At 56.9% G+C, this 57671-nt stretch carries 52 protein-coding genes, 2 tRNA genes, 1 other RNA gene and 2 pseudogenes; 23 read left to right on the top strand and 34 right to left on the bottom strand.

The window, feature by feature from the left end; translation table 11 throughout:
- Positions 1-65: 65 nt before the first annotated feature.
- From rng to mreB, 5 genes are all read right to left on the bottom strand, one after another.
- Positions 66-1523, bottom strand: coding sequence for a ribonuclease G (rng, locus tag RYB09_RS06895; protein ID WP_004666200.1), 1458 nt, complete (start codon positions 1521-1523; stop codon positions 66-68).
- Positions 1520-2122: a Maf family protein gene (locus RYB09_RS06890; RefSeq protein ID WP_058400695.1), complete on the bottom strand. Its 603-nt coding sequence runs from the start codon at positions 2120-2122 to the stop codon at positions 1520-1522. The genes rng and RYB09_RS06890 overlap by 4 nt, the downstream gene beginning before the upstream one ends.
- A 67-nt stretch (positions 2123-2189) precedes the next feature.
- Positions 2190-2681 (bottom strand): rod shape-determining protein MreD, encoded by a 492-nt coding sequence (mreD, locus tag RYB09_RS06885; protein ID WP_003364106.1) that lies wholly within the window; start codon positions 2679-2681, stop codon positions 2190-2192.
- Entirely contained in the window at positions 2674-3741 is a 1068-nt protein-coding gene (gene mreC, locus RYB09_RS06880; protein ID WP_410478297.1) for a rod shape-determining protein MreC, read from the bottom strand. The genes mreD and mreC overlap by 8 nt, the downstream gene beginning before the upstream one ends.
- 231 nt (positions 3742-3972) lie before the next feature.
- Positions 3973-5010, bottom strand: coding sequence for a rod shape-determining protein MreB (gene mreB, locus RYB09_RS06875; protein ID WP_002555108.1), 1038 nt, complete (start codon positions 5008-5010; stop codon positions 3973-3975).
- A gap of 205 nt (positions 5011-5215) precedes the next feature.
- Here mreB and gatC point away from each other — a divergent pair, with 205 nt between their 5' ends.
- The 6 genes from gatC (at position 5216) to RYB09_RS06845 (ending at position 10695) form a co-directional block, all read left to right on the top strand.
- A complete protein-coding gene (gatC, locus tag RYB09_RS06870; RefSeq protein ID WP_002555109.1) occupies positions 5216-5503 on the top strand; it encodes an Asp-tRNA(Asn)/Glu-tRNA(Gln) amidotransferase subunit GatC in 288 nt (95 codons plus the stop codon).
- Between the two features lie 14 nt (positions 5504-5517).
- Positions 5518-6969 (top strand): Asp-tRNA(Asn)/Glu-tRNA(Gln) amidotransferase subunit GatA, encoded by a 1452-nt coding sequence (gatA, locus tag RYB09_RS06865; RefSeq protein ID WP_316887700.1) that lies wholly within the window; start codon positions 5518-5520, stop codon positions 6967-6969.
- Between the two features lie 10 nt (positions 6970-6979).
- Complete coding sequence (gatB, locus tag RYB09_RS06860) at positions 6980-8425, top strand: Asp-tRNA(Asn)/Glu-tRNA(Gln) amidotransferase subunit GatB (protein ID WP_002555110.1); 1446 nt, start codon at positions 6980-6982, stop codon at positions 8423-8425.
- 377 nt (positions 8426-8802) lie between these two features.
- Positions 8803-9171, top strand: coding sequence for a septal ring lytic transglycosylase RlpA family protein (locus RYB09_RS06855; RefSeq protein ID WP_002555111.1), 369 nt, complete (start codon positions 8803-8805; stop codon positions 9169-9171).
- A gap of 77 nt (positions 9172-9248) precedes the next feature.
- On the top strand, positions 9249-10280 hold the full coding sequence (locus tag RYB09_RS06850) for a calcium/sodium antiporter (protein WP_316887698.1): 1032 nt from the start codon (positions 9249-9251) through the stop codon (positions 10278-10280).
- A gap of 31 nt (positions 10281-10311) precedes the next feature.
- Entirely contained in the window at positions 10312-10695 is a 384-nt protein-coding gene (locus RYB09_RS06845; RefSeq protein ID WP_219170191.1) for a carboxymuconolactone decarboxylase family protein, read from the top strand.
- On the opposite strand, the gene RYB09_RS06840 is transcribed toward RYB09_RS06845, so the two are convergent.
- Positions 10692-11633, bottom strand: coding sequence for an AEC family transporter (locus RYB09_RS06840; protein WP_058400690.1), 942 nt, complete (start codon positions 11631-11633; stop codon positions 10692-10694). The genes RYB09_RS06845 and RYB09_RS06840 overlap by 4 nt on opposite strands.
- Before the next feature lie 105 nt (positions 11634-11738).
- Entirely contained in the window at positions 11739-13313 is a 1575-nt protein-coding gene (locus tag RYB09_RS06835; protein ID WP_058407961.1) for an alkaline phosphatase D family protein, read from the bottom strand.
- Positions 13314-13470: 157 nt separating this feature from the next.
- On the opposite strand from RYB09_RS06835, the gene RYB09_RS06830 reads away from it, so the two are divergent.
- From RYB09_RS06830 to RYB09_RS06820, 3 genes are all read left to right on the top strand, one after another.
- Positions 13471-14487, top strand: a complete 1017-nt coding sequence (locus RYB09_RS06830; protein WP_057456139.1) for a class I SAM-dependent rRNA methyltransferase — start codon at positions 13471-13473, stop codon at positions 14485-14487.
- A gap of 123 nt (positions 14488-14610) precedes the next feature.
- Positions 14611-17577: a DUF748 domain-containing protein gene (locus RYB09_RS06825; RefSeq protein ID WP_316887694.1), complete on the top strand. Its 2967-nt coding sequence runs from the start codon at positions 14611-14613 to the stop codon at positions 17575-17577.
- Positions 17537-17911, top strand: coding sequence for a DUF2845 domain-containing protein (locus tag RYB09_RS06820; RefSeq protein ID WP_219170201.1), 375 nt, complete (start codon positions 17537-17539; stop codon positions 17909-17911). Before RYB09_RS06825 ends, RYB09_RS06820 begins: the two co-directional genes overlap by 41 nt.
- A 147-nt stretch (positions 17912-18058) precedes the next feature.
- Here RYB09_RS06820 and RYB09_RS06815 read toward each other — a convergent pair whose 3' ends face one another.
- From RYB09_RS06815 to rlmE, 16 genes are all read right to left on the bottom strand, one after another.
- Positions 18059-18412: a BON domain-containing protein gene (locus tag RYB09_RS06815; protein ID WP_002555119.1), complete on the bottom strand. Its 354-nt coding sequence runs from the start codon at positions 18410-18412 to the stop codon at positions 18059-18061.
- Positions 18413-18700: 288 nt separating this feature from the next.
- Positions 18701-20806, bottom strand: coding sequence for a polyribonucleotide nucleotidyltransferase (gene pnp, locus RYB09_RS06810; protein WP_057402164.1), 2106 nt, complete (start codon positions 20804-20806; stop codon positions 18701-18703).
- Between the two features lie 175 nt (positions 20807-20981).
- A complete protein-coding gene (gene rpsO, locus RYB09_RS06805; protein ID WP_002555121.1) occupies positions 20982-21251 on the bottom strand; it encodes a 30S ribosomal protein S15 in 270 nt (89 codons plus the stop codon).
- Between the two features lie 159 nt (positions 21252-21410).
- Positions 21411-22328, bottom strand: coding sequence for a tRNA pseudouridine(55) synthase TruB (gene truB / locus RYB09_RS06800; RefSeq protein ID WP_004416157.1), 918 nt, complete (start codon positions 22326-22328; stop codon positions 21411-21413).
- Between the two features lie 3 nt (positions 22329-22331).
- Positions 22332-22748 (bottom strand): 30S ribosome-binding factor RbfA, encoded by a 417-nt coding sequence (gene rbfA / locus RYB09_RS06795; RefSeq protein ID WP_002555123.1) that lies wholly within the window; start codon positions 22746-22748, stop codon positions 22332-22334.
- A gap of 159 nt (positions 22749-22907) precedes the next feature.
- On the bottom strand, positions 22908-25439 hold the full coding sequence (gene infB / locus RYB09_RS06790; RefSeq protein WP_057403432.1) for a translation initiation factor IF-2: 2532 nt from the start codon (positions 25437-25439) through the stop codon (positions 22908-22910).
- A 27-nt stretch (positions 25440-25466) separates the two neighbouring features.
- Entirely contained in the window at positions 25467-26948 is a 1482-nt protein-coding gene (nusA, locus tag RYB09_RS06785; RefSeq protein WP_003418834.1) for a transcription termination factor NusA, read from the bottom strand.
- 59 nt (positions 26949-27007) lie between these two features.
- Positions 27008-27466 carry a ribosome maturation factor RimP gene (gene rimP / locus RYB09_RS06780; protein ID WP_002555126.1) on the bottom strand — a complete coding sequence of 153 codons (459 nt, stop codon included), beginning with the start codon at positions 27464-27466 and terminating at the stop codon, positions 27008-27010.
- Positions 27467-27596: 130 nt separating this feature from the next.
- Positions 27597-27673: transfer RNA gene (locus RYB09_RS06775), tRNA-Met, on the bottom strand.
- 95 nt (positions 27674-27768) lie between these two features.
- Positions 27769-27854: transfer RNA gene (locus RYB09_RS06770), tRNA-Leu, on the bottom strand.
- Between the two features lie 45 nt (positions 27855-27899).
- Positions 27900-28280, bottom strand: a complete 381-nt coding sequence (gene secG, locus RYB09_RS06765) for a preprotein translocase subunit SecG (RefSeq protein WP_004656657.1) — start codon at positions 28278-28280, stop codon at positions 27900-27902.
- Between the two features lie 4 nt (positions 28281-28284).
- On the bottom strand, positions 28285-29040 hold the full coding sequence (tpiA, locus tag RYB09_RS06760) for a triose-phosphate isomerase (protein WP_058407965.1): 756 nt from the start codon (positions 29038-29040) through the stop codon (positions 28285-28287).
- 66 nt (positions 29041-29106) lie between these two features.
- Positions 29107-30450, bottom strand: a complete 1344-nt coding sequence (glmM, locus tag RYB09_RS06755) for a phosphoglucosamine mutase (RefSeq protein WP_005744973.1) — start codon at positions 30448-30450, stop codon at positions 29107-29109.
- A gap of 16 nt (positions 30451-30466) precedes the next feature.
- Entirely contained in the window at positions 30467-31318 is an 852-nt protein-coding gene (gene folP / locus RYB09_RS06750; protein ID WP_316887688.1) for a dihydropteroate synthase, read from the bottom strand.
- 8 nt (positions 31319-31326) lie between these two features.
- Positions 31327-33231 (bottom strand): ATP-dependent zinc metalloprotease FtsH, encoded by a 1905-nt coding sequence (gene ftsH / locus RYB09_RS06745; RefSeq protein ID WP_058400684.1) that lies wholly within the window; start codon positions 33229-33231, stop codon positions 31327-31329.
- A 193-nt stretch (positions 33232-33424) separates the two neighbouring features.
- On the bottom strand, positions 33425-34075 hold the full coding sequence (rlmE, locus tag RYB09_RS06740) for a 23S rRNA (uridine(2552)-2'-O)-methyltransferase RlmE (RefSeq protein WP_004666214.1): 651 nt from the start codon (positions 34073-34075) through the stop codon (positions 33425-33427).
- Between the two features lie 103 nt (positions 34076-34178).
- Here rlmE and RYB09_RS06735 point away from each other — a divergent pair, with 103 nt between their 5' ends.
- Entirely contained in the window at positions 34179-34490 is a 312-nt protein-coding gene (locus tag RYB09_RS06735; RefSeq protein ID WP_002555133.1) for a YhbY family RNA-binding protein, read from the top strand.
- A gap of 81 nt (positions 34491-34571) precedes the next feature.
- Here the strand turns inward: RYB09_RS06735 and greA are convergent, their stop codons facing one another.
- The 7 genes from greA to grpE all read right to left on the bottom strand — a co-directional run bounded on the left by greA (position 34572) and on the right by grpE (position 44641).
- The gene (greA, locus tag RYB09_RS06730; RefSeq protein WP_002555134.1) at positions 34572-35048 is read right to left on the bottom strand and encodes a transcription elongation factor GreA; all 477 of its coding nucleotides are present in this window, start codon (positions 35046-35048) and stop codon (positions 34572-34574) included.
- Entirely contained in the window at positions 35045-38266 is a 3222-nt protein-coding gene (carB, locus tag RYB09_RS06725; protein WP_058407969.1) for a carbamoyl-phosphate synthase large subunit, read from the bottom strand. The genes greA and carB overlap by 4 nt, the downstream gene beginning before the upstream one ends.
- A gap of 136 nt (positions 38267-38402) precedes the next feature.
- The gene (gene carA / locus RYB09_RS06720; protein WP_005733031.1) at positions 38403-39539 is read right to left on the bottom strand and encodes a glutamine-hydrolyzing carbamoyl-phosphate synthase small subunit; all 1137 of its coding nucleotides are present in this window, start codon (positions 39537-39539) and stop codon (positions 38403-38405) included.
- Positions 39540-39755: 216 nt separating this feature from the next.
- Positions 39756-40559, bottom strand: a complete 804-nt coding sequence (dapB, locus tag RYB09_RS06715; RefSeq protein ID WP_230016808.1) for a 4-hydroxy-tetrahydrodipicolinate reductase — start codon at positions 40557-40559, stop codon at positions 39756-39758.
- A gap of 22 nt (positions 40560-40581) precedes the next feature.
- Positions 40582-41724, bottom strand: coding sequence for a molecular chaperone DnaJ (dnaJ, locus tag RYB09_RS06710; protein WP_002555138.1), 1143 nt, complete (start codon positions 41722-41724; stop codon positions 40582-40584).
- A 326-nt stretch (positions 41725-42050) separates the two neighbouring features.
- Positions 42051-43967, bottom strand: coding sequence for a molecular chaperone DnaK (gene dnaK / locus RYB09_RS06705; RefSeq protein WP_005733029.1), 1917 nt, complete (start codon positions 43965-43967; stop codon positions 42051-42053).
- A gap of 110 nt (positions 43968-44077) precedes the next feature.
- The gene (gene grpE, locus RYB09_RS06700) at positions 44078-44641 is read right to left on the bottom strand and encodes a nucleotide exchange factor GrpE (protein WP_316887683.1); all 564 of its coding nucleotides are present in this window, start codon (positions 44639-44641) and stop codon (positions 44078-44080) included.
- 270 nt (positions 44642-44911) lie between these two features.
- Between grpE and recN the strand changes: the two genes are divergently transcribed.
- Positions 44912-46585 (top strand): DNA repair protein RecN, encoded by a 1674-nt coding sequence (gene recN / locus RYB09_RS06695; RefSeq protein WP_316887681.1) that lies wholly within the window; start codon positions 44912-44914, stop codon positions 46583-46585.
- A 62-nt stretch (positions 46586-46647) separates the two neighbouring features.
- Here recN and fur read toward each other — a convergent pair whose 3' ends face one another.
- Positions 46648-47055 carry a ferric iron uptake transcriptional regulator gene (gene fur / locus RYB09_RS06690; RefSeq protein WP_002555142.1) on the bottom strand — a complete coding sequence of 136 codons (408 nt, stop codon included), beginning with the start codon at positions 47053-47055 and terminating at the stop codon, positions 46648-46650.
- A gap of 98 nt (positions 47056-47153) precedes the next feature.
- Between fur and RYB09_RS06685 the strand changes: the two genes are divergently transcribed.
- The gene (locus RYB09_RS06685; protein ID WP_002555143.1) at positions 47154-47675 is read left to right on the top strand and encodes an outer membrane protein assembly factor BamE; all 522 of its coding nucleotides are present in this window, start codon (positions 47154-47156) and stop codon (positions 47673-47675) included.
- Positions 47676-47739: 64 nt separating this feature from the next.
- Here RYB09_RS06685 and RYB09_RS06680 read toward each other — a convergent pair whose 3' ends face one another.
- From RYB09_RS06680 to RYB09_RS06670, 3 genes are read right to left on the bottom strand one after another with little or no spacing between them, the layout of a single operon-like run.
- Entirely contained in the window at positions 47740-48054 is a 315-nt protein-coding gene (locus RYB09_RS06680; protein ID WP_057412075.1) for an RnfH family protein, read from the bottom strand.
- On the bottom strand, positions 48047-48481 hold the full coding sequence (locus tag RYB09_RS06675; RefSeq protein ID WP_004656689.1) for a type II toxin-antitoxin system RatA family toxin: 435 nt from the start codon (positions 48479-48481) through the stop codon (positions 48047-48049). The genes RYB09_RS06680 and RYB09_RS06675 overlap by 8 nt, the downstream gene beginning before the upstream one ends.
- Before the next feature lie 7 nt (positions 48482-48488).
- A complete protein-coding gene (locus RYB09_RS06670) occupies positions 48489-49892 on the bottom strand; it encodes a sodium-dependent transporter (RefSeq protein WP_029240803.1) in 1404 nt (467 codons plus the stop codon).
- A gap of 113 nt (positions 49893-50005) precedes the next feature.
- On the opposite strand from RYB09_RS06670, the gene smpB reads away from it, so the two are divergent.
- From smpB to RYB09_RS06620, 11 genes and pseudogenes are all read left to right on the top strand, one after another.
- Positions 50006-50488, top strand: coding sequence for an SsrA-binding protein SmpB (gene smpB / locus RYB09_RS06665; RefSeq protein ID WP_002555146.1), 483 nt, complete (start codon positions 50006-50008; stop codon positions 50486-50488).
- A 289-nt stretch (positions 50489-50777) separates the two neighbouring features.
- Positions 50778-51062: a hypothetical protein gene (locus RYB09_RS06660; protein WP_058407973.1), complete on the top strand. Its 285-nt coding sequence runs from the start codon at positions 50778-50780 to the stop codon at positions 51060-51062.
- A 110-nt stretch (positions 51063-51172) separates the two neighbouring features.
- Positions 51173-51560: a transfer-messenger RNA gene (gene ssrA / locus RYB09_RS06655) on the top strand.
- A 249-nt stretch (positions 51561-51809) separates the two neighbouring features.
- Positions 51810-52310 (top strand): Hcp family type VI secretion system effector, encoded by a 501-nt coding sequence (locus tag RYB09_RS06650; protein WP_003313651.1) that lies wholly within the window; start codon positions 51810-51812, stop codon positions 52308-52310.
- A 29-nt stretch (positions 52311-52339) separates the two neighbouring features.
- Positions 52340-52729 carry a polymorphic toxin type 44 domain-containing protein gene (locus RYB09_RS06645; protein ID WP_003313653.1) on the top strand — a complete coding sequence of 130 codons (390 nt, stop codon included), beginning with the start codon at positions 52340-52342 and terminating at the stop codon, positions 52727-52729.
- Positions 52707-53168: a hypothetical protein gene (locus RYB09_RS06640; protein WP_005744965.1), complete on the top strand. Its 462-nt coding sequence runs from the start codon at positions 52707-52709 to the stop codon at positions 53166-53168. Before RYB09_RS06645 ends, RYB09_RS06640 begins: the two co-directional genes overlap by 23 nt.
- A 246-nt stretch (positions 53169-53414) precedes the next feature.
- The gene (locus RYB09_RS06635) at positions 53415-53840 is read left to right on the top strand and encodes a DUF1493 family protein (RefSeq protein WP_122280607.1); all 426 of its coding nucleotides are present in this window, start codon (positions 53415-53417) and stop codon (positions 53838-53840) included.
- A gap of 243 nt (positions 53841-54083) precedes the next feature.
- Positions 54084-54146, top strand: a pseudogene (locus RYB09_RS27155) (IS66 family insertion sequence element accessory protein TnpB); the annotation flags it as partial.
- 45 nt (positions 54147-54191) lie between these two features.
- Positions 54192-55359 (top strand): annotated as a pseudogene (gene tnpC / locus RYB09_RS06630) (IS66 family transposase); the annotation flags it as partial.
- Between the two features lie 357 nt (positions 55360-55716).
- Complete coding sequence (locus tag RYB09_RS06625) at positions 55717-56883, top strand: hypothetical protein (protein WP_122280608.1); 1167 nt, start codon at positions 55717-55719, stop codon at positions 56881-56883.
- Between the two features lie 2 nt (positions 56884-56885).
- On the top strand, positions 56886-57398 hold the full coding sequence (locus tag RYB09_RS06620) for a hypothetical protein (protein WP_122280609.1): 513 nt from the start codon (positions 56886-56888) through the stop codon (positions 57396-57398).
- Positions 57399-57671: the final 273 nt, after the last annotated feature.

Raw genomic sequence — 57671 nt, 5'->3', positions numbered from 1 at the left:
TCAAACGGCATACCTGCCAGAAACCCGAAGGGCACTTGTCATCATATTTCAAACGATCAGCACCCTCAGAGCAGCACCACGTCGTATTGTTCCTGCGAGTACATGGTTTCTACCTGAAAACGGATGGTCCGACCAATGAAGCTCTCCAGTTCAGCCACATTGCCCGACTCCTCGTCGAGCAAGCGGTCAACCACACGCTGGTTGGCCAGAACCCGATAACCCACCGCCTGGTAGGCTCTGGCTTCTCGCAGGATCTCGCGAAAGATTTCATAGCAAATGGTCTCGGGGGTTTTCAGCTTGCCCCGGCCCGCACAGCAATGGCACGGCTCGCAGAGCACTTGCTCAAGACTTTCACGGGTGCGCTTGCGGGTCATCTGCACCAGGCCAAGCTCGGTGATACCGATGATATTGGTCTTGGCGTGATCGCGCTCCAGCTGTTTCTCCAGCGTGCGTAACACCTGACGCTGATGCTCACCGTCTTCCATGTCGATGAAATCGATAATGATGATGCCGCCCAGATTGCGCAGGCGCAGCTGCCGGGCAATGGCTGTCGCGGCTTCCAGGTTGGTCTTGAAGATGGTTTCTTCAAGGTTGCGATGCCCCACAAACGCGCCGGTATTGACGTCGATGGTGCTCATCGCCTCGGCCGGATCGACCACCAGATAACCACCGGACTTGAGCGGCACCTTGCGTTCGAGAGCTTTCTGGATTTCATCCTCGACCCCATAGAGGTCGAAGATCGGCCGTTCGCCCGGATAATGCTCCAGCCTGTCGGCAATCTCCGGCATCAATTCGGCCACGAACTGGGTGGTCTTCTGAAAGGTTTCCCGCGAGTCGATGCGGATTTTTTCGATACGCGGGCTCACCAGGTCACGCAAGGTACGCAGGGCCAGGCCCAGGTCCTCATAAATCACTGTCGGCGGGCTGACGGTCTTGATCTGCTCACCGATCTGATCCCAGAGCCTGCGCAGATAGCGGATATCCATGAGGATTTCATCAGCACCGGCACCTTCGGCCGCGGTACGCAGAATAAAGCCTCCGGCCTCTTTGATACCTTCCAGGGCGACACAATCGCTGACAACTTTTTTCAGTCGTTCACGCTCTGCCTCGTCCTCGATTTTCAGGGAAATGCCTACATGCGCAGTGCGCGGCATGTACACCAGATACCGTGACGGAATGGAGAGCTGGGTAGTCAGCCGCGCGCCTTTGCTGCCGATGGGGTCCTTGGTGACTTGCACCACAAGGCTCTGGCCGTCATGCACCAGCGACGCAATGCTCTCGACGGCAGGCCCTTCACGCATGGATATTTCCGAGGCATGAATGAATGCAGCGCGGTCCAGACCGATATCGATGAACGCCGCCTGCATGCCGGGAAGCACCCGCACTACCTTGCCTTTGTAGATATTGCCGACGATGCCGCGGCGCTGGGTACGCTCGACGTGCACCTCTTGCAGAACACCGTTTTCTACCACTGCCACCCGTGATTCCATCGGGGTGATGTTGATCAGGATCTCTTCACTCATGACTCGTCACCTTCCAGGCATTGCCAGCAGGGTATGCCGAAATGGCCAAGCAGTTCTGCGGTTTCACACAGAGGCAGACCAACCACCCCAGAATAGCTGCCTTGCAGGCCCTCGACGAAAATCGCCGCCAGCCCTTGAATGGCATAGCCTCCGGCCTTGTCGGCAGGCTCGCCACTGGCCCAGTAGGCTTGGGCCTCGTGGGGTTGAATCGGGCGAAAGCGCACGCGACTGGTCACAATACGGGTTTCACTGCGATGCCGATCACTCAGCGCAACGGCAGTCATCACTTCGTGCTCGCGCCCGGACAGGGCCGTCAGCATGGCCAGAGCATCCGCCTCATCGACCGGCTTGCCGAGAATGCGCCCATCAAGCACCACCGCCGTGTCGGCGCCCATGACGCAGGCCTGTTGTTCGGCCGCCAGCACAGACAGCCCGGCCTGGGCCTTGCCGAGCGCAAGACGCTCGACGTAGGCAGCCGGGGTTTCGTGGTCGAAGGGAGTTTCGTCAATCTGAGCGTTCAGTACGGTAAAGGGCACACCGATCTGAGTCAGAAGTTCGCGGCGGCGCGGCGAGCCAGAAGCCAGATAAAGCGAGGGCATAAGGACATCTCCGTGTCTGTTCGGGTGAACGCCAGGGACGCAGCAGGGCGTCGCGCTCACCTTGCGCTTAATTGATTTTCAAACGTTTGCGCAATCCACGCAGGCCATAGCTGATCCAGGGCCACAACAGGGCACTGACCAGCGCGGGTAGAACCAGCGCCAGCGTAGGCTGACGGTTGCCGGTCAATGCACTCAGCCAGAGCTGCGCAAGCTGCGCCAGACCGAATACGACCAACAGCACCAGACATTGCTGCCACATGGGGAACATACGCAGACGCTGCTGCAGGGACATCACCAGAAACGTGATCAGGCTGAGGATCAGCGCATTCTGGCCAAGCAATGTGCCATACAGCACATCTTCCATCAGCCCCAGTATCCACGCAGTGGTCATACCGTATTTGTGCGGCAGCGCCAGAACCCAGAAGGTCAGCAACAGGGCCAGCCACAAGGGCCGGAAAATTTCCATGAATTGCGGCAGCGGCGAAACGCTCAGCAACAGACCGATCGCAAACGTCAGCCAGACCACCCAGCCATTGCGCCCGGAAACATGACTAACCATCGATAGGCTCCCGAGCAGTGGAAGGTCTTGAAGCAGGCGGCTGGGAAGCAGCAGGCCGGGCGGCAGGCCTTGACGGTGTCACAGGCGCTGCAGCCGGAGCAGGCGTTGTCGATTGCGCAGCAGGCTTGTGCGTTGCATTGCTGCCCGGGAATACCGGAACAGTTGCTTGCGGCCACATCGGGAAAGCAGGTGTCGGCGGCGGCAGGGTCGCCATCACTGAAGGCTCGATACCCTTGTCGATGGATTCCTGCGCTTGCGCCGCGTCGGCAGCGCGCTCTTCCGGCGAACGACCGTCCGAGAACACCAGCAGCAGATAACGGCTGCGATTCAATGCGGCGGTTGGCACGGCACGCACGATTGCGAACGGCTGGCCGGAGTCGTGAATCACTTCCTTGACCGTAGCCACCGGGTAGCCAGCCGGGAAGCGCTGCCCCAGGCCGGAACTGACCAGCAGATCGCCCTCTTTGATGTCGGCAGTATCTGCCACATGCCGAAGCTCAAGCCGTTCAGGGTTGCCGGTGCCGCTGGCGATAGCACGCAGGCCGTTGCGATTCACCTGCACCGGAATGCTGTGGGTCGTATCAGTCAGCAGCAGGACCCGCGAGGTGTACGGCATCAACTCGACCACCTGGCCCATCAGGCCGCGCGCATCGAGCACCGGCTGGCCCAGCACAACGCCGTCGCGCTCGCCCTTGTTGATGATGATGCGATGGGTAAAGGGGTTCGGGTCCATGCCAATCAACTCGGCGACCTCGACCTTTTCGTTGACCAGCGCAGAAGAATTCAGCAACTCACGCAGACGAACGTTCTGCTCGGTCAGTGCCGCCAGCTTTTGCAGGCGACCTTGCAGGAGCAACGCTTCGGTCTTGAGTTTTTCGTTTTCGGCGATCAGCTCTGTACGGCTGCCGAACTGACTGGCAACGCCTTGATACAAACGTTGTGGCAGATCAACGATCCAGTAGGACTGCATGAGCACCATCGACATCTGGCTGCGCACGGGCTTGAGGATCGTAAAGCGGGCGTCGACAACCATCAACGCAACCGACAGAACGGCCAGCACCAGCAGACGTACGCCCAGCGACGGGCCTTTTGCGAAAAGCGGTTTAATAGGCCGCTCCTCCGGGGCATGCGATCGTTGGATCGAACTTCGATTGGCAATTATTCATGCGGTATGTAACCGGCCTGGACAAATGAAAGAGACAGGCACCCTGTTTCGGTGTCAGCACGATGCATACAGGTAGCACATACGCCACCTGCATACAAAAGACTCCGTGAAAGGCACCCCGGCGAATTACTCGCTGGAGAGCAGATCCATGGTGTGCTTATCCATCATTTCCAGCGCACGGCCACCGCCGCGCGCAACGCAGGTCAGCGGGTCTTCGGCAACGATCACCGGCAGACCTGTTTCCTGAGCCAGCAATTTGTCCAGATCACGCAGCAATGCACCGCCACCGGTCAGGACCAGACCACGCTCGGCGATGTCCGAAGCCAGCTCCGGAGGCGACTGCTCCAGAGCGCTCTTGACCGCCTGAACGATGGTCGCCAGTGACTCCTGAAGCGCTTCGAGCACTTCGTTGGAGTTCAGGGTGAACGCACGTGGCACGCCTTCAGCCAGGTTGCGGCCGCGGACGTCGACTTCACGCACTTCGCCGCCCGGGTAGGCCGTACCGATTTCCTGCTTGATGCGCTCGGCAGTGGATTCGCCGATCAGGCTGCCGTAGTTACGACGCACATAGGTGATGATCGCTTCATCGAAACGGTCACCGCCGACACGTACGGATTCGGCATACACCACACCGTTCAGGGAAATCAGCGCGATCTCGGTGGTGCCGCCACCGATGTCGACAACCATCGAACCGCGAGCTTCTTCCACCGGCAGACCGGCGCCGATTGCAGCAGCCATCGGCTCTTCGATCAGGAATACTTCGCGCGCACCTGCACCCAGGGCAGATTCGCGAATGGCACGACGCTCAACCTGGGTGGATTTGCACGGAACGCAGATCAGCACACGAGGGCTGGGCTGCAGAAAGCTGTTTTCGTGGACCTTGTTGATGAAGTACTGCAACATTTTTTCGCAGACGCTGAAGTCGGCGATAACGCCGTCTTTCATGGGACGAATGGCTGCAATGTTGCCTGGAGTACGGCCCAGCATGCGCTTGGCTTCGGTACCGACGGCTACGACACTCTTCTGGTTGCCGTGAGTACGAATGGCAACGACAGAGGGTTCATTCAGAACGATACCGCGCTCACGCACGTAGATAAGGGTGTTGGCAGTGCCCAGGTCGATGGATAGATCACTGGAAAACATGCCACGCAGTTTCTTGAACATGGGAAAGGGACCCTAGGGAACGCGTGGTAAAAAAAGTGCGGCAAACTCTAACAACGACAGGGATTTTGGGCAAGGAGCCAATATGCTAAATTGGCGGTTTTCCGAACACGACCCTCGACGTTAGCGGCTTGAGACAGTAATAACGCGATAGTGTTCCGCAATTGGCAACAAAGCAAATCCATAAGCATTCCACTGGAGATACCCCATGGCGCTTGAACGCTCCGACGTGGAAAAGATCGCTCATCTGGCCCGACTGGGTCTCAATGACGCCGATATCCCGCGTACCACCGAAGCACTTAACAGCATTCTCGGGCTGGTCGATCAGATGCAAGCGGTCGACACCACTGGCATCGAACCTCTGGCTCACCCGCTGGAAGCCACCCAGCGCCTGCGCGAAGACGCCGTCACCGAGCGAAATCGTCGTGACACTTACCAAGCCATCGCACCAGCGGTCCAAGACGGCCTCTATCTGGTTCCGAAAGTCATCGAGTAAGGGAAAGCGCCTGCATGCATCAAATGACTCTGGCCGAGATCGCTCGCGGACTCGCCGAAAAAAAGTTTTCTTCTGAAGAGCTGACCCGCGTTCTGCTGTCGCGTATCGCGACGCTTGACCCGCAGCTCAACAGCTTCATCAGCCTCACCGAAGACCTGGCCATCACTCAGGCCCAGGCGGCAGACGCTCGGCGCGCCGCCGGTGAGAACGGCCCGCTGCTCGGCGCCCCGCTGGCGCACAAGGACCTGTTCTGCACTCAGGGCATCCGTACCAGCTGCGGCTCGCTGATGCTCGACAATTTCAAGGCCCCGTATGACGCCACTGTGGTTTCGCGTCTGGCCTCTGCCGGTACGGTGACGCTGGGCAAGACCAACATGGACGAATTCGCCATGGGTTCGGCCAACGAATCCAGCCATTACGGCGCGGTGAAAAACCCGTGGAATCTGGAATGCGTGCCCGGTGGCTCTTCCGGTGGTTCGGCTGCGGCGGTTGCTGCACGCCTGCTGCCTGCGGCAACCGGCACCGACACCGGCGGCTCGATTCGCCAGCCAGCGGCACTGACCAACCTCACGGGCCTCAAGCCGACCTACGGCCGCGTATCGCGCTGGGGCATGATTGCCTACGCCTCCAGCCTCGATCAGGCCGGCCCGATGGCACGCACGGCCGAAGACTGCGCACTGCTGCTGCAAGGCATGGCCGGTTTCGATCCGCAGGACTCGACCAGTATCGACGAGCCGGTTCCGGACTACTCCGCCAGCCTCAATACCTCGCTCAAGGGCCTGCGTATCGGTGTGCCGAAAGAGTATTTCAGCGCAGGTCTGGACCCGCGCATCGCGCAGCTGGTGCATGAAAGCGTCAAGGAGCTGGAAAAGCTCGGCGCGATCGTTAAGGAAATCAGCCTGCCGAACCTGCAGCACGCGATCCCGGCCTACTACGTCATCGCTCCTGCTGAAGCCTCGTCCAACCTGTCGCGCTTTGACGGTGTGCGTTTCGGCTACCGCTGCGAAGACCCGAAAGACCTGACCGACCTGTACAAGCGCTCGCGCGCCGAAGGCTTCGGCCCGGAAGTCCAGCGACGCATCATGGTCGGCGCCTACGCGCTGTCTGCGGGTTACTACGACGCCTATTACCTGCAGGCGCAGAAAATCCGTCGCCTGATCAAGAACGACTTCATGAGCGCGTTCGCCGATGTCGACGTGATTCTCGGCCCGACCACGCCCAACCCGGCCTGGAAGATCGGCGCCAAGACCAACGATCCGATTGCCGAATACCTGGAAGACTTCTACACCATCACCGCCAACCTGGCGGGCCTGCCCGGCTTGTCCATGCCTGCTGGCTTCGTCGACGGTCTGCCGGTCGGCGTGCAACTGCTCGCTCCGTATTTCCAGGAAGGCCGTCTCTTGAATGTGGCGCATCAGTATCAGCAAGTCACCGACTGGCACACTCGCGCACCTGAAGGCTTCTGAGGAGAAACACATGCAATGGGAAGTCGTCATCGGGCTGGAGATTCATACCCAGCTTTCGACCCAATCAAAGATTTTTTCCGGTAGCGCCACCACGTTCGGCTCCGAGCCCAACACCCAGGCCAGCCTCGTTGATCTGGGCATGCCTGGCGTATTGCCGGTGCTGAACAAAGAAGCCGTGCGCATGGCCGTCAAGTTCGGCCTGGCGGTGGATGCCGAAATCGGCCAGCACAACGTGTTTGCCCGCAAGAACTACTTCTACCCCGACCTGCCCAAGGGCTATCAGATCAGCCAGATGGAGCTGCCGATTGTCGGCAAGGGCCACCTGGACATCACGCTGGAAGACGGCACGGTCAAGCGCATCGGCATCACCCGCGCGCACCTTGAGGAAGACGCAGGCAAAAGCCTGCACGAAGACTTCCAGGGCATGACCGGTATCGACCTGAACCGTGCCGGCACGCCGCTGCTGGAAATCGTTTCCGAGCCGGACATGCGCAGCGCCAAGGAAGCCGTGGCTTACGTCAAGGCCATCCATGCGATTGTCCGCTACCTGGGCATCTGTGACGGCAACATGGCCGAAGGCTCGCTGCGTTGCGACTGCAACGTGTCGATTCGCCCGAAGGGCCAGGTCGAATTCGGCACACGTTGCGAGATCAAGAACGTCAACTCGTTCCGCTTCATCGAGAAGGCGATCAACAGCGAGATCCAGCGCCAGATTGATCTGATCGAAGACGGTGGCAAGGTTATCCAGCAGACCCGCCTGTACGACCCGAACACCAACGAAACCCGCGCCATGCGCAGCAAGGAGGAAGCCAACGACTACCGTTACTTCCCCGACCCGGACCTGTTGCCGGTGATCATCGAGGATTCGTTCCTCGAGGAAACCCGCGCCACATTGCCGGAACTGCCGCCGCAAAAGCGTGAACGTTTCCAGAGTCAGTTCGGCCTGTCGACCTACGATGCCAGTGTGCTGGCCTCCAGCCGCGAACAGGCCGACTATTTCGAGCAGGTGGTCAGTATCAGCGGTGACGCCAAGCTGGCCGCCAACTGGGTCATGGTCGAGCTGGGCAGCCTGCTGAACAAACAGGGCCTGGAAATCGAACAGTCGCCGGTCAGTGCCGAGCAACTGGGCGGCATGCTCAAGCGCATCACCGACAACACCATTTCCGGCAAGATCGCGAAAATGGTGTTCGAGGCGATGGCCAATGGCGAAGGCAGTGCCGATGAAGTCATCGACAAGCGCGGCCTGAAGCAGGTAACCGACAGCGGTGCCATCGAGTCGATGCTCGACGAGATGCTGGCTGCCAACGCGGAGCAGGTCGAACAATATCGCGCCGCTGATGAAGCCAAGCGCGGCAAGATGTTCGGTTTCTTCGTCGGTCAGGCAATGAAAGCCTCCAAAGGCAAGGCCAACCCGCAGCAGGTCAACGAACTGCTGAAGGCCAAGCTGGAGGGCTGATTCTCGTCACTCTCGTTCCCATGCTATGCGATCAGCGTTATACACGAGTCTTGTGGGAGCGAGCTTGCTCGCGAATAGGCCGGTACAGCCACTAGAGACAGGGCGTTTGGACCAAGGTCTTCGTGAGCAAGCTCACTCCCACAGAGATCTTTATTCACATCGCGATTGCGGTCAAAGACCCCGCTTTTTGGGCTCTTCATGACTTATGTATAACGCTAGCGCTCCGCGTGGGAATGCAGTTCTGGACGCTCTGCGTCCGCTGTTGCGTGCGCGCTGCGACACCGAGTTGTGACGCGGAGCGTCACGAAATGCATGCCAGCATGGAGGATTGGCATGAGAGTCAACCACACCTACTCCGGCACTCAGGAACCCAACCCATGCGCCGCCTTATTTTTGCCTGCAGCCTGCTGACGTTACTGGCAGGCTGCGCCAATCACATCATCGACCCTCACGGTTATGACGAGACCGGCACAGCCGCTTATTACGGTGCCCGCCATCATGGCAATCGCACAGCCAGTGGCGAACCCTTCAATCAGAACGCCCTGACTGCCGCCCACAGGCAGTTGCCATTCGGCACGCGCGTCAAGGTCACTAACCTGGACAACGACAGGTCAGTGGTCGTACGCATCAATGATCGCGGCCCTCACACGCGTGGTCGATTGATCGATGTCTCTCGCGAAGCAGCCGAACAACTGGGTATGCTGCGTAGCGGCACCGCGCCAGTGCGTGTTCAGGCCCTCGATTAGCCTTAACCCCCATCAACACCAACAAGGACACTCGTATTCTCCAGCTATCGGCCCTGCCCGCCCCCGCGCTCATTCAAATGCTCAGCGGCCTGCTATTGCTGCTGATCGGGGCAGAACTTTCAGTGCGTGCGGCAGTGCATCTGGCGGCGATTTTCAAGGTCAGGCCATTGCTCATTGGCCTGACCGTTGTGGCGATGGGCACCAGCGCGCCGCAAATGGCGGTAAGCCTGCAAGCTGCGTTTGCCGATAACACCGACATCGCCGTAGGCAGCGTCATCGGTGGCAACATCTTCAATGTCCTGGTGATCCTTGGCCTGTGCGCGCTGATCATCCCCTTACGCGTTGCCCGCCAGGTGCTGCACATCGATATTCCGCTGATGATCGGTGCCTGCCTGCTGGCCATCGGCCTGTCATGGAACGGCGAATTCAGCAAGTTTGACGGCGCACTGCTGCTTGCCGGGTTGCTGGCCTGCCTGATTGTCATCATTCGCCAGGGCGGTCACACGCCGCGCCACGGCCATGCCGAAACGACGGAGAAACCACGCACCTTCACCCGCATCCTCATGCTTGCCGCGGGCTTGCTGCTGCTGACCGCTGGCGGGCACCTGCTGGTTGACGCTTCGGTCGTGATCGCCATCCATCTGGGGCTTTCCGAGCGCATTGTCGGCCTGACCATCATCGCCATCGGCACCTCACTGCCTGCCCTGATGACCTCGATGATCGCGGCGTTTCGTGGCGAACGCGATATTGCGGTGGGGAACGTGATCGGCAGTAACCTGTTCAACCTGCTGGGGGTATTGGGAGTGACCGCACTGTTCGCCCCCGTGCCGCTGACGATCTCGCCGAATGCAATGGTGTTCGACCTGCCGATCATGCTCGGTGTTTCGCTGCTTTGTGTGCCGCTGTTCTATTCCGGCTACCGGATAGACCGCATGGAAGGTCTGTTTCTGCTGTCGTTGTACCTGACTTACGGGCTGCATATTCTAGCGATCAGCACCGGAATGGCACTGGCCGAAAGGCTCGAAACGAAAATGCTTACCCTGGTTCTGCCTGTGCTCGGCGTTATTGTTGCCTGGGGCACGATCCGCGCCTGGCGACGCCAGCACTGACCTCAACCCGCATCGATACAAGGGGAATGCCATGACAGAAAAGACAATCAGCGAAGGCGAGCAGATCCGTCGTCAGGTAATGGGCGATGTCTACGTCGACCGGGCGCTGGGTAACGCGACCGAGTTCAGCCAGCCGCTGCAGGACTTCGTCAACGAACACGCCTGGGGCAGCGTCTGGAGCCGTGAGGGTTTGCCGCTGAAAACCCGCAGCCTGATCACCCTGGCCACCCTCACCGCCCTGAAATGCCCGCAGGAGCTAAAGGGCCATGTTCGTGGAGCACTGAACAACGGTTGCACGGTGGAGGAAATTCGCGAGGCGCTGCTGCACTGCGCGGTCTATGCCGGCGTGCCAGCAGCCATCGACGCGTTCCGTGCAGCACAGGAAGTCATCGACAGCTACGTAAAGCCGGACTAGATCCAGCCGCCCCATTGCAGAATGAAAATTCCCACGTTGGTGGTGACCGCTGCGGCCAGTGTGGTGATGACGATGATCGCGGCGGCCAGTTCGTAGTTGCCGTTGGCGGTGCGCGCCATGATGTAGCTGGCAGCGGCCGTCGGGCTCGCGAAGTACAGGAACAGAATGCCCAGTTCCGCGCGGCGAAAACCGACCAGCCAGGCGGCCAGCGTGCAGAGCAGCGGCAGCGTGATCATTTTCATGACGCTGGCACTGATCGCCAGACTGCCACTTTTACGCAGCGAGGCCAGCGACAGCGTGCCGCCGATGCAGATCAGTGCCAGCGGCAGGGTCATTTGCGCCAGATAACTGCCGGACGTCTCCAGCCACCTGGGCAGGCCTATGCTGAAGTAAGCGAAAGGCGATGCGATGATGACGCTGATGATCAGCGGGTTGGCCAGCACACTTTTGAACACGCTCCAGGGGTCGGACTTGATCACCGGGCTGTAAACCGCCAGCACAATTGTCGACAACGTGTTGTAAAAGACGATGACCAGCGCAGCCAGAATCGCCCCCAGCGAAATGCCATAAGGGCCGTACATGCTCGCCGCCAGGGCCAGGCCGATTACCCCGTTGTTGCCACGAAACGCGCCCTGAACGTAAACGCCACGCTCTTCTTGCGGGCAGCGCCAGATCGCCCAGCCCCAGGCGAATGCGAAGCTCAGCAGCGTCGCTACACTGAAAAAGATCAGCAGCCTGGGTTGCAGAGCCGCGCGCAAATCAGCGTGAATGATGCCCAGAAACAGCAGCGCAGGCATCGTGACGTTGAACACCAGCCCGGAAGCCGCGACGATAAACCCGTCATTGATAGCACCGATGCGTTTGAGCAATACGCCCAGAAACAGCATGGCAAACACCGGGGCGGTGATGTTCAGGGTTTGGAGAAAAATAGCCAGCATGCAACATACCCGGTCCCGTCGTTAGGTAGCTCATGATAGGCCACACGCGACAAGCATGTTGCAAGGATTTTCCGAAAGCCTTACCTGCACCACCCCGATTTTCTGTCAGACGATGCGGCTGATCTCCACGGTCGGCTGCAATTTGCGCTCAAACACTGAAACGCCATCAAGATCGCGCAGGGCAACAGACATCTCGCCGGTCTGCCCGTCGATGTTCACTTCGCCAAAGAACTGATAACCCGCGAAAGGCGAGGTGTTCTGTGCAGGGGGCGCTTTCTGGAACACCAGCTCCGGACCGAACGTCTTGTCCAGTACATTGGGACCGAAGCTGCCCGCATTCAGTGGCCCGGCGACGAACTCCCAGAACGGGTCGAAGTCCTGAAACACGGCACGATCCGGCTGGTAATGATGCGCGGCGCAGTAATGGACATCGGCCGTCAGCCAGACACAATCGCGAATCTTCTGCGCGCGCAGGTACGCCAGCAATTCGGCAACTTCCAGCTCGCGGCCAAGCGCCGGGCCGTCATTGCCGTTGGCGATGGCTTCCCAGCGCGCCACGCCCGGGCTCACCTCGCCATCCGGCACGCCAAGGCCTATGGGCATGTCAGCAGCAATGACCTTCCATTGCGCGCGTGACGCACTGAGTTCGCGCTTGAGCCAGTCAAGTTGCTCACGGCCAAGAAATGCAGTGGTAGGGCCCGGTTTTTCGGCCAGATTGGCATCATTGCCGTCGCGGTAGCTGCGCATATCGAGGACAAACACGTCGAGCATCGGACCGTAAGGAATCTTGCGATAAATGCGCCCGCCATTGTCGGCTTGCTGCAAGCGCAGCGGCGCGTACTCCAGATAAGCCTGGCGGGCACGCGAGGACAGCAACTGGATGTCCTTGACCTTATAACGCTCATCAAGCTGCTTGCTAGGCGACCAGTTGTTGGTGACTTCGTGGTCATCCCATTGCCAGATCTGCGGCACTTCTGCATTGAAGCGGCGCAGATTTTCATCCATCAGGTTATAGCGGTAATTGCCTCGGTACTCGTCGAGGGTCTCCGCCACCTTGCTTTTCGCTTCGGTGGTCAGGTTGCGCCAGATCCGCCCGCCTTCTGTGGTGATCTGCTCAGGCACTGGCCCGTCGGCGTAAATGGTGTCACCACTGTGGATAAAAAAGTCCGGCAAACGCAAGCGCATCGCCTCATAGATACGCATGCCACCAATGTCAGGGTTGATGCCGAAGCCCTGCCCTACCGTGTCGCCACTCCAGACGAAGCGGATGTCACGACGCTGTTGTGGCGTGCTGCGCAGATGGCCGAACCAGGGTTCGCTGGCGACACCGCTCTGGGCATCCTCGAACGAGACGCGGTAGAAAATCGCCTGATCGACCGGCAGCCCGCTCAATTCGACCCGCGCGGTGAAGTCGGTACGCTGATCGGCGAGCGCCGACACCACGCGCCGTGGCTGGGTGAACATACTGCGTGTGTCCCATTCGACCACCATCCGCGAAGGCCGGTCGCTGCGGCTCCAGACCATGGCCTTGTCGCCGAGTACATCTCCGGACTGCACACCATCGACCATTTTCGGGCGATCCTGCACCGAAGCGATCACCGCAGGCGCAAGCCCCGGCAACAGCAAACCGGCCCCCACGGCCTGGATGACACGGCGACGCTTGAGATCGAACTGGCTCACGGTTATCCCCTCGCTGACAGGCAAAAAAGTACCGTAACAGGGGAATGTTGGCGCTGTATGACAGCACAGGACCTGAACAACGCGGCTGACGCTAAAAACCGTCAGCGCCCGCTAGCTGTTAAACTCCCGCGCCTTATTCCAGCCCGAGGCGCTTAGCATGTCTTCCTTGAATCAGGCGCTCAGCGTCGCCCTCGATAATCGTCAATCGTTGCTGGGCGAACTGCATCAGCAGGGCACAGACTGCTATCGGCTGTTTCACGGCAGCCAGGAAGGCGCCAGCGGGCTGACCATCGACCGCTACGGCCCGCAATTGCTGGTACAAAGCTTTCACACCCGCCTGGATCGCGATGCATTGCTTGCGCTGCACGAGCAGGTCAACGCGCGACTGGGCCTGGAAACGCTGCTGGTCTATAACGATCGCTCGCAAGGCAACTCACGCGTGGATCGCCAGGATACGGTCTACAAGGCTGACGAAGCGGCGCTGGCCGACCACATCGGGCATGAGTGGGGGCTCAATTATCGAGTCCGCGGCCGGCATGCAGGCCAGGACCCGCTGTTGTTTCTGGACCTGCGCAACACGCGTGGCTGGGTCAAACAGCACAGCGCCGGCAAAAGCGTGCTGAACCTGTTCGCCTATACCTGCGGCGTCGGTCTCAGCGCTGCGGCCGGTGGCGCGAGCGAGGTGTGCAATCTGGACTTCGCCGAAGGCAACCTGGCCGTGGGTCGAGAGAATGGTGCACTTAACCCGCAACTACCACCCATGCAGTTCATCCAGTCGGATTATTTTCCGGCGATCCGCCAACTGGCAGGGCTGCCGATTGCAGCGCGGCGCAGCCAACAATTGCCCAGCTACATGAAGCTGCAACAGCGCCAGTATGATCTGGTCCTGCTTGACCCACCTGCCTGGGCCAAAAGTGCGTTCGGCACCGTTGACCTGCTGCGCGACTATCAAAGCCTGCTCAAGCCGGCTCTGCTGACGACGGCAGACGGCGGCGTACTGATCTGCTGCAACAACCTTGCGAAGGTCAGCATGCAGGACTGGCGTGAGCAGGTATTACGCTGTGCCACCAAGGCTGGACGCCCGGTACGCGACTGCCAGGAGATGCTTCCTGCCAAGGACTTCCCGTCTCTGGATAATCAGCCACCCCTGAAAACGCTGATCCTGCAACTCTAATCCGGCGGCTGGTATCGCAAAGCACTATCGGAAAGTTCCTACGAGCGGCGACGGCAGTGCCTTGGGAACCGAACAGGCATGCCATACTCCAAGGGCTTCCAAAAGAGAGAGACGCCGCTGCCCATGTCCAGAGGATTGAAACGCACACTTGGCTCCTTGCTGACTGTGATCGTGCTCTACAGCTTGCTGGGGTTCTTCATTCTTCCCGGTGTCGCTCTGCGGATCGCCAATCAGCAATTGGCCAATTACGCCACCGTGCCGGCGAAGCTTGAACGCCTGGAATTCAATCCTTACACGCTGGAGCTGACGCTCTGGGGCCTGAACATCGGCACGCCGGGCAAGGAACAGGTCGCGTTTGAAAAGCTTTATGCCAACCTGCAAATCAACAGCCTGTGGACTCGGGCCCTGCACCTGCAACGCATCGAGCTGATCAAACCCAAGACCGAGCTGTTGTTCGACAAGCAAGGCAAACTCAATCTGGCGCAACTGTTCAAGCTGCCAGCCAGCGAACCTGGCAAGGACGAACCCCCCGGCAAGCCGTTCCCGCTGCGTATCGACGAAATCAAACTGGCCGATGGCTACGTTCACTTTCGGGATATGCGCCCCAGCCAGCCCATCGAATTTCTCTACGACACACTCAATTTCGAACTAAAGAACCTCAGCACATTACCCGAAGACAATGCCGACATGACGCTGGTCGCGGCAGGTCCGGATGGCGGGCAGATCGACTGGGTCGGGCGTATCAGCCTGATACCGATCACCTCGGAAGGGACGCTGAAAGTCACCGACAGCAAGATGAAGCTGTGGTGGCCTTACGTGCGTGATGCGTTGCCGCTGGCGCTTGAGGACGGCGTGCTGAATTTCAGCACGGCCTACACACTCAATCTGGCCAAGGAAACCGAGCTGAAGTTGACCAATGTGTCGGCCAGTGTCGCGCCCTTCGCGTTGAACACGCCAGACGGTCGCCCTCTGGTACGCCTGCAACGCCTGGACGTGAGCGAAACATCAGTCGATCTGGCAAAGCAGCTGGTGACCGTAGGCAAGATCCTCAGCCAGAAACTGGAAACCTGGGCAGCGCGCGAAGCCGACGGGCAACTGGACTGGCAAAAGCTGTTCGCCAGCCAGCCGGGCAAGCCAGTGGCACCGCAAACACCGGCCGTGGACGACAAGGCGGCTGAACCGGCCCCAGCCACAGAGGCCTCTGCCAAAGCCAAGCCCGCCACGCAAAGCACGCCATGGCAGGTGCTGCTGCGAGATGTGCAGTTGCGCAATTACATGGTCCATCTGGCAGATCGCGTACCTCAAGAGCCCGTTGCTCTGGATGTTGGCCCGCTGAATCTGGACATCCAGAATTTCGACAGCCTGAACAAATCCCCCTTCACGCTCAAGCTTGATACCGGGCTGGGCAAACAAGGCAACCTCACTGCAGCCGGCGATGTGAACCTCAACCCGGTCAGTGCACAACTTAACGTAACTACCCGCGACATCGACCTGCGCCTCGCCCAGGCCTACATCAGCCCATTCATTCGTCTGGAAATGCGCAGCGGCATGCTGGGCAGCGATCTGGCGGTCAACCTGAAAAGCACCGAACCGCTGGCGTTCAGCGTCACCGGCAAAGCGCAGGTCAATCAGCTTCACACACTGGACACGCTCAAACAGCGCGACTTCCTGAAGTGGCAACAACTGCAACTCGAAGGGCTGGACTACCAGCACGGCACGGGCCTTTCGATTGCCAAAGTCAACATGGATCAGCCTTACGCGCGTTTCATGATCAATGAAGACCGGACCACCAATATCGATGACCTGCTGATTCCGCAGCCTGATGACAAGACCGCATCGCAGCCAAAACCAGCCAGAACACAACCCAAGGCCAAGGCAGAGAACCCTCTGGCGATCTACGTCGGCGAAGTGAATATCAAGGATGGCTCGGCAAACTTTGCCGACATGACCCTGACCCCGAACTTTGCCACCGCCGTGCAGCAGCTCAATGGTCGCATCGGCACCATCGACAACCGCAAGGCGACACCGGCACCCGTGGACATCCAGGGCAAGGTCGATCGATACGCGCCTGTGACCATCAAAGGCAGCCTCAACCCGTTCGACCCGATGGCCAGTCTGGATATCACCACCAGCTTCAAGCGCGTCGAGCTGACCAACCTCACTCCCTACTCCGGCAAGTTCGCCGGTTTCAGGATCCGCAAGGGCAGGCTCAATCTCGACCTGCACTACCTGATCACCAAAGGTCAGCTCAAGGCGCAGAACAAGGTGCTGGTTGAACAGTTGCAACTGGGTGAACGGGTCGACAGCCCGGATGCGCTGGACCTGCCTATCCGTCTGGCGGTCGCGCTGCTCAAGGATACGCAGGGACGAATTTCCCTGGAGCTGCCGATCGAGGGCGATCTGAACAACCCGCAGTTCAGCGTGATGCCAATTGTCTGGCAAACCCTGCGTAATCTTGTGCTGCGTGCTGCGCAGGCTCCGTTCAAGATGCTCGGCGGGCTGGTCGCCGGTGGAAGCTCCGAGGACCTCGGCAGCGTGAGTTTCGCGCCGGGCTCCAGTGATTTGTCGGCAGAGGCGCAAAGTGCCCTGGAAAAGCTCTCGGTGGCGCTCAAGGAGCGTCCGGACCTGAAGCTGGAGATCGAAGGCACCAGCGCTGCCAGCAGTGATGGTCCATTGATCGCCCAACAGCGGCTGGAGCGCGAATACCAGTACACGTATTACAAGATCCTCCAGCGACGCGGCGACAAGGTTCCAGCCAGGGCCGGTTTGATACAGGTCCCGGAAGAGGAGAAGGCGCCCATGCTCGAAGGTATCTACAGAACGCGCCTGAAACAGCAACCGCCTGCTGAATGGGCAAACCTGGGCAAGGAACAACGTGCAAACCAGATGCGTGCCGCCGTGCTCAAGTTCTGGAGCAGCAATGAGGTATTGCTGCGTGAACTGGGCCAAGGCAGAGCCAGCAGCATCAAGGACTACCTGGTAGACAAGGGCAAACTGGAAGACGCCCGTGTGTACTTCGTCGACGCCCACCTGGGTCAGGCCCAGCCAGATGGTAAAGTCATCAGCCCCCTCCACCTCGACAGTGAATGAAGCCTTGGCACGTACCCGAATCAAACGGCTGATCAACCTGACCCTCGCCGCCATGGCCGGGTCAGTTGCCACCTCGTCATATGCCACGTCAACCCTGCGCTGTGGTAACCAGCTGGTCAGCACGGGGGACCGGGCATTCGAAGTGCAGCAGAAATGCGGAGAGCCCGTAAGCCAGGAAGTGCTGGGCACTCAGGAGACCTTCAATAGCAACTACCGAAGGTCCGAAGCCGTGAGGATCGAGGAATGGATCTACGGACCTGATAACGGCATGTATCAGTACCTGCGCTTCGAAGGTGGTCGCTTGGTCGGGATTGAAAGCAAGCGTCGTAACTGATGCTCCCCCCTACCCCCTGCCCCCATTCTTCACCGCCATAGAAAAGGCCCCGACTCTTCAGTCGGGGCCTTTAATGGCTACATCCTTGTAGCCTCGCATGAACTTTCCATCAATCAATGACTGCGGCTGTTCATGGGCAGTATTCGATTACTCGGCTTTCAGGCCAGCAGCCGATACGTCTTTAACACCTTTGATTTTCTTGGTGATAGCGACGGCGGTGTTTTTCTGAGCTTCGGTAACTTTTACCATGGAGGACAGGGAAACCACACCTTTGTTGGTCTCAACCTTGATGTCCGAACCTGGGATGCCTTTCTCGGTCAGCAGGTCAGCTTTGACTTTGGTGGTGATCCAGGTGTCAGAAGTATCTTCTTTGACTTCTTGAGTAGTGGTGTTAGCTGCCAGAACCATTGGCGCTTGAGCCGAGGTCTGTGCGAAAGCAGCGTTGGCCATGGTCAGAGTCAGGGCAGTAGCGGTAGCAGCGGCAATAGCGAACTTCTTCATACGATAACTCCTGTTTTTCTCAAAATCTGCACCAGCGTGTGGTGGCAGGGTTAACAGGTATATCGCAAGCGGTGTGCCAAAAACCAAATATACTAAAAACCCTTTAAAATCATATAGTTGAGTTTTTTAATTTTTAACCGGGTCGTGCAGTTTGCCCGTTCCTCACTTATTGTGCTTGCAAGATGCATGTTTACACCGAGCAGTTTGCATGCCCCGTTTGTAACCCTCTAATTGCGCTCATAAAAAAAGGACTCCGAAGAGTCCTTTTTCACATGCCGCTCAGATCAATCAGACGCCCGACGCTTTCGCTGCGGCTACGTCCTTGATCGACAGCTTGATACGGCCGCGGTTGTCCACGTCCAGTACCAGTACTTCGACTTCCTGACCTTCCTTGAGGATATCAGTCACTTTCTCTACGCGAGCATCGCTCAGCATCGAGATGTGCACCAGACCATCCTTGCCCGGCAGGATGTTGACGAACGCGCCGAAATCGACGATGCGCTCAACCTTACCGACGTAGATCTTGCCGATCTCGGCTTCTGCGGTAATGCCCAGAACGCGCTGACGTGCTGCCTCAGCCGCTTCCTTGGACTCGCCGAAGATCTTGATCGAGCCGTCGTCTTCGATGTCGATCGAAGCCTTGGTCTCTTCGCAGATGGCACGGATGGTTGCGCCACCCTTGCCGATCACGTCACGGATCTTGTCGGTGTCGATCTTCATCGCGATCATGGTCGGAGCGTTGGCCGACAGTTCGTTACGCGACTGACCGATGATCTGGTTCATCTGACCGAGGATGTTCAGGCGAGCTTCCAGGGCCTGACCCAGGGCGATCTCCATGATTTCTTCGGTGATGCCTTTGATCTTGATGTCCATCTGCAGCGCGGTAACACCTTTAGAGGTACCGGCTACCTTGAAGTCCATGTCGCCCAGGTGGTCTTCGTCACCCAGGATGTCGGTCAGAATGGCGAATTTCTCGCCTTCCTTGACCAGGCCCATGGCGATACCGGCAACCGGTGCCTTCATTGGAACACCAGCGTCCATCAGTGCCAGAGAAGCGCCGCAGACCGAAGCCATGGAGCTGGAACCGTTGGACTCGGTGATTTCCGACACAACACGGATGGTGTACGGGAATACGTCGGCGCCTGGCAGCATGGCCTGTACGCTGCGGCGTGCCAGACGACCGTGACCGATTTCACGACGACCCGCGCCGCCCATACGACCACACTCGCCCACCGAGAACGGAGGGAAGTTGTAGTGCAGCATGAAGGGGTCTTTTTTCTCGCCTTCAAGGGTGTCGAGCAGCTGTGCGTCACGCGCGGTACCCAGCGTCGCAACAACCAGCGCCTGAGTTTCGCCACGGGTGAACAGTGCCGAACCGTGAGTCTTCGGCAGAACGCCAACTTCGATGTTCAGAGGGCGAACGGTGCGAGTGTCGCGACCATCGATACGCGGCTTGCCGTTGACGATGTTTTCGCGAACGGTGCGGTATTCGATTTCACCGAAAGCAGCTTTGACTTCGCTGGCAGACGGGCTGCCTTCTTCAACAGCCAGCTTGGCAACGACCTGATCTTTCAGCTCGCCCAGACGCGCATAGCGGTCGGCTTTGACAGTGATGGTGTAAGCCTGGGAGATCGCGTCGCCGAACTCGGCACGGATAGCGCCCAGCAGTGCGGTTGCCTCAGGCTTCGGCTGCCAGGCCCAGACAGGCTTGGCGGCTTCTGCAGCGAGTTCCTTGATGGCGTTGATCACCACCTGGAATTCGTCATGGGCGAACAGCACAGCGCCCAGCATCTGGTCTTCGGTCAGCTCTTTGGCTTCGGATTCAACCATCAGAACGGCTTCGGAAGTACCGGCTACGACCATGTCCAGGCTCGAAGCCTGCAGTTGCTCGTAAGTCGGGTTCAGCAGGTAGCCGGTGCTTTCGTGGAAAGCAACGCGCGCAGCACCGACCGGACCGTCAAACGGAATACCGGAGATGGCCAGTGCAGCCGAAGTACCGATCATCGCAGCGATGTCCGGATCAATTTTCTTGCTGGTGGAGACGACGGTGCAGACAACCTGCACTTCGTTCATGAAGCCTTCTGGAAACAACGGGCGGATCGGGCGGTCGATCAGGCGCGAGGTCAGGGTTTCTTTCTCGGAAGGACGGCCTTCACGCTTGAAGAAACCACCAGGAATCTTGCCGGCAGCGTAGGTTTTTTCCTGATAGTGCACGGACAGAGGGAAGAAGCCTTTGCCAGCGTCAGCCTGTTTGGCGCCGACCACAGTCACGAGTACGCTGACGTCGTCGTCAACGGTGACCAATACTGCGCCAGAGGCTTGACGGGCGATACGGCCTGTCTCGAGGGTTACGGTCGATTGACCGAACTGAAACTTTTTGATTACCGGGTTCACGGTTTCCTACCTTTCTTTGTGGCTCTTGGGGAACTGGTTTCTTGCGAATTCTTGGGCAGCGTGGGGAATCGGCCCCATCCACAGTCCAGATAAAACTTGAGGCTGGGAGCCTGCCAGAACCACCGGGAAAACCCGACGGATCGTGACAGACAACCAACCTCTAGCAACGTCGTTATTAGCGACGCAGACCCAGACGACCGATCAGGGCGCTGTAACGGCTAACGTCCTTACCTTTCAGGTAATCCAGCAGCTTGCGACGCTGGTTTACCATACGGATCAGACCACGACGCGAGTGGTGGTCCTTACCGTTGGCCTTGAAGTGGCCTTGCAGTTTGTTGATGTTGGCGGTCAGCAGTGCAACTTGCACTTCTGGCGAACCAGTATCACCAACAGCTTGCTGGTAGTCGGTTACGATCTGAGCTTTTTCTTCAACGCTGAGTGCCATGTGGGCAATCCTTTTGTTCAAGGAAGCGCTTCCGGAGAAACGTTTCCAACAGGCCGAGGACAGATCCTCGTATTAAAAAAGGAGGTATGACCGTGCCTGTTGACAGCCATCCTCATTCCACCCCGCTCGCAGGCTAGCCTGCGGACGGACTGGTTCCGGTCACTCTGACCGAATCAATCGACGCGGCGCAATACGCCCGTCTTCGGCGACTTCACCGATACCGATGAAGCGACCTTCGTGATCCTGCACACGAACCATACCGAATTTCGGTGCGTCCGGCGCGCGCACTGGCTGCCCGTGCAACCAGTAAAACGAACTGTGCTCCGAAAACTTCAGCAGCGGCCAGTCCAGCAGACCGCTGTCCGATGGCATCAGGAAGCGGTCAACCGCCTCATTGCCGCCGTCGGCATGCACTTGCTCCAGTTCTTCCAGCGTAACCGTCTGAGCCAGCGTGAAAGGCCCCGCCTGGGTACGGCGCAGCTCTGCGACGTAAGCACCACAACCGAGCTTTTCACCAATATCCTCGACCAGCGTACGGATATAGGTACCTTTGCTGCAATCGACCGACAGACGTGCTGTGTCGCCTTCGCAAGCAAGTAATTCCAGGCGCGCAATAGTAACAGAACGGGGCTCGCGCTCCACTACTTCCCCTGCACGTGCCAGCTTGTAAAGTGGCTGGCCATCACGCTTGAGGGCCGAGTACATGGGAGGTATCTGGCTGATTTGCCCACGAAAATGCGGCAACACCGCCTCGATATCGTCGCGACCAACGGTCACCGGACGCGTGAGCAAAACCTCACCTTCGGAGTCGGCAGTCGTGGTGGTTTTGCCCAACTGCGCCAGAGTCTCGTAGGACTTGTCCGAATCGAGCAGGTACTGGGAAAACTTGGTCGCTTCGCCAAAGCACAACGGCAAAACACCCGTTGCCAGCGGATCAAGGCTGCCCGTATGCCCGGCTTTCTCGGCATTGAGCAGCCAGCGAACCTTTTGCAAAGCGGCGTTGGAAGTGAAACCCAGTGGCTTGTCGAGCAGGATGATCCCGCTGACGTTGCGGCGTATACGCTTGACCTGAGCCACTCTTTATTCCTCGGTACTTTCAGGCTTTGCATCTGGCGATGCCGAGCCTTCCTGATGCTGACCGTCCTGTGCCACTGCACGCTCGATCAGTGCCGAGAGATGCGCACCACGCACGACGCTTTCGTCGTAATGGAAATGCAGTTGAGGCACGCTGCGCAGCTTCATTTCGCGTGCCAGCTGCATGCGCAGGAAGCCTGCGGCAGAGTTGAGCACCTTGATGGTCTGTGCGATTTCTTCCGCGCTGTCCTGGCCCATGACGGTCATGAAAATCTTGGCATGACCCACGTCACGACTGACGTCTACGGCGGTGATAGTGACCAGACCCACACGTGGGTCCTTGATTTCGCGACGGATCAGTTGCGCCAGCTCGCGCTGCATCTGATCGCCAATACGTTGGGTACGGCTGTATTCTTTTGCCATGCTTGTTACCTGTTACTGATCCGGGACCAAACCCTGACAGTCTGAAAGCGGCAAACGCCCGGCCTGACAATTGCCAGACCGGGCGTTGCGTTTAGAGCCCATGGGGGAAGCAGGGCATTTGCATGCGAAGCTCCCACCATGACTCCTGAGGCTCGCGATTTAGAGGCTGCGAGCCACTTGGACCTTCTCGAAGACTTCGATCTTGTCACCGACCTTGACGTCGTTGTAGCTCTTGACGCCGATACCGCATTCCATGCCTGCACGTACTTCGGCAGCGTCGTCCTTGAAGCGGCGCAGGGATTCCAGCTCGCCTTCAAAGATAACGATGTCTTCGCGCAGAACACGAATCGGACGGTTACGGTAGACAGTGCCTTCCAGAACCATACAGCCTGCGATCGCGCCGAATTTCGGCGAACGGAACACATCGCGGACTTCGGCAATACCCAGGATATTCTCCCGGACGTCGCTGCCAAGCATACCGGTAAGGGCTTTCTTGACGTCTTCGATGATGTCGTAGATCACGTTGTAGTAACGCATATCCAGACCTTCCTGCTCGACAATCTTGCGCGCGCCAGCATCGGCACGCACGTTGAAGCCAAACAGTACAGCGTTGGAGGCCAGTGCCAGGTTGGCGTCGCTCTCGGTGATACCACCGACACCGCCACCGACTACGCGCACTTGCACTTCGTCGTTACCCAGGCCGCCGAGGGCGCCCTGCAATGCTTCCAGAGAACCGCGGACGTCGGATTTGAGGACGATGTTAAGCGTCTTCTTCTCTTCCTGACCCATGTTCTCGAAGATGTTCTCCAGCTTGCCGGCATGAGCGCGAGCCAGTTTGACCTCGCGGAACTTGCCCTGGCGGAACAGCGCGACTTCGCGGGCTTTCTTCTCGTCAGCCAGCACCGACATCTCGTCGCCAGCATCCGGAGTACCGTCAAGACCCAGGATTTCGACCGGAATCGAAGGACCTGCTTCTTTGACCGGCTTGCCGTTCTCGTCAAGCATGGCGCGGATGCGGCCGAAGTTCGAACCGACCAGAACCATGTCGCCCTGACGCAGCGTACCGTCCTGAACCAGAACAGTAGCGACCGGACCACGGCCCTTGTCCAGACGGGACTCGACAACAACACCACGACCCGGGGCCGAAGGAGTTGCCTTGAGTTCCAGAACTTCGGCTTGCAGCAGAACAGCTTCCAGCAGCTCGTCGACGCCAGTACCCATTTTCGCGGATACCGAAACGAAAGGCGTGTCACCACCCCACTCTTCGGACGTCACGCCGTGGACCGACAGCTCGCTGCGGATACGATCGAGGTCAGCACCAGGCTTGTCGATCTTGTTCACCGCAACAACCAGCGGAACGCCAGCCGCAACAGCGTGCTGAACAGCTTCGATGGTCTGCGGCATCACGCCGTCGTCAGCTGCAACCACCAGAATCACGATATCCGTTGCCTTGGCACCACGGGCACGCATCGCGGTAAACGCGGCGTGACCAGGGGTGTCGAGGAACGTGACCATGCCGCGTTCGGTTTCAACGTGGTAGGCACCGATGTGCTGGGTGATGCCGCCGGCTTCGCCAGCTGCAACCTTGGCACGACGAATGTAGTCGAGCAGCGAGGTCTTACCGTGGTCGACGTGGCCCATTACGGTCACAACCGGTGCACGGGAGAACGACTCACCTTCGAACTTCAGCGATTCGGCCAGGGAATCTTCCAGGGCGTTGTCGCTGACCAGCGTGACCTTGTGGCCCAGCTCTTCGGCGATCAACTGGGCAGTTTCCTGATCCAGTACCTGGTTGATGGTCACCGGAGTGCCCATCTTGAACATGAACTTGATGACTTCAGCAGCCTTGACCGACATCTGTGCCGACAATTCGCCGACGGTGATGGTCTCGCCGATGGCAACGTCACGGATCACAGGGCCGGTAGGGCTTTGGAAACCATGTGCATTGCGCTTCTTCAGCTTGGACTTGCCGCGACCACCACGACGGAAGCTGTCGCTTTCTTCGTCGGTAGTACGAGGAGCAACGCGAGGGGCCGGAGCCTTCTCCTTGACCGAAGCGCGATGCGGAGCGTTTTTACGCTCCCCGTCGCCGCCGCGGGCATTGCGGTCGTCAGCACGAGGCTTGTCAGGGCGACGCTGTTCGTCACGCTTGCGAGCGTCAGCAGACGGCGCTGCGCTGGCAGGTGCCGGAGCAGCCGCTGCTGGTGCTGGCGCTTCACGCACAGGCTCGGCTGCAGCAACAGGTTGCTCAGGTGCCGCAGCAGGCTGGCCGGCGGCAGGCTGATTGCGCGCATCTTCTTCAGCGCGACGCTTGGCTTCTTCTTCAGCCTTTTGACGAGCGGCATTTTCTACCGCACGGCGTTCGTCCATCTCGCGCTTGCGCTCGGCTTCGATCTCTTCCGGGCTACGCTGCACAAAGACTTTCTTCTTGCGCACTTCAACGCTGATGCTCTTGCTGCCAGCAACGCGCAGGGTGCTGGTGGTCTTGCGCTGCAAGGTAATCTTGCGAGGCTCTTCCACCTTGGCCTTGTGACCGCTTTTCAGGTGCGTCAACAAGGCTTGTTTTTCGTTATCGGTCACAACTTGCTCGGCGGCGGTGTGCGGCAGACCTGCCTCACGCATCTGCTGTAACAGGCGCTCTACCGGTGTGTCGACCACTTTGGCCAGTTCTTTCACCGTGACTTGCGTCATGCACTTCTCTCCTCAGGCCGCGCCCAATTACTCGAACCAGTGGGCTCGGGCGGCCATGATCAACTTGCCGGCACGATCATCGTCAATGCCGTCGATGTCGAGCAGGTCATCTATAGACTGCTCGGCCAGGTCTTCGCGGGTAATTACGCCGCGCACCGCCAGTTCCATCGCCAAATCCTTGTCCATACCCTCAAGCGAGAGCAGGTCTTCGGCCGGATGGGCGTCTGCCAGCTTTTCCTCTGTAGCGATGGCTTTAGTCAACAAACGATCCTTGGCACGAGCGCGAAGCTCGTTGACGATGTCTTCGTCAAAGCCGTCGATGTTGAGCATTTCTTCCAACGGTACGTAGGCAATCTCTTCCAGGCTGGTGAAGCCTTCATCAACCAGCACCTGTGCCAATTCTTCATCGACTTCGAGTTCTTCGATGAAATTGCGCAGGATGTCACCGGTTTCAGCTTGCTGCTTGGCCTGGATGTCCGATTCGGTCATTACGTTCAGGGTCCAGCCAGTCAGCTGACTTGCCAGACGCACGTTCTGACCGCCACGACCAATAGCCTGGGCCAGGTTGTCCGCTCCCACTGCGATATCCATTGCATGCGCGTCTTCATCTACGATGATTGCCGCTACTTCTGCAGGGGACATTGCATTGATCACGAACTGCGCCGGGTTATCGTCCCAAAGAACGATATCCACACGCTCGCCACCCAGCTCGCCGGAAACAGCCTGAACTCGCGAACCGCGCATGCCGATACAGGCACCTTGCGGATCGATTCGTTTATCCTTGGAGCGAACAGCGATTTTCGCACGAGAACCCGGGTCACGGGAGGCAGCCATCACCTCGATGAGACCTTCGGCAATTTCCGGCACTTCAATGCGGAAAAGCTCGATCAGCATTTCTGGCGCAGTACGCGACAGAATCAGCTGAGGACCACGGTTTTCGGTACGAATTTCCTTCAGCAAAGCACGGACGCGAACACCGACCCGGAAAGTTTCCCGGGAAATGATGTCTTCACGAGCCAGCAAGGCTTCGGCATTGTTACCCAGGTCAACGATGACATTGTCACGTGTAACCTTTTTAACAGTACCAGAAATGATTTCACCCAGACGCTCACGGTAGGCGTCGACTACCTGAGCACGCTCGGCTTCACGAACTTTCTGCACAATGACTTGCTTGGCGGTCTGTGCGGCGATACGACCGAATTCGATGGAATCGATTTTCTCTTCGATCAGGTCGCCCGCAACGGCACCTGGCTTCTTGACTTGAGCCTGGTCTACGGCCAATTCGTACGCAGGATCGTCCAGATCTTCGTCTTCGACAACTGTCCAGCGACGGAAAGTCTCGTAGTTGCCTGTCTGGCGATTGATCTCTACACGCAGTTCTACTTCATCTTCAAAACGTTTCTTGGTAGCGGTGGCAAGAGCCAGCTCCAGCGCTTCAAAAATTACACTTGCCGGAACGCCCTTTTCATTGGACACCGACTCAACAACCAGCAGTACTTCTTTGCTCATCGTACGCCTCGCCTTTCGCAAGCCATTGGATCCGCGGGATCCGCAGTAACCGGCACGTCTCAGTCAAACGTGGGAATAATGTTGGCCTTGTCGATCATGTCGATCGGCAACAGGAACTCATGGTCTTCAACCTGCACCACGACATCCTGCTCCTCCACCCCGCGGAGAAGGCCTTGAAAGTTGCGTCGCCCTTCGAAAGGTGAACGCAGCTTTATTTTCACTTGTTCCCCGGCGTACGAAGCAAACTGCTCAATAGTGAACAGCGGGCGCTCCATGCCAGGAGACGATACTTCAAGGGTGTATTCAGTGCTGATCGGATCTTCTACGTCCAATACACCGCTGATCTGGCGACTTACGATTGCGCAGTCGTCGACCAGAACACCACCTTCCTTATCAATATAAATGCGCAGCACCGAATGCTTGCCCTGGGAACTGAAATCGATCCCCCAGCATTGATAGCCAAGGGCTACGACCACCGGGGCCAACAAGTCCTGCAACTGTTCTAGCTTGCTCGACACCTGAACCCCCTCGTGCATGCTTTAGAAATAAAAAAATGGGCAAAAGCCCATCCCTGAAAACGCCGCTGAACATCGACGTCATGTACTGTCCAGCTAACAAAAAGCCCCTTAAAAGGGGCTCCGCTAAAACTGGTTGCGGGGGCTGGATTTGAACCAACGACCTTCGGGTTATGAGCCCGACGAGCTACCAAACTGCTCCACCCCGCGACAAAGCTGGGGCGGAAGTATACGACCGATCCATTGCTGGGTCAATCCAACATCCACCTACAAGAAAGCCCGCTAATGCGGGCTCCCTTGTTAATTGGTACCGAGAAGGGGACTCGAACCCCTACACCCATTGGGCACAACCACCTCAAGGTTGCGTGTCTACCAATTCCACCACCTCGGCATTACAACTCTTTGGCGACCTCACGAAACATCGCCGAATTCTTTTTTACTTCTTCTCTGGGGCTTGAGGTACGTCAGCTGGAACAACAGCTGGCTTTTGCCCTTCGAGAACCGGTACATCATCTGCTGCCGGCTTTTGCTTCACTTCCAGTACTGCGGGATCTGGCAAACCTACTTGAGTCAGCTGTTGAGCTTTCTCTTTAGCAAAGTAACCTAACCCCAAGCTGGTTATGAAAAAACATGCTGCAAGTATAGCAGTAAACTTACTGAGAAAGGTAGAGGTTCCTTGACCTCCGAAGACAGTATTTGATGCACCTGCTCCGAACGACGCACCGGCGTCAGCACCTTTACCCTGCTGCAGCAATACCAGAGCGACGACGCCCAGAGCGCCCAACAGGTGAAAAACGATTACGACTGTTTCCAGCATTTTTTCAGTTTCCCGCGGCGCGACAGATCGCACCGAACTCATCTGCATTCAGGGAAGCTCCACCAATGAGCCCCCCATCGATATCCGGCATGCTGAAGAGCTCGACCGCATTGGCCGCCTTCACGCTGCCGCCATAGAGAAGTCGCACGCCTTGTGCGACTTCGGCATTCTCTTTTGCCAGTTGCGCACGGATTGCTGCGTGCACTTCCTGCGCCTCTTGAGGCGAAGCAGTCAATCCGGTGCCAATGGCCCAGACCGGCTCGTAGGCAATTACGGCATTGATCAGTGCGCTGACGCCAAACTCGGCGATGACACTGTCCAGCTGACGCCCGACAACCTCAAGCGTCTGCCCTGCCTTGCGCTCTTCGAGCGTTTCGCCTATGCAAAGCACAGGTGTCAGACCGCTTGCCTGGATCGCCGCAAACTTCTTGTTGAGGACATGATCCTGCTCGCCGATCAACTGACGACGCTCGGAATGCCCGACAAGTACCAGCTTGCAACCTGCATCAGCCAGCTGACTCGACGCTACCTCACCGGTCAGCGCGCCCTGCTCAGCCTGAATGGCTGCATCCTGCGCACCGACGATGATCGACGTTGCCTGAAGCCCTTCGATCACCTGATTGGTAAACAGACTTGCAGGCATTACGGCGATATCGACGCTGCCAGGCAACACCTGCTTGCCCAAACCCTCGATCAGCTCAGCGACGCTGGCGCGGGTACCGTGCATTTTCCAGTTACCAGCTACCATTGGGCGACGCATGCTACACCTCGTGGGTCAAAGTGGGCGCAGATGTTACCCAACACTTCCGACACTGGCAAGCCGAAATCAGGCGCAAACTTCAGCAACCAGTTTTGCGAGCTCTTCGGCATACGATCTGACCTGGGTTTCATCCTCACCTTCGACCATCACGCGCACCAAAGGCTCTGTGCCTGACTTGCGCAGCAGCACCCTGCCACGTCCGGCCATCTGCTCGGTAACACGTGCACAGGCTTGCTGGACCGAAGGGTGTGAAACCGGGTCTACACCTGAACCCGCGAAACGTACATTGATCAGGATCTGCGGGCATTTGCGCAGTTTCAGGCGCGCTTCGGCGAGGCTGATGCCGCTGCGACGCAGAGCCAGTATCACCTGCAACGATGCAATGATTGCATCACCGGTAGTAGCGTGCTGGAAGCACACGATATGGCCGGAGTTTTCACCGCCGATCTGCCAGTTGCGCTCAAGCAACTCGGCGATCACATAACGGTCACCGACGTTGGCGCGAACAAACGGGATGTTCTGTTCGGCCAGGGCCAGTTCAAGCCCGAGATTACTCATCAACGTGCCGACGACACCACCCTGCAAGCGTCCACGTTCATGCAGATCACGGGCAATGATGTAAAGCAGCTCGTCGCCATCGACGATGGTCCCGGTATGGTCAACCATCAACACGCGATCGCCGTCACCGTCGAAGCCAATGCCCATGTCGGCATGCTCTGCGACCACTGCCGCCTGCAAGGCCTCCATGTGAGTGGAACCGCAATTCTTGTTGATATTGAGCCCGTCAGGCTGCGCAGAAAGCACCACAACCTGCGCGCCAAGCTCACGAAAGACGTTGGGCGCAACCTTGTAGGTCGCACCGTGCGCGCAGTCGATGACCACCTTCAGGCCGGCAAAGTCGGTGCTGGTCGGCACGCTGCTTTTGCAGAATTCGATGTAACGCCCTGCGGCATCGTTGATTCGCGAAACCTTGCCGAGGTTCTCGGACTCCGCCACGGTCATCGGCGCATCGAGCAGCTCTTCGATCATCATTTCGATCTCGTCAGGCAGTTTGGTGCCCTGACCGGAGAAGAATTTGATGCCGTTGTCGTAGTGCGGATTGTGCGAGGCACTGATCACGATGCCTGCTTCGGCATGAAACGTACGTGTCAGGTAGGCAATCGCAGGTGTCGGCATAGGCCCCAGCAGGAGCACGTCAGCACCGGCCGCAGAGAGCCCGGCCTCAAGGGCGGATTCGAACATGTAGCCGGAGATGCGCGTGTCCTTGCCGACGAGAATCCGGCAGGCGCCCATCTTGCGAAAGGCCATGCCTGCAGCCCAACCCAGTTTCAGCATGAACTCGGGCGTGATAGGAAATTGCCCTACGCGACCACGAATGCCGTCGGTTCCGAAATATTTTCTGGTAGTCATGGATGCCCCACTGTTGTTATTCAGCTGCCTGGACAGCTGCGATCATGCGCACCACGTCAGCCGTTTCGGCGACATCGTGCACACGTAGAATTCGGGCTCCCTTGGTCATAGCCAAAGCAGCCAGGGCCAGCCCACCGGATAGACGCTGATCTACGGAGCGCCCCAATACAGTACCAATCATGCTTTTGCGCGAAACACCTACCAGCAAAGGCCTGCCGAGCACTTGCAGCACCTCCATATGCTTGAACAGACTCAGATTGTGCTCCAGCGTCTTGGCAAAGCCAAAGCCCGGATCAAGAATGATCTGCTGCTGACCGATTCCCGCCGCAACACACTGTTTCATCCGCTCAGCCAGGAAGGCACAAACCTCGCCCATCAGGTCTTCGTAGTGCGGGTCATTCTGCATGGTTCCGGGCTCACCCAGCATGTGCATGAGACACACCGGCAAACCAGTGCTTGCAGCCGCCTCAAGCGCGCCTGGCCGCTGAAGCGAGCGGACGTCATTGATAAGCCCGGCACCCAGGCCAGCCGTCGCCAGCATGACCTCAGGCGTGGAGGTGTCCACAGAGATGATCACATCCAGCTCGCGCGCGATGACCTCAACCACCGGCGCCACACGCTCGACCTCTTCTGACGCAGACACCGGACGCGCACCAGGGCGCGTCGACTCTCCACCAACGTCGATCAGTGTGGCACCTGCCAGCACCATCGCCTCGGCATGACGCAAGGCAGCATCAAGCTGGCTGTAGCGGCCGCCATCCGAAAACGAGTCTGGGGTTGCATTGAGGATACCCATCACATGCGTACGGGCCAAATCAAGAACCCGATTGCCGCAAGGCAACCGGGTTGGGTACAGCGCAGATGTCATGTCAGACCTTAGTGCTCGGCAGCAGGGCCGCCAATCGGAGTTTCCGGACGAGGGTCAGGTGTGATCGGAGTACCGCTGGTACCCGAACCACCGCCCCAGTCACGCGGTTCACGAGGCACGCGACCGGTCATGATGTCGTCGATCTGATCGGCATCAATGGTTTCATACTTCATCAGCGCATCGGCCATCGCTTCAAGCTTGTCACGATTGTCCGTCAGCAACTGCTTGGCAGTGCCGTAGCAGTGATCGATGATGCTGCGCACTTCGGAGTCGATGAGCTTGGCAGTATCGCCGGAAACACTGGAGTTCTGGCTGCTGCCGCGCCCCAGGTAACCTGCATCTTCGTCTTCCGAGTACATCAGCGGGCCGAGTTTTTCAGACAGCCCCCACTTGGTGACCATGTTCCGGGCAATCTGGCTGGCACGCATGATGTCATTGGAGGCACCGGTTGTGACGCCATCGAAGCCAAGGGTCATTTCTTCCGCGATACGGCCACCGTACAGCGAGCAGATCTGGCTGATCAACGCACGCTTGGACAGGCTGTAACGGTCTTCTTCCGGCAGGAACATCGTCACACCCAGCGCACGACCGCGCGGGATGATCGAGACCTTGTAAACCGGATCATGCTCAGGCACCAGGCGTCCGACGATAGCGTGTCCTGCTTCGTGGTAAGCCGTGTTGCGTTTTTCCTTTTCGGACATGACCATCGATTTGCGCTCAGCGCCCATCATGATCTTGTCCTTGGCCAGTTCGAACTCTTTCATCTCTACGACGCGCTTGCCGGAGCGAGCAGCGAACAGCGACGCTTCGTTGACCAGGTTAGCCAGATCGGCACCGGAGAAACCCGGCGTACCGCGAGCGATAACGCCTGCGTTGACGTCTTCGCCCATCGGAACCTTGCGCATGTGAACCTTGAGGATCTGCTCGCGGCCACGAATGTCCGGCAGACCTACAACTACCTGGCGGTCGAAACGACCTGGACGCAGCAGCGCCGGGTCCAGTACGTCAGGACGGTTGGTTGCGGCAATGACGATGATGCCGTCATTCATTTCAAAACCGTCCATCTCGACCAGCAACTGGTTGAGAGTCTGTTCACGCTCGTCGTGACCACCACCCATGCCAGCGCCACGATGGCGACCGACCGCATCGATTTCGTCGATGAAGATGATGCAAGGAGCATGTTTCTTGGCCTGTTCGAACATGTCACGGACGCGGCTTGCACCAACACCCACGAACATCTCGACGAAATCAGAACCGGAAATGGTGAAGAACGGCACTTTCGCCTCGCCAGCAATGGCCTTGGCGATCAGTGTCTTACCGGTACCCGGAGGACCGACCATCAGCACACCACGCGGGATGCGGCCGCCCAGACGCTGGAACTTGCCCGGATCACGGAGGAACTCGACCAGTTCGCCGACTTCTTCCTTGGCTTCGTCACAACCGGCAACATCGGCCAGAGTGGTCTTGACCTGATCTTCAGACAGCAGACGCGCCTTGCTCTTGCCGAAGCTCATCGGGCCGCCCTTGCCGCCCGCCCCGCCCTGCATCTGGCGCATGAAGAACATGAACACCGCGATGATCACCAGTATCGGGAAGCTGGCCACCAGCAACTGGGTCCAGATGCTCTGCTGCTCAGGCTGCTTGCCTTCGATCACGACGTTGTTGCTGACCAGATCACCGATCAGACCATTGTCCGGGATGTTCGGCCGGATGGTCTTGAAGGTGTCGCCATCACTGCGCTTGCCCGTAATGACGTAGCCGTCGACAGAGACCTTCTCGACCTTGCCATCCTTGACCTGCTGGATGAACTCGGAATAGTTGAGGTTCTGCGGCTCGTTAGGGCTGGAGAAGTTGTTCATCACCGTCACCAGGACAGCCGCGATGATCAACCACAGGATCAAATTCTTTGCCATATCGTTCAATTAGCTACCCTCTGAAGCAAGCTCCACGCAGCAAGCGTGCCTCGCATGATATTCACCGGCCTAACTTACTACAGAACCTACAGATACGGCAGACACCGTCTGTAACCCTTTGTGAAACTTTGACAACACAATGTTCAGTCATGCTGCATCGGAAACGCCATTTGAAAAAAGCTATCGCGCCCCTTCAAAAGCGCTCAATGCTGGCTGCCCCGTCGATTCCACGAAAGCCGCGAGCCAGCAGATATTGCTCACGTGACCTGTCGCGGGATGACGAAGGCTTGCGCATCTGCACCTTGTCAAACAGCTTACGAATATCCTTGTGGTAGACATCGAAGCCTTCACCCTGGAAGACCTTGATCAGAAAATCGCCACCGGGACGTAGTACCCGACCGGCCAGATCGAGCGCCAATTCACAGAGAAACATCGCACGCGGCATATCTACAGCGCTCAATCCACTCATATTGGGGGCCATATCGGAAATCACAAGGTCTACCTGCGTATTACCGACTGCCTCAAGGATCTGCTCGAGAATCTTGTCCTCGGTAAAATCCCCCTGAATGAAAGTCACATCCGGGATGCTGTCCATTTCAAGGATGTCGGAAGCAATCAGACGACCTTGACCGCCGATCAGACGACTGGTCACCTGCGACCAGCCTCCCGGCGCAGCACCAAGGTCGATAACGGTCATGCCCGGACGGATGAGTTTGTCCTTTTCCTGGATCTCGAGCAGCTTGTAGCTGGCACGCGAACGGTAACCGTCCTTCTGCGCCATTTTGACGTATTTGTCGTCGAAGTGTTCTTTGAGCCAGTTATGGCTTGTCTTGGAACGGGCCACGGGGCACCTCAAAAATAAACGAGTCGTGATTAACTGGGCGGTCCCGGACTCGCTCGGGTAAACTGGCCGCCGCTTTTAAAAGATCAGACGCAGAGGTCAGATTATGCCGCTCACTCCAGAGCAGAAGAAACAATACAAATCCATTGGCCACCATCTGAAACCGGTGTTGATCGTGGCTGACAATGGTTTGACTGAAGGTGTACTTGCAGAGCTTGAACGCGCATTGAGCGATCACGAGCTGATCAAGATCAAGCTCAATATCCTTGACCGCGAAAGCCGCCTGGGCGCCGTTGCAGAACTGTGCAAGGCCGGTTCGGCGGACCTTGTACAGGTCATCGGCAAAATGGCGCTGATCTACCGCAAGAACCCAAAGGTAAACAAGCAGCTCTCCAACGTCCATCGCGCACACGGATAAAAACAGAAGTCAGGGCCGCCAAAAGGCGTGCCCTGACTCTTTTTTGCTGCTGACTGTGCCCGCCAAAGCGGGCGACAGGCATCAGATGTGACGCACTTCGATGATTTCGTATTCGATAACGCCGCTAGGCGTTTTCACGACGACAACATCGCCCTCTTCCTTGGCAATCAAGGCACGAGCAATGGGCGAACCCACTGAAATCTTGCCCTTCTTGATATCCGCCTCGTCCTCACCAACGATCTGGTAGACAACGCTTTCGTCGGTTTCGACGTTGGCGATTTCGACTGTCGTGCCGAAAATCACCTTGCCAGTGTGCGGAATAGTCGTAACGTCGATCACCACAGCGTTCTGCATGCGGCCTTCGATATCACGAATACGCGCCTCGACCATACCCTGCTGCTCGCGGGCAGCGTGGTATTCGGCGTTTTCCTTGAGGTCGCCCAGTTCGCGCGCAGTACCGATGTCCTGGCTCAACTTGGGACGGATCACCTTGGTCAGGTGAGTCAGCTCTTCTTCCAGGGCGCGAGCGCCCTGAACAGTCATTGGGTATTTGATCATGCCTTCAATCCTGCATGTAGATCCTGCAAGCGACGTACGGTCTTCTCGGGACCGAATTTGAGCGCTTCACAGATCGCTTCGCCTGCTGCAATGGTAGTGGTGCAGTAGATCTTGTGCTGCAAGGCGTTGCGACGGATGGAGTAGGAATCCGCGATCGACTGACGACCTTCGGTGGTGTTGATGATCAGGGTAACTTCGTCATTCTTGATCATGTCAACCACGTGTGGGCGCCCTTCGGTCACCTTGTTCACGCGACGTACTTTCAGGCCTGCCGCTTCGATCAGCTTGGCAGTACCTGCGGTAGCAACAATCTCGAAACCCAGATTGATCAGGTCACGGGCGACCGCTTCAACCAGAGGCTTGTCATCGTCACGCACACTGATGAAAGCAGTACCGCCAGTCGGCAGCACTTCGCTCGCGCCCATCTGGGCCTTGGCGAACGCTTCACCGAAGGTATCGCCCACGCCCATCACTTCGCCGGTCGATTTCATTTCCGGACCGAGGATCGGGTCAACGCCAGGGAATTTGGCAAACGGGAACACTGCCTCTTTCACGCTGTAGAAGTTCGGGATGATTTCCTTGGTGAAGTTCAGCTCTTTCAGGGTTTTACCTGCCATCACGCGAGCCGCGATCATGGCCAGGGAAACACCGATGCATTTGGAAACGAACGGCACGGTACGCGATGCACGCGGGTTGACTTCAATGACGTAGATATCTTCGCCCTGAAGTGCCAACTGTACGTTCATCAGGCCGACAACGCCCAGCTCCAGGGCCATTTTCTTGACCTGCTCGCGCATTTCGTCCTGGATGTGTGCAGGCAGCGAGTAAGGCGGCAGCGAGCATGCGGAGTCACCGGAGTGAACGCCCGCCTGCTCGATGTGCTGCATGATCGCGCCGATCACCACGTCAGTTCCGTCGCAGACCGCATCGACGTCCATTTCGATGGCACAGTTCAGGAAGTGGTCCAGCAGCACAGGGCTGTCGTTGGACACTTGAACCGCTTCACGCAGGTAACGCTTTAGCTCGTCTTCCTGGTACACGATTTCCATCGCGCGGCCGCCCAGTACATAGGACGGGCGCACCACCAGCGGATAACCGATCTTCGCCGCAGCACGAATGGCTTCGTCTTCGCTGCGCACAGTGGCATTTGGCGGCTGACGCAGGTTGAGGCGCTCGACCATCTGCTGGAAGCGCTCACGGTCTTCCGCACGGTCAATGGCGTCAGGGCTGGTGCCGATGATCGGCACACCGGCTGCTTCAAGGGCACGCGCCAGTTTCAGCGGCGTCTGGCCACCGTACTGAACGATCACACCTTTAGGCTTCTCGACCCGGACGATTTCCAGCACGTCTTCCAGGGTGACAGGCTCGAAGTACAGGCGGTCAGAGGTGTCGTAATCGGTGGAAACGGTTTCCGGGTTGCAGTTGACCATGATGGTCTCGTACCCGTCTTCACGCAGCGCCAGGGCGGCGTGTACACAGCAGTAGTCGAACTCAATACCCTGGCCGATACGATTAGGGCCACCGCCGAGAATCATGATCTTGTCGCGCGTCGAAGGGTTGGCTTCGCACTCTTCTTCGTACGTCGAGTACAGGTACGCGGTGTCGGTTGCAAACTCGGCAGCGCAGGTGTCGACGCGCTTGTAGACCGGAAACACGTCCAGCTTGTGACGATGCGTACGCAGGTTCTTTTCGGTGACGCCGACCAGCTTGGCCAGGCGCGCATCGGAGAAGCCCTTGCGCTTGAGGCGGAACATCAGGTCACGATCGATTGCCGACAGGCCCAGCGTCTTGACCTTCTCCTCGTCCTTGACCAGATCTTCGATCTGCACCAGGAACCAGGGGTCAATCATGTTCATGGCGAAGATATCTTCAACCGTCATGCCCGCGCGGAAGGCGTCAGCGACGTACCAGATACGCTCGGCACCCGGCACAGTCAGCTCGCGCTTGAGCGTGCTCATGCTTTCAGGGTGGCTCAGGTCCAGCTTCGGATCTAGACCGCAAACGCCGACTTCCAGACCGCGCAGGGCTTTCTGCAGGGATTCCTGGAAGGTACGGCCGATGGCCATGACTTCACCGACCGACTTCATCTGAGTGGTCAGGCGGGCATCGGCCTTGGCGAACTTCTCGAAAGCAAAACGCGGCAGCTTGGTGACGACATAGTCGATTGACGGTTCGAACGATGCCGGGGTCTTGCCGCCGGTGATTTCGTTCGACAGCTCGTCAAGGGTGTAGCCGACTGCCAGCTTGGCGGCAACGCGGGCGATCGGGAAGCCGGTCGCCTTGGAGGCCAGCGCCGAGGAGCGCGATACACGCGGGTTCATCTCGATCACGACCATACGGCCGGTGTTCGGGCAGATGCCGAACTGAACGTTGGAGCCACCGGTTTCAACGCCGATCTCGCGCAGCACTGCCAGCGAGGCGTTACGCAGGATCTGGTATTCCTTGTCGGTCAGGGTCTGTGCCGGAGCAACGGTGATGGAGTCACCGGTGTGCACACCCATCGGGTCGAAGTTTTCGATCGAGCAGACGATGATGCAGTTGTCCTTTTTGTCGCGGACAACTTCCATTTCGTACTCTTTCCAGCCGATCAGCGATTCGTCGATCAGCAGTTCTTTGGTCGGCGACAGGTCCAGACCGCGAGCGCAGATTTCTTCGAACTCTTCACGGTTGTAAGCGATACCGCCGCCCGTGCCGCCCATGGTGAACGATGGACGAATGATGCACGGGAAGCCGAGCTTTTCGAGAACCGCGTTGGCTTCATCCATGCTGTGCGCGATACCGGAACGCGGGCACGCCAGGCCGATGGACTTCATGGCCTTGTCGAAACGCGAGCGGTCTTCAGCCTTGTCGATGGTGTCGGCGTTGGCACCGATCATCTCCACGCCGAACTTCTCCAGAACGCCTTCGCGCTCCAGATCCAGTGCGCAGTTCAGAGCCGTCTGGCCGCCCATGGTTGGCAGCAGTGCGTCAGGACGCTCTTTTTCTATGATCTTGGCAACGGTCTGCCACTTGATCGGCTCGATGTAGGTGGCGTCGGCCATGGCCGGGTCGGTCATGATGGTGGCCGGGTTGGAGTTCACCAGGATGACGCGGTAACCCTCTTCGCGCAGTGCCTTGCAGGCCTGGGCGCCGGAGTAGTCGAATTCACAGGCCTGGCCGATCACGATGGGGCCGGCGCCGAGAATCAGGATGCTTTTAATATCTGTACGTTTTGGCATGGGTTGTCACTCAAATCCGCAGGTCAGTCGGCAAGCCGTCTTGAACATTTCTTTGAGGTGGCCTGGGCGGCAGCAACCGGACACTTGATCCGGGGCCGCCCAGGGCACCTGCGTATTACAGTCTCAAGGCAACCGGTCAGCGTCGCTTGGCCATGGCTTCGATAAAGCGATCAAACAGAGGCGCGACGTCATTCGGGCCCGGGCTCGCCTCAGGGTGACCCTGAAAGCTGAATGCGCTCTTGTCGGTCAGCTCGATACCCTGAAGGGTGCCGTCGAACAACGACTTGTGAATGGCGCGAACATTGCCCGGCAGCGTGGCCTCATCAACAGCAAAACCGTGGTTCTGGCTGGTGATCATGACCACACCGGTGTCCAGATCCTGAACAGGGTGGTTTGCACCGTGGTGGCCATGGCCCATTTTCACGGTCTTGGCACCGGCAGCCAAGGCCAGAAGCTGGTGACCCAGGCAGATACCGAATACCGGCACTTCGGTTTGCAGCACTTCCCTGATCGCCTTGATGGCGTAGTCGCACGGCTCGGGGTCGCCAGGGCCGTTGGACAGGAAAACACCGTCGGGTTTGTAGGCAAGCACGTCGCTGGCAGGCGTTTGCGCAGGCACCACAGTCACCCGGCAACCGCGCTCGACCAGCATGCGCAGAATGTTGACCTTGACGCCGTAGTCGTAAGCGACCACATGATAGGGCAGCTCGGAAGCAGCGATTTCAGGGTGGCTGTCGGTCTTCAGGTTCCAGACACTGGAACGCCACTCGTAGGTGTCCTTGGTACTGACTTCCTTTGCCAGGTCCATGCCCTTGAGGCCGGGGAACCCGCGAGCAGCAGCGATGGCTGCTTCTTCGGAAATGTTGTCGCCAGCCATGATGCAGCCGTTCTGGGCGCCTTTCTCACGCAGGATGCGGGTCAGGCGACGCGTGTCGATACCGGCGATGGCAACGACGTTATTGGCTTTCAGGTAATCACCGAGGGACAGCTTGTTACGCCAGTTGCTGGCGACCAGCGGCAGGTCACGGATGACCAGGCCAGCGGACCAGACACGATCGGACTCTGCGTCTTCAGGCGTGGTACCGGTATTGCCGATGTGCGGGTAAGTCAGGGTAACGATTTGCTGGGCGTAGGAAGGATCGGTAAGAATTTCCTGATAGCCTGTCATTGCGGTGTTGAACACCACCTCACCAACGGTCTGACCGTCGGCTCCAATGGCTTCGCCGCGAAAAATGCTGCCATCAGCAAGGGCGAGTATGGCTGGCTTAGTCAAGAAGACCTCCCGTAAATAAAACCTGAAAGGGCGATCGCAGGCTGCAAAAAAGCGGAATGACGTAGTTACGTCACCCCGCTTTCTTATGGAATCATCTGCGCGCTTTTAGTGGACACACTAAAGCTGTAGCTTACAGAAAAGGCCCTTTTTGGTCTACCACCAATGAGCCTGAAGTGCGGGAAAATGCGACAGGGCCACGAATGGCCCTGTATGAAATCAATGCAGGCCCAGTACATCCTGCATGTCGTAAAGCCCTGGCGCCTTGCCGTCGAGCCACATTGCAGCCCGTACGGCCCCCTTGGCAAAGGTCATGCGACTGGATGCCTTGTGGGTGATCTCGACCCGCTCGCCGTCTGCTGCGAACAGCACGGTATGGTCGCCGACAACGTCACCGGCACGAATGGTCGCAAACCCGATGGTCTGACGATCACGCGCGCCGGTCTGGCCTTCACGGCCGTAGACAGCGACTTTTTCCAGGTCGCGACCCAGCGCACTGGCAACCACTTCCCCCATGCGCAAGGCGGTGCCGGACGGCGCATCGACCTTGTGCCGGTGGTGCGCCTCGGTGATTTCGATATCGACCTCATCACCCAGAACACGCGCGGCGGTGTCCAGCAACTTCAAGCAAAGGTTTACACCAACGCTGAAGTTGGCAGCGAACACAATCGGGATGTCTTTACCCGCTTCGACCAGACGCTGCTTCTCTTCGGCACTGAAGCCAGTCGTGCCGATAATCATGGCCTTGCCGGCCTTACGGCAGAACGCCAGATTTTTCAGCGTTACTGAAGGGTGGGTGAAGTCGATCAAAACGTCGAACTCATCCGCCACTTTTGCCAGGTCGCCCGACAACGGCACACCGATACGCCCCAGCGCAGCCAGCTCGCCTGCATCCGCACCCACCAGCGTGCTGTCAGGACGATCGATAGCGGCGGTCAACCCGGCACCCGCTGCCTGCTGAACCGCCTCGATCAAGGTCTTGCCCATGCGCCCGGCGGCGCCCACTACAGCAATACGTCGCATGCCCTGCTCCCGTTGATAAGCCTTACAGATCGCCGAAGAAACGCTTCACACCCTCAAACCAGCCACTGGCCTTGGGAGAGTGGGATTCGTCGTTTTCAAGCGAAGTGCGGAACTCTTCAAGCAGCTCGCGCTGACGCTTGCTCAGGTTAACCGGGGTTTCAACTGCTACACGGCACATCAAGTCACCGGCACCGCCGCCACGCACCGGAGCGACACCCTTGCCACGCAAGCGGAACTGCTTGCCGGTCTGGGTACCTTCGGGGATTTTCAGTTTGACGCGACCATCGAGCGTCGGCACTTCAAGCTCGCCGCCCAGCGCCGCATCGGTAAAGCTGATAGGCACTTCGCAGAACAGGTGCTTGCCGTCACGCTGGAAGATCGCGTGTTCGCGCACATTGATCACGACATACAGGTCACCGGTAGGCCCACCCTGAGTACCCGCCTCGCCCTCGCCAGACAGACGAATGCGGTCACCGGTATCGACACCTGGCGGCACCTTGACCGAAAGCGTCTTGGACTCTTCGACACGGCCTTCGCCGTGGCACGAATCGCACGGGTCGGAAATGATCTTGCCGTGACCATGGCAGCGTGGGCAGGTTTGCTGCACAGAGAAGAAACCCTGCTGCATGCGCACCTGACCGATACCACCGCACGTAGGGCAGGTAACGGGCGACGAGCCTTTCTTGGCACCGCTGCCATCGCACGGCTTGCAGTTGACCAGTGTCGGAACGCGGATATTCACGTTAGTACCGCGAACCGCTTCTTCCAGATTCAGCTCCAGCGTATAGCGCAGATCGCTGCCGCGCTGGGCACCGCCACGACCACCGCCACCACCGCCGCGGCCACCGCCAAAGAAATCACTGAACACATCACCGAAGATATCGGAGAAGTTGGCACCACCGGCACCGCCACCAAAACCACCGCCGCCACCCATGCTTGGGTCGACACCGGCATGGCCATACTGATCGTAGGCCGCGCGTTTGCTGGCGTCGGAAAGCACTTCGTAGGCCTCGTTGGCCTCTTTGAACAGCTCTTCCGATGCTTTGTCATCAGGGTTGCGGTCAGGGTGATGCTTCATCGCCAGACGGCGATAAGCCTTCTTCAGGTCCGCCTCGCTGGAGCCTCGCTCCACTCCCAACACTTCGTAATAATCACGCTTTGCCATAATTCTTCCGCACTCTTGAGGACGTTCGGCAAGACCCTCCTGAGCCCTGCCAAACTCGTTGAGCCCCATACAGGCCCCGGACCCAACTCACGTCAATTCAACGATCCTGGTCTTCGTTCAACAACCAGATGGATCTGGCCGAGAAAGCGGCAGAATGATTCGCCACGCAGGAGCGTAGCGATCTTGCCACATGGCTTGCGGAGCAAATCCGCACGCCGAAATTTTGCTTGTTCCAGACACGCCAACGCGGGAGCAAGCTCCCGCGCGGCGACATCCTACCAGTCAGCGCTCGAAAGAGGTCAACCGGCGTTCAAGTGAGCCTGCGCTTACTTGTGGTCTTTCACTTCTTCGAACTCGGCATCGACAACGTCGTCAGCCTTGGCGTTCTCTTCAGCAGGCTTGGCCGCTGCTTCAGGGTTTTCGGCCTGCTCGGCGTACATCTTTTGAGCGATTGGCGCGGAAACCTTCGACAGCTCTTCAACCTTGGCTTCGATAGCAGCCTTGTCGTCGCCCTTGATAGCGGCTTCCAGAGCAACCAGTGCAGCCTCGACAGCAGTCTTCTCTTCAGCAGTGACCTTGTCACCCGCATCAGCGATCATTTTGCGAGTCGAGTGGACCAGCGCATCACCCTGGTTACGGGCAGAGGCCAGCTCTTCGAACTTGCGATCTTCTTCGGAGTTGACTTCAGCATCGCGGACCATTTGCTGAATTTCTTCCTCGGAAAGACCGGAGTTGGCCTTGATCACGATGGACTGCTGCTTGCCGGTCGCCTTGTCTTTCGCGCCAACATGCAAAATGCCGTTTGCGTCGATGTCGAAGGTTACTTCGATCTGTGGCACGCCACGTGGAGCAGGTGGAATCTCGGCCAGGTCGAACTTGCCCAAGGACTTGTTCTGACCGGCTTGCTTGCGCTCACCCTGCAGTACGTGGATGGTTACCGCGTTCTGGTTGTCATCGGCAGTCGAGAACACCTGAGATTTCTTGGTAGGAATCGTGGTGTTTTTCTCGATCAGCGCAGTCATCACGCCGCCCATGGTTTCGATACCCAGAGTCAGCGGGCTGACGTCGAGCAGCAGAACGTCTTTGACATCACCGGCCAATACAGCGCCCTGGATAGCAGCACCCATTGCAACGGCTTCGTCAGGGTTGACGTCTTTACGTGCTTCTTTACCGAAGAACTCGGTTACCAGCTTCTGCACCAGCGGCATACGGGTCTGACCACCGACCAGAATCACGTCGTTGATCTTGCTTCTGTCGATGCCAGCATCTTTAAGCGCCATTTCGCAAGGAGCGATGGTGCGCTGAACCAGGTCCTCAACCAGCGATTCCAGCTTGGAGCGCGAAATTTTCACGACCAGGTGCTTTGGACCGGTTGCATCTGCAGTGATGTACGGCAGGTTGACTTCGGTCTGGGTGCTGGAAGAAAGCTCGATCTTGGCTTTCTCGGCAGCTTCTTTCAGACGCTGCATGGCCAGCGGGTCACCCTTAAGGTTCATGCCGCTTTCTTTCTTGAATTCGTCGACGAAGTAGTCGATCAGACGAATGTCAAAGTCTTCACCGCCCAGGAACGTGTCGCCGTTGGTGGCCAACACTTCGAACTGGTGCTCGCCATCAACTTCGGCGATCTCGATGACCGAGACGTCGAAAGTACCGCCACCCAGGTCATAAACGATGACAGTGTGGTCGCCCTTGGCCTTGTCCATACCGTAAGCCAGAGCGGCCGCGGTTGGTTCGTTGATGATGCGCTTGACGTCCAGACCTGCAATACGGCCGGCGTCCTTGGTAGCCTGACGCTGACTGTCGTTGAAGTAGGCCGGAACGGTGATGACCGCTTCGGTAACCGCTTCACCGAGGTAGTCTTCGGCAGTCTTTTTCATTTTCTTCAGGATTTCAGCGGAAATCTGAGGAGGCGCCATTTTCTGGCCATTCACTTCAACCCAGGCATCGCCGTTGTCAGCCTTGACGATCTTGTAAGGGACCATCTGGATGTCTTTCTGAACGACATCCTCTTCGAACTTACGACCAATCAGACGCTTTACCGCATACAGCGTGTTGTGCGGATTGGTAACGGCCTGACGCTTGGCGGACTGCCCCACCAGGATCTCGCCGTCATTGGCATAAGCAATGATCGAAGGTGTAGTACGAGTACCTTCTGCGTTCTCGATAACCTTGACGTTACCGTTTTCCAGAATGGAGACGCAGGAGTTGGTAGTCCCCAGGTCGATACCGATAATTCTGCCCATCTTGACTCTCCCGAAACTTGCAAAACTTGGATTTGGTTGCCGCCAGTGCGCTTACACCGTGCGGTAGCTCTTAAACGCTTGACCTCTAAATGGGGGCCTTACAGCTGATTTCAAGCCTGCTCGTTGATTGACGGCGTTGCAGGCGACGGTGCCTTGCTGACCACGACCATGGCCGGGCGCAACAGGCGACCATTAAGCTGATAACCCTTCTGGAATACCTTGAGCACAGTATTAGGCTCGACGTCGGCACTTTCCTGCATGGCCATCGCCTGGTGCTGGTCGGCACTGAACGGTTGACCATGTGGATCAATGGCTTCCAGCTGATAACGCTTGAGGGTGTCCTGAAACATCTTCAAGGTCAGCTCGATGCCTTCACGCATCGGGCGAATGCTTTCATCGTCCGGACTGGACAGATCAAGGCCTCGCTCCAGACTGTCGATGATCGGCAACAGATCACCGGCAAATTTTTCCAGCGCAAACTTGTGCGCCTTTTCAACATCCTGCTCGGCACGGCGGCGGACATTCTGCAGATCCGCAGCCACGCGAAGGGATTGGTCCTGCGCAGCAGCCAGTTGCTCTTCGAGCACCTGCACACGGGTTGTCAGTTCTTCACCCGCGCCCGCCTCGGCAGCCTGATCCTGAGCCTGCGCATCCAGATTCTGTTCGTCAGCCATACATGTTCTCCTCTAAAAACGTCCGCGATCCCGATTCGCGCTTCTGTCCACCTATATGGGATCGGAATTTCCGGCTTCAAGGGTTTCATGCAATCGAGATACGCATTCCCTGACAAATAATGCGGATTCCGGACGAGCGAAAAATTGCGGACCGACACAAGAGCGACTAAAAACCACTGCAAACCGATCAAATCGAGCTAAGCGAAGGCATTGTCAGCAACAAATAAAACACTGTATAAATAACCAGACAAACAGCCCGGGAGCCGCTCAATGCTGGTGCACCTTTCCGTACACAATTACGCCATTGTCGAACACCTTGACCTTGAACTGGATCGAGGCATGAGCGTCATCACCGGCGAAACCGGCGCTGGCAAGTCGATCATGCTCGATGCCCTGGGCCTGACGCTGGGCGACCGTGCCGACAGCGGCGTGGTCCGGCCAGGCGCTGACAAGGCCGACATCCTGGCCACATTCGACCTGGGCGACATTCCCGAGGCACAGACCTGGCTCAAAGAGCGCGACCTGGACAACGACGGCCCCTGCATCCTGCGCCGGGTCATTACCGCCGAAGGTCGGTCACGCTCCTACATCAATGGCTCGCCCTGCCCTCAGGGAGATTTGAAGGCACTGGGTGAACTGCTCATTGATATCCACAGCCAGCATGAGCATCAGTCGCTGCTCAAGACCGATACCCACCGACGCCTGCTGGACGAATACGCTGGCGCTACCGACCTGGCCCGTCAGGTCCATCTCGCCGCACAGCGCTGGCGGCAGACGCGACAAGAGCTGGAGCGCCTTTCCAATTCAGGGGACGAGCAGCGCGCACGCCATCAACTGCTCAGCTATCAGCTCGAAGAGCTGGAAAGCCTGAGCCTGGGCGAAAACGAGCTTGAGCAGCTCGAGCAGGAACACAAAGATCTGACCAACGCCGAAAGCCTGCTGAGCATTTGCCGACAAGTGGTCGAGCAGTGCAGTGAAAGCGATTCCGGCAACGTGCTCAATGCCCTGACTGCCAGCCTGCATCGGCTGGGCAGCGTCGACCATTCGCCGTCCGCACTGAGCGAGGCCACTGGTTTGCTGTCCAGCGCGCAGATACAGGTAGAAGAAGCGGTAGGCGAACTGAACCGTTTTCTGGATCACTTCGATGCCGACCCGGCCAGACTGCAACAGCTTGAAGAGCGTCTTGATGCAATCTATACACTGGCGCGCAAGCACCGCATTCAGCCAGGTAAAGTGGCCACGCTGCAGCAAAAGCTGCTGGATGAAATAGAAACACTGAATGCCAATGATGAATCCATCGAACGCCTGGAGCACGAAGTGCAGGCATTTGCCCGGCACTATCAGGAGAAGGCCCGCGAACTAAGCGACCTGCGCCGCAATTCGGCAACGACACTGGCCAGCGCCGTAGAGCAGGAAATTCATCGATTGGGCATGCCGGGCGGTCGTTTCCAGATCGACCTTAAAGCCAATGCCAGCGTAGAACCGTCGCCTCACGGTCTTGAGCAGGTAGAGCTACTGGTCAGCGCCAACCCCGGCCAACCACTGAAAGCGCTGGCGAAAGTCGCGTCGGGTGGCGAGCTGTCGCGTATCAGCCTTGCAATTCAGGTCATTACTGCACAAACCTCGCGGGTGCCGACGCTGGTATTCGACGAAGTCGATGTGGGCATTGGCGGGCCGACCGCCGAGATCGTGGGGCAATTGCTGCGTCGTCTGGGCGAGCGCGGGCAAGTCATGACCGTCACCCACCTGCCGCAGGTTGCCGCGCAGGGCCATCAGCATCTGTTTGTGCACAAGGTCCGCGACAACGACGCCACGCGTACGGCGGTTTCCAAACTCAGCAAGACCGAGCGCATAGAAGAAGTGGCCCGAATGCTGGGGGGCATCGACCTGACCAAGGAATCTCTGGCGCACGCCAAAAAGATGGTCGTTACCGCTAAAAGCTGAAGCGCAGAAAGCACAAAGGCGACCCGGGGTCGCCTTTGGTGCTGGTTTTTACGCCGTCTGGCTTACGCCTTCTTGTTGCGGACGTAGAGCACCAGATTGTGGTCAACCAGGTCAAAGCCGTGTCTTTCGACAATAGCCTTTTGAAGCTTCTCGATTTCTTCGTCGAAGAACTCGATTACCTCACCTGACTCCACGTTGACCATGTGGTCGTGATGGCCGCCATCAGCCAGCTCAAACACAGCATGACCGCCGTCGAAATTGTGGCGCACCACTAATCCAGCGGCTTCAAACTGGGTCAGAACACGGTAAACCGTGGCCAGGCCGACGTCCTCGCTTGCCTCCATAAGCGCCTTGTAGACATCCTCGGCACTCATGTGGCGCTGCTCGGCAGAATCGAGCATTTGGAGTATTTTAACCCTTGGTAGGGTTACCTTTAGTCCTGCTTTACGTAGTTCGCTATTTTCAACCATGGTCAGCTTTCTCGCAGACGCTGCTTCGCAGCTTCTCTTAATGCAGGTATGATCGGGGTTTACGTTGTCCCAGCCAAGATAGTGGAAGTCGCCCACCGATGCAAAACACCAAGCTCTTGCTAACCAGTTTCACCTTCGTGGGACTGCTCGCACTCGCCGGTTGTTCATTCCCCGGGGTTTACAAAATCGACATCCAGCAGGGTAATGTCGTCACGCAGGACATGATAGACCAGTTACGCCCCGGAATGACCCGACGGCAAGTACGGTTTATCATGGGCAACCCCCTGTTGACCGACACTTTCCACTCCGATCGGTGGGATTACCTGTACAGCCTGCAGCCAGGTGGCGGTGAACGCCAGCAGGAGCGTGTCAGCCTTATATTCAACGGCAATGACCAGCTTGTAAGCCTGTCTGGCGACTTCATGCCCGGTGTCAGCCGCGATGAAGCCATTCTCGGCAAAGGCAGCGATACCACTGTCCCGGCAGAGAATCAGCCGGTGCAGAAGCCTGAAGAGCCGGCCAAGCCAGGTTCGTTGTTGGACAAGATCCAGAAAGACGTGGACAGCGTCGAGACCGTACCTGTCCCGACCCAAGAGCCTCTGGACACCAACTCTCGTTAGCCCTCAGCGCTCAACAAAAAGCCCGGCATGCCGGGCTTTTTTGTGCCTTTCGTTCAGTCAGCGTTCAGCCGGGAAGCGTCCGTTTCTCCCGCGCCCTGGCGGCACGCAGACGCCTGATCTCCATGGGATCGGCCAACAGCGGACGATAGATCTCGATTCGCTCACCCGCCTCCAGCACCCGTGTGGAAGGATCAGCCACCACCTTGCCGAAGATGCCCACGGCACACTGCGTCAGATCCAGCTCCGGAAACTGCCTGTCCATGCCACTGAGAGCCAGTGCCTGACGCACCGAAGAGCCTGCCGGAACATCCAGCGTCATTAACACCTGACGCTGCACAGAGGCGTACACCACCTCAATCTGAATCACTGCTTCAGCCATGCAGCTCTTTCGCTCGCTGGCAGAACGCGTCCACCAACGTATTGGCCGCCTGATTGAACAGCGGCCCGAGCGTGGCGCGAACGATAGAGCCGGCATAATCGAAGGACAGATCCAGGCTGATCTTGCAGGCCTTCTCGCCCAGCGGCTTGAATGTCCAGACGCCATGAAACTGCTCAAAAGGCCCCTCAACCAGGTCCATCACGATCGACTCGCCTGGGGTAAGCGTGTTGCGCGTCATGAACTTCTGGCTCAGACCGCCCTTGGCAATTTCCAGGCTGGCGCGCATCTGCGCTTCGCTGGACTCGAGCACGGTGGCAGAGGAACACCACGGCAGAAACTCGGGATAACGGGCCACATCATTGACCAGGTCATAAAGAAACCCGGCCGGGTACGGCAGTAAAGCAGAGCGTTGTATATGCGTAGTCATGTGAGCGTCATTTCCAGAGCTGAGCGGCAAACACCACAAGAATGCCGAGCGGCGCCACGTAGCGCATCAAAAAGAACGTCAGGTTGAAGAGCAACGGACTGCGAATCGACAACTCGTCACGCACCGTCTCACGGCTCATCACCCAACCAGCGAATACCACAAAACACAACCCACCCAGCGGCAACATGATCCGCGAAGTGAAGAAATCAATGACTCCAAAGAAGTCCAGGCCAGTCGATGCGCCCCACTGGTAGAGGTGGAATACACCTCCATCGTTCACGAAAAACTTGGCTTTTTGCCAGATATTGAACGAGAACACCGTTCCCAGCCCCACAAACCAGCAGGTAAATGCCAGCCAGAACGTCACCCACGCGCGGCGAATACGGGTGCGCTCAACCAGATAGGCAACCATGGGTTCAAGCAGCGAAATCGCCGAGCTCCAGGCCGCTACAGCCACCAGCACGAAGAATACGACGCCCATCAACTGCCCGAATGCCACGTTGCCGAACGCGTATGGCAACGTTACAAACATCAGGCCCGGCCCCTCACTCGGGTTCAGGCCGGCAGCAAAAACGATAGGGAACAGTGCAAGGCCCGCCAGCAGCGAAACAAAGGTGTCGAGCAACGCGATGCCAACAACCGTGGTGCTGATGGATGCGCCCTTGGTCATGTAAGCGCCGTAGACCATGATCGAGCCGACACCGACGCTCAGGGAAAAGAACGCATGCCCCATCGCAGGCAGCAAACCATCGAGTACCTTGTCGGGATTGAAGTCGAACATGAAATGCACGCCTTCCATGAAATGCCCGGTGGTCAGGCTATAGCCCAACAGCGCCAGCATCAGCAGGAACAGCATCGGCATCATGATGCGCAGGCTCTTCTCCAGACCGGCCTCGACACCCTTGCCGATCACCACCGCCGACAGCAGCATGAAAATGGTGTGCCACAGAATCAGACGCCAAGGGTCTGCAATCACCGCGCCGAAATAGGCACCGACCTGATCCGGCGAAACACCCTGAAAATCGCCGCGCCCCATGTCGATGATGTAATCCAGCGACCAGCCGCCCACCACACTATAAAAGGAGAGAATCAGCAAAGCCGTGATCATTCCGGCAAAAGCCCCCCATGACCACCGCGCCGAATGCCCCGCTTCCAGCGCCAGCGTCTTGAGCGCATTCGCAGGACTGAGTCGGGAACGACGGCCAATCAGCGTCTCGGCGATCATCACCGGAATGCCGATCAGCGCGATGCACGCCAGAAAAACCAGTACAAATGCACCGCCGCCATAGGCACCGACCATGTACGGAAATTTCCATATGCTGCCCAGCCCCACGGCAGAACCTGTGGCAGCCAGGATGAACACCCAGCGGCTTGCCCAGCTACCGTGGACTGAAACCTTGTCCGTCGACATTATCGAAACGCCCAGCCAAAAAAGATCGCGCATTGTCCGGGATTCAACCTTTGTGCTCAAGCACGCGCTTTCCCATAGCCGACATTGATGCAACTCCCTATAATGCGCCCCCTATGGCTAAGCTCAAGAAAAACCCTACAGGGACCATCGCGCAAAATAAAAAGGCGCGTCACGATTACTTCATCGAACACAAGTTCGAGGCCGGTCTGGTCCTGGCTGGCTGGGAAGTAAAAAGCCTGCGTGCCACCAAGGTACAGCTGGTCGACAGTTACGTGCTGCTCAAGGATGGCGAGGCCTGGCTGATGGGTTGCCACATCACGCCTCTCAAGACTGCCAGCACGCACGTCATCGCTGACCCGACACGCACCCGAAAACTGCTGCTGAACAAGCGCGAGCTCGAAAAGCTCACCAGCTCGGTTCAACAGAAAGGCTATGCCTGCGTGGCCCTTTCCGTTTACTGGAAGGAGCACTTGATCAAGTGCGAAATCGCGCTGGGTAAAGGTAAAAAGGAATACGACAAACGCCACACCGAGCGTGAACGCGACTCGGACCGTGAGCTACAGCGTGCCGTGCGCTCCAAGGGCAAGGACGACTAACTTCCTGCCTGTGCCAAATGCCTGTAACGGGCATTTGGCAGTGCGCACTTTCAATCCATCTGCCCCTTATCCCACCCCGCACAATCACAACCTCAACGCGAAGATCGCCCCACTTTGGTGCCTTAACCGCCCAATGTGGCTTTTTCGCATCTGTCTGAAAATAAAATAGAACGCCTGCGCTACAGCACAGTCAATCCTTTAGGCCCTGAACATGAACGGGCTTTCAAACCCTCGGGCGACGGCCTCAACGACCGGCCATACCGAGTCCACAGGTTATAAGGAGAGACACATGATGCGTACCGCCCTCACTGGATTGTTCCTCAGCGCCGCCCTGTTGGCTTCGCCGGTTTTTGCCGCCGATGATTTGTGCGCTGCAAACATCAAAACGATTGAAAATGCTCAGGTTTCTTCCGGCACCAACCTGAGCCCGGAAAACAAGACAATGCTACAAACCACTGAGCAAAACGCCAAAGCGGCTCAAGCTCAGAACGACGAGAAAAAATGCGTCGAAATCACCACCAAGGTGATCACCTCGCTGAAAAACACCGGCTCGGGCAGCGAAGGCACCAAGTAACCCCTTCGATCAGGCTCGCCACCCGGCTAGCCTGATCGATTGCAGCAAACGGGTCGACGTGGCACGCCAATCGGCGTACACTGCGCCCCAGCGACTGCGAAAGCAGTCTCGGGGCCGATTTGGATTCGACGCCGGTGATGAAACTTTAGGTGCATGCCGAGTTGGTAACAGAACTCGTAAATCCACTGTTGCAACTTTCTATAGTTGCCAATGACGAAAACTACGGTGCTCAACTAGCTGCGTAAGCAGCCTAGCCGCACTTCTGGTAGCTTCGGCTCCAGCAATCATCAGGGGATGTCTGTAAACCCAAAATGATTGTCATATAGAACAGAATCGCCGTGCAGTACGCTGTGGACGAATCGGCTAAAACTTACACAGCTCGCCCAAAGCACCCTGCCCGTCGGGTCGCTGAGGGTTAACTTAATAGACACGGCTACGCATGTAGTACCGACAGCGGAGTACTGGCGGACGGGGGTTCAAATCCCCCCGGCTCCACCATACAAGCGTTACAAATAAAGCACTTCGCGTTCATCGCAAGTGCTTTTTTTGTGCCTTTTTGGGCCGTATTGGCTCAGTAATGCCAGCTTTATTACAGCCTTGGCTGCCCGGCGGGCCTGATTTTCTACTGAAAATTTTTTGCCCCCCTCTCTGCACAATGCGCGTCCTACACCACAGACTGAGCGATTCACATCAAAAATGCTTCCGTGTAGTATCAAAAGCTCTGGATCGCATTAAAAGGAATTGAAGATGTCATTAGAAGCATATCTGCAGATCGAAGGAGTTCCCGGCGAGACTCTCTCAGAAGGCTACGAAAACTGGATCGAGCTGCAAGACTTCGACCTTTCGGCTAGCCAGACTGCCTCAGCTACCTCCACATCGGCCGGCGGTGCAACCTCGGGCAGGGCCTACATGAGCGACATGCTCGTTCGTAAGGCTGTTGATAATGCCACCCCAAAGCTTCATGAGGCATGCTGCAGCGGTAAGCACTTCAAGCAGGTATCTGTGCATCTTTTCCGTGCTGGCGACCCAAAAGTCAAATACCTGGAGATAAAACTCGAAGAAGTTATTATCAGTTCTTTTTCATTAACGGGCAATGGCGACCAGGATAACAGTTTCCCAAGCGAACTTATCGCTCTGAACTATGGAAGAATTCAACTTATTTACTCCAAGCAAAGTCGAAAAACAGGGCAAAGCGCTGGACAAATTGCTGGCGGCTGGGATGCTATCAGTAACAAGATATTTTCATAACTACTCATTAGATTTCGCAGGGACAGGCGATGAATTACGAAATGCCAGCAGTCATTCCTCCCGGAGTCAATGTAGACGTCCACATGAAGCTCGCGAACGATCAGTGGAAAAAAGATCCTAGCACGGGTGCGTTCATGAGTTGGTTTTACTACAAAGTACGTAACAAGAGCCCGTGGGACTACAAGCAGAAACATCCAGAGTGGGAAGACTTCGGCAATTTTCATTACGGCGCTGTTGGGACAGCCGGTCAATTAACTGAACAGCTTCTACTGAGAGCCGCTGGGTTCGCCCAAGGAGAAGCCAAAACACGAAAGCATAAGTGGGGCCATTGGTTCTGGCTGCCTCCATACGGGGATGACCCTAAAGACCAGAAATGGATAAAAATGGGGATCTTGTATGCAAAATCCAAAGGATACTAACTTCAGATTTACTTACAAGAATTCATTTTGGATACTTGTGATCTTTTTAATAGCCAAGACGTTTCTTGGTGACTTTTTTGATTTCGGTAGTGACGCAGATGAAGTAGTGTTAAAACGGCGGCTTCCTCAGGGTGATTGGCTGTATGTTACGCGCTACGGCGCCATGGCTACCGACGTGGACACACTACGCTTTTTCATTAGCAAACCGCTTGAAGGCGATGATTCAGAAGTATTACATAAACTTAATAAGGAAAGCGAATTCCTCATCACGGATAGCTCTTTAGAAAACGTCGCAATACATGACACACCCAATGGCGTAGGAATCACGGTAAAGGGTGCTGTCTACCGTTACTTTAGCAAGGAGTATGTCACTGAAGGCGACGACCTTAGAAGTTACAGAATTACGCTAACTCAAGAAGATACTACGCCAAGGGACTGACAGATAAATCTTAACTTTAGAGCTAACTGTATCGATAATTTCCGACAAGCCCTAGCTAGAACTTGCTGTTCCGAGTCGAACGAAATTGGACGTTAGACTCTTAGTTAAACCAGCGGCTAGGTACAGCCACACTCGGCTAACGTCCGTTATCGGAAGGTCTTATACCGCATGCTAGCCCAACAAGATCGGAGACATAACGCTGAACACCTACAACTTTATCGAAGATAAGCAAGGTGCTATTTTAAAATGGATAAAAACGATCTGAACCATGACATCCTTAATTATCTCATAGAGAGAATCTACTTTTATGTTGGGTTCGGCAAAAAAGCATTTGAAATTCTCAGCCTCGCCACCAGAGTCAGTTGGGATCTAGGTCTTGACGGTGACGATGCCAGTGACTTCATGGAAGATTTTTTCGAACACCTTGGCGTCGACCGCGGCGACTACGACCACTATCGTTATTTCAAGCCTGAAGGGACTGACATTTTCGTGTTCTTCAGATCTATAGATCGGCGTGCAAAGACAGTACTGACGTTAGGCATGCTTTATAAAGCAGCCCAAATGAAGGCATGGAACTGCGAAACTCTTGAGAAAGCAAGCTTTAGTAGCTTGCCAATTTATAATAAAACCGAAGAAATCCCTATTGATGGATTTAGTATAAAAACACGATAACCTTTATACTGAGGGGATAACTGGGTAGATATTCGAGTGAATCGTTTTTTCGAGGAATCAACTGTAAGCGGCTCATTATGCGACCCGACGCCAAAGTCGAAAAAGAGTACCTCTAACCCAAGCCTGTGTAATTCCGAAAATCCATCCACGGACTTGCTGCGCAGGTCGAGCTGGAGATCAAAGTCGCCTTGTTCGACCCCGTGCTTTTTTGTTTTTCTGACTCGCCAACGTAACCGGGTGTAAATCCTTTATTGGGAGGGCAACGGCTTCTACCTTCGGCTCAAGCGCCTAGAGTCCGAGCGTTTCAAAACGCCTCCCAATGAGGCGGACGAGGCCATCGTGCTGACGGCTCAGGAACTGCCAGAGCACGAACTGAGCTGTGCCTGCGGTTGCCGCAAGCATGTCATCAGCGAAGAAACCAGCGAGCAGCTGGATATCGTGCCGATGCAGATCCGGGTGATTAAACATATCCGCAAAGTCTACGGTTGCCCCGGTTGCGAAACGGCACCGGTCACGGCTGACAAACCGGCTCAGTTGATCGAAAAGAGCATGGCCAGTCCGAGCGTATTGGCCATGCTGCTAACCACCAAATATGTCGACGGTTTGCCTCTGAATCGTTTCGAAACGGTGCTGAGTCGACATGGCATCGAGATACCGCGCCAGACGCTGGCGCGCAGGGTGATCCAAGTGCAGCGAGCACTTACAGCCGCTCTTGAATTTGATGCGTTGTCGATTATTCGAAAGCCCGTTTATCCACTGCGATGAAACCCGAGCCCAGGTACTAAAAGAGCCGGATCGTGACCCGACCAGCCAATCCTGGATGTGGGTACAGGCCAGCGGACCACCAGACTGAAAAGTCGTCCTGTTCGACTACACCACCAGCCGTGCGCAGGAAGTGCCGCTGTGCCTGCTGGAGAGTTATCGGGGCTACGTGATGGCCGACGATTACGCGCGCTATAACACTTTGGCGTTGCAACCGGGTGTGGAACGTCTGGCGTGCATGGCCCATGTACGGCGCAAGTTCGTGGAGGCAAAGAAAGTGCAGCCTCAAGGCAAAACAGGCCGCGCTGATGTTGCACTGGCATGCATTAACAAACTGTATGGCATCGAGCGTGAACTCAAGGATGTCAGCGATGAGCAGCGTTACATCGGTCGTCAGGAAAAAAGCCTGCCTGAGCTGACGAAGCTCAAAGCATGGATGGAAACAACGCAGCCGCAGGTCACGTCACAAAGTGCCTTGGGTAAAGCGGTGAACTACCTGGCTCACAACTGGAGCCGGATAGAGCGTTATATCGAAGCTGGTTTTCTACCCATCGACAACAACGCTGCCGAAAGAGCAATCAGGCCGTTCGCCATCGGACGAAAAGTCTGGCTGTTCACCGACACGCCCAAAGGCGCCAAGGCCAGCGCCCAGATCTACAGCTTGGTCGAGACCGCCAAACTCAACGGCCAAGAGCCTTATACGTGGCTGCGCCACGTACTTGAGCGGTTGCCGCATGCTGCATCGGTAGAAGATTAGGAAGCCTTGCTGCCGTGGAACTGCTCGCCAGAGATGCCTCGCTAAAGCCAATCCTTATTTTTTGCTCGATGGGGTTTGTGGCGCGGATACAATGATATTGGCCTGTGGTACGGCAGCGGCATGCGGACAAAATGCTCCTAGAATGGACGATGATTACTGGCATATATGGTCGGTGGATGCCTATTCAGGTCATAGAAACTGGCTTCAAAGCGAAGTCAGCCTACGGGGAAATTTTCTGTAATTTGCATATTTCAATATCAAAATGACACTATAAGTGATAAAACTCATATTGGATCCGATCCAGGCCGGTGAATTGTTCCCGCAGCCCAAGGAAGGTAAACAAGATAGGAATTCGCAATGCTACAAAATGGTTTTTTGAATTTTTTCTCAGTGACTAAATGCGGTCTTTATCGCTTCGCAAAACCAGAGGCCCAAGCTCTCGACCTCAAAGAAACACTGGCAAATCTAAAAGGCTGGGCTGAAGACCGTAATTTTGATACTACGAACCCTTGGGATTCTAGAGCACATCGTAATAAAACCATATGTTACGCTCATAAAATACATTTCGATGCAGCTACTGGTGATTATCTCCTGATCCTTTTCAAAGGCGACAGCGACAAACAAGGTCCGCTGTATGGAATATCTATAAACCCCGACGGCTCCGCCGACAAAGCCATTAAAAAAACAGAAGTTAAAGTTAACAAACCTACAATCTGGGGACGCCCTTGTTACTACTGGGTAATCCCCGACTTGAACACTGTGGCCTCGCTAAAGTTCGAGAATTCACGCTGTGACTCGAAAATGTTTCAAGAATGGATAACCGGGTGCATTAATCTCAAGGTTCCGTTGCCGGAATATAAAAAAATTGAGACAGAAAATGGATTGGTTAGAATCCAGTTTCCTGAGCCAACTCCATTACCCGCGGAAAGCGATGAGCAAGCTGTGCTAGCGGATGCTATCGAAGCCTCGATAGAGCCGTTGGAAGACATGTCAAAAAAAGAGGAAGAAATAGCGATCCAAAAGTACAAAATGTATTATAAGTTTGAGATGACCTTGAGAACCATATCTACTTCTTCAGCAAAATTAACAGAACTCGCAAGCCGGGTTACGCATATCATTAAAAGAGAAACAGTATCTATTACTAGAACAGACAAACGTGTCGGATGGCATCGTCTTTTTAAGAGATTTGACGTTCCTTTCGCATCAGCCGCAGATGAAACAAACCGCAAAGTTGAGTTTCGAGTTGAAGCGAAGCCGACCGTGGAGGAAATAAAGGAAATCATTGATGCTCATGCATCGGATAACAACCCATCTAGCTGGGATGACACGGGATTTATCACTGACAAATCCGGTCGAATTGTTTGGGCGGAATCATTCCGGCTGAGTGATCTAATATCAGTCGATGATCTTGGTGAGGATATTATTCCTGGAGAACACCTTTTTCGCAAGATAAATGAAAACAGAGCTAGATATCTAGCGCCAATCATTAAAGACAATTTAAACCCTAAAACAGGCACAGCATAATCATGCTCAAGCTTATTACTTTCTTACTAATAGGAATCGCCACAGGACTCGCAGCGTACTTCTTAAACATCCAATATAGCTACGCTGATTTCAAAGACTACGGATACACATTACTGACAACGTCAGGCATGGTGTTTACGATCATGGGTATTTGGATAGCATTTATATATCCGAACGCCTTAATGAAGCTAAAGGCTCCTCAGAAAATCCAGACCGCTGATTTTTCCAAATCATTACAAGACACTAGAAGACTAGAAAAGATCGTGGGCTCGATCATGGCTTCTGCTGGTGTAGCAGTAGGAGTATCAACAATATACTTCTTAAAGCTTGTCCTCTATGGGCTACCGTATGCGTTGGAATACAGGCACCTTTTAAAGTCGGGAGCGATGGGGTTCATCACTTTCCTAAGCCTCGTTCAAGTTATGGCGATATTCTATGTAATGTACTCAAATTATCTGTTCATTGAGGATCTACACGTCAAACGTGAAGATCGAGAGGCTGATGCCGATTTTTGAGGGCGTTTCCATGGATAAATGACAGTGCATGCCAGCTTTCTGTCTGTAGCACGCTCCGTTGCGGCCTCGGCTTCGGTACTGCCGTCCTGAATAATATAGGCGACTAAGTCCGCACAATTGAGCGACTGCTAAGCGGCCTGTCAGCCCACGCACGAACGAGGGTTTCTTCCCGGGGCTACGGCTAGCGTCGATGGCCTCAAACTGCAGACGCCCTAAAGCGTCTTTTTCGCCTCCGCTCGCCTACCGCCCCCCATATCGAACGAGCATATGGAC

This window comes from Pseudomonas syringae group sp. J254-4 (assembly GCF_032586855.1).
GTDB lineage: Bacteria > Pseudomonadota > Gammaproteobacteria > Pseudomonadales > Pseudomonadaceae > Aquipseudomonas > Aquipseudomonas amygdali.
The sequence above is the reverse complement of the archived record's forward strand: the minus strand, read 5'-3'. Positions and strand labels throughout refer to the sequence as shown.

What these genes read in the sequence shown, in the direction of transcription:
- dnaK (WP_005733029.1), bottom strand. Translation starts at nt 43,967, where the DNA reads ATGGGCAGAATTATCGGTATCGACCTGGGGACTACCAACTCCTGCGTC.
- RYB09_RS06890 (WP_058400695.1), bottom strand. Translation starts at nt 2,122, where the DNA reads ATGCCCTCGCTTTATCTGGCTTCTGGCTCGCCGCGCCGCCGCGAACTT.
- RYB09_RS06735 (WP_002555133.1), top strand. Translation starts at nt 34,179, where the DNA reads ATGCCGCTCACTCCAGAGCAGAAGAAACAATACAAATCCATTGGCCAC.
- greA (WP_002555134.1), bottom strand. Translation starts at nt 35,048, where the DNA reads ATGATCAAATACCCAATGACTGTTCAGGGCGCTCGCGCCCTGGAAGAA.
- RYB09_RS06830 (WP_057456139.1), top strand. Translation starts at nt 13,471, where the DNA reads ATGTCTTCCTTGAATCAGGCGCTCAGCGTCGCCCTCGATAATCGTCAA.
- RYB09_RS06675 (WP_004656689.1), bottom strand. Translation starts at nt 48,481, where the DNA reads ATGACTACGCATATACAACGCTCTGCTTTACTGCCGTACCCGGCCGGG.
- rpsO (WP_002555121.1), bottom strand. Translation starts at nt 21,251, where the DNA reads ATGGCACTCAGCGTTGAAGAAAAAGCTCAGATCGTAACCGACTACCAG.
- RYB09_RS06855 (WP_002555111.1), top strand. Translation starts at nt 8,803, where the DNA reads ATGCGCCGCCTTATTTTTGCCTGCAGCCTGCTGACGTTACTGGCAGGC.
- grpE (WP_316887683.1), bottom strand. Translation starts at nt 44,641, where the DNA reads ATGGCTGACGAACAGAATCTGGATGCGCAGGCTCAGGATCAGGCTGCC.
- RYB09_RS06840 (WP_058400690.1), bottom strand. Translation starts at nt 11,633, where the DNA reads ATGCTGGCTATTTTTCTCCAAACCCTGAACATCACCGCCCCGGTGTTT.
- RYB09_RS06670 (WP_029240803.1), bottom strand. Translation starts at nt 49,892, where the DNA reads ATGTCGACGGACAAGGTTTCAGTCCACGGTAGCTGGGCAAGCCGCTGG.
- recN (WP_316887681.1), top strand. Translation starts at nt 44,912, where the DNA reads ATGCTGGTGCACCTTTCCGTACACAATTACGCCATTGTCGAACACCTT.
- folP (WP_316887688.1), bottom strand. Translation starts at nt 31,318, where the DNA reads ATGACATCTGCGCTGTACCCAACCCGGTTGCCTTGCGGCAATCGGGTT.
- RYB09_RS06640 (WP_005744965.1), top strand. Translation starts at nt 52,707, where the DNA reads ATGCAAAATCCAAAGGATACTAACTTCAGATTTACTTACAAGAATTCA.
- rng (WP_004666200.1), bottom strand. Translation starts at nt 1,523, where the DNA reads ATGAGTGAAGAGATCCTGATCAACATCACCCCGATGGAATCACGGGTG.
- mreB (WP_002555108.1), bottom strand. Translation starts at nt 5,010, where the DNA reads ATGTTCAAGAAACTGCGTGGCATGTTTTCCAGTGATCTATCCATCGAC.
- gatA (WP_316887700.1), top strand. Translation starts at nt 5,518, where the DNA reads ATGCATCAAATGACTCTGGCCGAGATCGCTCGCGGACTCGCCGAAAAA.
- RYB09_RS06650 (WP_003313651.1), top strand. Translation starts at nt 51,810, where the DNA reads ATGTCATTAGAAGCATATCTGCAGATCGAAGGAGTTCCCGGCGAGACT.
- RYB09_RS06820 (WP_219170201.1), top strand. Translation starts at nt 17,537, where the DNA reads ATGGTAAAGTCATCAGCCCCCTCCACCTCGACAGTGAATGAAGCCTTG.
- gatB (WP_002555110.1), top strand. Translation starts at nt 6,980, where the DNA reads ATGCAATGGGAAGTCGTCATCGGGCTGGAGATTCATACCCAGCTTTCG.
- mreD (WP_003364106.1), bottom strand. Translation starts at nt 2,681, where the DNA reads ATGGTTAGTCATGTTTCCGGGCGCAATGGCTGGGTGGTCTGGCTGACG.
- rbfA (WP_002555123.1), bottom strand. Translation starts at nt 22,748, where the DNA reads ATGGCAAAAGAATACAGCCGTACCCAACGTATTGGCGATCAGATGCAG.
- RYB09_RS06825 (WP_316887694.1), top strand. Translation starts at nt 14,611, where the DNA reads ATGTCCAGAGGATTGAAACGCACACTTGGCTCCTTGCTGACTGTGATC.
- nusA (WP_003418834.1), bottom strand. Translation starts at nt 26,948, where the DNA reads ATGAGCAAAGAAGTACTGCTGGTTGTTGAGTCGGTGTCCAATGAAAAG.
- secG (WP_004656657.1), bottom strand. Translation starts at nt 28,280, where the DNA reads ATGCTGGAAACAGTCGTAATCGTTTTTCACCTGTTGGGCGCTCTGGGC.
- RYB09_RS06635 (WP_122280607.1), top strand. Translation starts at nt 53,415, where the DNA reads ATGGATAAAAACGATCTGAACCATGACATCCTTAATTATCTCATAGAG.
- dapB (WP_230016808.1), bottom strand. Translation starts at nt 40,559, where the DNA reads ATGCGACGTATTGCTGTAGTGGGCGCCGCCGGGCGCATGGGCAAGACC.
- RYB09_RS06620 (WP_122280609.1), top strand. Translation starts at nt 56,886, where the DNA reads ATGCTCAAGCTTATTACTTTCTTACTAATAGGAATCGCCACAGGACTC.
- RYB09_RS06845 (WP_219170191.1), top strand. Translation starts at nt 10,312, where the DNA reads ATGACAGAAAAGACAATCAGCGAAGGCGAGCAGATCCGTCGTCAGGTA.
- tpiA (WP_058407965.1), bottom strand. Translation starts at nt 29,040, where the DNA reads ATGCGTCGCCCAATGGTAGCTGGTAACTGGAAAATGCACGGTACCCGC.
- dnaJ (WP_002555138.1), bottom strand. Translation starts at nt 41,724, where the DNA reads ATGGCAAAGCGTGATTATTACGAAGTGTTGGGAGTGGAGCGAGGCTCC.
- fur (WP_002555142.1), bottom strand. Translation starts at nt 47,055, where the DNA reads ATGGTTGAAAATAGCGAACTACGTAAAGCAGGACTAAAGGTAACCCTA.
- smpB (WP_002555146.1), top strand. Translation starts at nt 50,006, where the DNA reads ATGGCTAAGCTCAAGAAAAACCCTACAGGGACCATCGCGCAAAATAAA.
- gatC (WP_002555109.1), top strand. Translation starts at nt 5,216, where the DNA reads ATGGCGCTTGAACGCTCCGACGTGGAAAAGATCGCTCATCTGGCCCGA.
- ftsH (WP_058400684.1), bottom strand. Translation starts at nt 33,231, where the DNA reads ATGGCAAAGAATTTGATCCTGTGGTTGATCATCGCGGCTGTCCTGGTG.
- carB (WP_058407969.1), bottom strand. Translation starts at nt 38,266, where the DNA reads ATGCCAAAACGTACAGATATTAAAAGCATCCTGATTCTCGGCGCCGGC.
- RYB09_RS06685 (WP_002555143.1), top strand. Translation starts at nt 47,154, where the DNA reads ATGCAAAACACCAAGCTCTTGCTAACCAGTTTCACCTTCGTGGGACTG.
- glmM (WP_005744973.1), bottom strand. Translation starts at nt 30,450, where the DNA reads ATGACTACCAGAAAATATTTCGGAACCGACGGCATTCGTGGTCGCGTA.
- infB (WP_057403432.1), bottom strand. Translation starts at nt 25,439, where the DNA reads ATGACGCAAGTCACGGTGAAAGAACTGGCCAAAGTGGTCGACACACCG.
- RYB09_RS06660 (WP_058407973.1), top strand. Translation starts at nt 50,778, where the DNA reads ATGATGCGTACCGCCCTCACTGGATTGTTCCTCAGCGCCGCCCTGTTG.
- RYB09_RS06645 (WP_003313653.1), top strand. Translation starts at nt 52,340, where the DNA reads ATGAATTACGAAATGCCAGCAGTCATTCCTCCCGGAGTCAATGTAGAC.
- RYB09_RS06850 (WP_316887698.1), top strand. Translation starts at nt 9,249, where the DNA reads ATGCTCAGCGGCCTGCTATTGCTGCTGATCGGGGCAGAACTTTCAGTG.
- RYB09_RS06680 (WP_057412075.1), bottom strand. Translation starts at nt 48,054, where the DNA reads ATGGCTGAAGCAGTGATTCAGATTGAGGTGGTGTACGCCTCTGTGCAG.
- RYB09_RS06815 (WP_002555119.1), bottom strand. Translation starts at nt 18,412, where the DNA reads ATGAAGAAGTTCGCTATTGCCGCTGCTACCGCTACTGCCCTGACTCTG.
- RYB09_RS06625 (WP_122280608.1), top strand. Translation starts at nt 55,717, where the DNA reads ATGCTACAAAATGGTTTTTTGAATTTTTTCTCAGTGACTAAATGCGGT.